Origin of the sequence: Bacillus sp. L75, from assembly GCF_003676355.1 — a bacterium.
Classification (GTDB): Bacteria; Bacillota; Bacilli; order Bacillales; family Bacillaceae; genus Bacillus; species Bacillus velezensis.
In genome coordinates this window covers 173014-230354 of the sequence record NZ_ML064903.1, presented here as the reverse complement: position 1 = coordinate 230354, position 57341 = coordinate 173014, and the positions used below count along the sequence as shown (strand labels likewise).

Below are 57341 nucleotides of genomic sequence, written 5' to 3'. Positions count from 1 at the left end.
TTGCGCTGCTGGAGCGTCACCATTTGAGTTTCCTCGTTATACGCGAGCACGAGACCGGCAAAATCAAATGTTGTTTTCTTTCCGTGTTCGCCGAACATCTGCTCTTCATACCCGGGCGTGCCTTCAAAGAAAGCAGGCGCGGTATCCCGGTTTGCACATTTGTCCAGCTCATCCAGCCATTCTTTTTGAATGACAAAGTTTTCAGGATCAGCGCAGTATGCGTCGATGACTTTGCGATACACGCTGACAACCGTCGCAACGTAATGAATCGATTTCATCCGGCCTTCAATTTTCAGGCTGTCGATGCCCATCTCGATCATTTGCGGGATGGATTCAATCAATTTTAAATCTTTCGGGCTCATCGCAAACGGAGCGTCTTCTTCGTCATAGAGCGCGACCGCGTTTGCACCGTCTGTCTGATACAGGTCATAATCCCAGCGGCAGGACTGACAGCAGCCGCCGCGATTGGAATCCCGGGCCGTCATGTGATTGCTCAGCACGCATCGGCCTGAATAAGCGATACACATGGCGCCGTGGATAAAGGTTTCAATTTCAATATCCACCTTTTCCTTCATTTCTTTAATTTCCAGTCCGCTCGTTTCACGGGCAAGCACCACGCGGTCAAGCCCTTCTTCTTTCCAGAACTGCACCGCTTTCCAGTTGGAAAGGGACTGCTGTGTGCTGAGGTGAATTTCTACGTCCGGGGCCACTCTCCGGCATGTTTCAATAATCAGCGGATCAGCGACGATAATTCCGGCAACTTTTGCGTCTCCCAACGCTTTTAAGTATTCTTCCAGACCGTCCATATTTTCATTATGGGCGAAAATGTTTGTTGTCACATATATTTTTGCCCCGTATTTTTTGGCAAATTCTACGCCCTCTGCAATTTCTTCTATTGAGAAGTTATCCGCATTTGAGCGGAGTCCGTATTCCTGTCCTCCGATAAAAACCGCGTCCGCTCCGTAATGAACGGCAATTTTTAATTTTTCAAGGTTTCCTGCCGGAGCAAGGAGTTCAGGTTTTTTCGTAATGACGCGTTTTCCGTTTACGACTTTGGAAATGGTTTGATTTACGGCTGTCATCCGTTGCACCCTCCTTTTTAATAGACCGTTTCTTTAAAGAAGAATCCTGTGTCGATGCTTCTGTTCACAGGCTGAATGCTTTCAATCCGCTCTATCCAGCTCTCTTTTTTCTCTTCGTATGTCTCTCGGCTTTCGAAGCACAAATCGATTGCTTCTCTGTACATGCGGGTCACTTCAGTTAAGTATTCAGGAGACTTCAAAACTCCGTCGATTTTGAAAGAATCGATGCCGGCGTCCATCAGGTCCTCTAATTCATCAATCATGCACACATCGTTCGGGCTCATGATGTGCGTGCCGTTTTCATCTTCAAAAATCGGGTATTTATTGCCCCGTTCCTTGTCATGCAGAAACATCCCCGCTTCTTTTTTCTTCTGTTCGATGTCCATGACTTTACCTTGGTATTCGAAGTAATGGCCCACTAAAGAACGCTTCGATTGGAACATGCACGTCATGCCGTGGATTTGAATTTCAATTTCCACTTCGGCGTTTTCTTTTATGTCAATGATGCTGTCCATATTTAATTCCTTAGCCAGCACTGCCCGCCGTGCGCCTTTGCGTCCCCAGTAATTGCAGGAATAGTAGTTGGTTCCCGTTGTTTCCGTGCTCCAATGCAGTTTAAGCTCGGGAGCCGCTTCACGCGCCGCCATTAAAACGGCCGGGTCACCGAAAACAGCCGCATCAACGCCGGCCTCCTGCAAAAAGGCAAGATAGCCGTTCAGCTCGTCCACTTTTTCGTTGTGAAAAATAGCATTGACGGCGGCGTACACTTTCGCGCCTTCCTGATGAGCTGTCTTTACGGCTTCTTTTATATCTTCTCTTGAAAATTCACCGGCCAGTCTCAGGCCGTATCTCTGTTCTCCGACCAACAGGGCCGTTGCGCCCGCTTGAATGAGCGGAAGAATATCCTGTACAGAAGTCGGAGTCACCAAAAGTTCAGGTTTTTTCATGATCCTTCACCTCTTCTTTTTACTGATGGCGATGCCGTCTCCGACCGGCAGTATGACCGTTTGATAGTCAGGCCGGTCCATCAGCCATTGGTTATATTGATCAATTTTTTCAACAAGCTTCCGTCTTCTTTTCGGCTCAATGTCCGAGTGATTTTGTGCCACCAGCCCTTTAAACAGAACATTGTCCGTAAAAATGACTCCATCCGGCGCAAGCATCGGTTCATAGAGCTCAAAAAAGTTCGTGTACTGGCCTTTGGCCGCGTCGATAAAAATGGCATCATAAGGAGCCGTGACACGGACAGACTCAGAAAGATCCAGCGCATCCCCGTGCATTACGTGAATCCGGTTTTCCATTTCAAAGTCTTTTATATTGTTCACAGCTTCTTCATAGCGTTTGTCGTCCCGTTCAATCGTGTAAATATTCGCATCCGGAAGCTCAAGCGCCATCCGTATGGCGGAATATCCGATTGCCGCGCCGATTTCCAAAATGTTTTTCGCCTGTTGAATCGACAGCATTTGAAGCAGCACTTCAATGCCCGCTTCTTCCATAATCGGAACATGGTGCTCTTTTGCATAGGCTTCAAGCTTTTTCACTTTATCAGGCCGAGGCTTCAGCATCGCGTTTATATACTCGTTTATTTGTTCATACCGATCATTCACGGCAAACAGCCTCCGTTCTAAAAAGGAGTGCCCCTGACGAATCCGCGGGGACACTCTCTTAAGACACTTCTTTATCCATAAGTAAACAACCCGATATATTTTATCATAAAACCTTTCAGAATGGAATAAAAGGAGAGCTTTTGCCCTCCTTTTATTCGCTGTCTTTTTTGGAAATATACTTTTCCTTCGCTTTATTATGGTCTTTTAATGTTTTGGTGAAAACGACCTCGCCGTTTGATTTTGCAAGGAAATAGAGATAATCCGTTTTGTCAGGGCGGAGAGCCGCTTCCCATGATGAATCACCGGCATTTGCAATCGGTCCCGGCGGCAGCCCCTTATGTTTATACGTATTAAACGGAGAATCAATTTTCAGGTCTTTGTAGTAGACCCGGCTTTTATGCTTACCGGCCGCATATAATACCGTCGGGTCAGTCTGCAGCGGCATTTTTTCTTCGAGCCTGTTGTAAAAAACGCTGGCGATTTTGTGACGGTCGGCTTTGGCGGTGGCTTCTTCTTCAATAAGCGATGCCATCGTCAGCGCGTTATGGACGGAAAGTTTCTTTTTTTCCAGTTCAGATTTATACGTTTCGATACGGGTGTTTGTTTCCTGAACCATTGCCGTCAAAATCGTGTCAAGCGATGCATCCGGATCATTAAACGGATATGTGGCCGGATACAGATAGCCTTCGAGCGGATGCTTGAGCTTCTTGTTTGAAAGTGCGTCCGTTATCGTATCAGGAAACTGTTTCTTCAGTTTGCCGATGAATGTTTTGTCATCCAGTTTCGCCATGATCTCTTCTTTTGAATATGATGTTTCTTTTGCGATCGCATCCGCAATCTGTGTAAGCTGTTTTCCTTCAGGAACGGAGATCTGAAAGGCATATCCCGTTGATCCCGCGGTCAGTTTTTTGATAATCGCATCCGCATCCATTCCTTTATTCAGGTGGTAAAATCCCGCCTGAAACCCGGAAGCGCCTTTATACTTCACATACAGCTGAAATGCTTTTTTGCTTTTGATGACATGCTGATCCTCAAGAATTTCAGCGATTGCCGAAACGGAAGAACCGCTCGGAATATTAATATTGACTGCCGTTTTGCTGCCTTTGTCAACCGGGGACAGCAGAGATTTTCCATAGAAAAAAGCACCGCAAATGATGATAAGCAGAGCGATCACGGAGGACAGTATTATCGTCGTTTTTTTGTTTTTACGCGGAAATGAATGTTTAGTCTGATTGATATTCATACAAGTATTTTCCTCCCAACAGCTCTTATACTACATGATTCATGTGCATTCGGCAATTTATTACAAAAAAAAGCCGAAGCGCATATGCGCTCCGGCTTTTTCCGTTCATTTTATTCTTCGTCTTCTTCCGCTAAAAACGTGTTCAGCGTTTCTTCGATCATTTCCCACTCTTCATCGGTTTCAATCGGCATCAGTTCGCCGTCTTCACCGTTTTCGTTCGGTTCGAAGCTTGAAGCGTGAATTTCGATTTCATCATCGTCTTGAGCATCAATCGGATAATAAAGTACGTAAGATTTGTTGAATGTGTCGTTTTCAAATGTGAACAGCACTTCGCAAAGCTGTTCGTTGCCTTGATCATCGACAATTGTAATGTGTTTTTCGCCGTGTTCCATTTTTTTCACCTCTTAGTTTAAACTGTCCAGATATCCTTGAAGGATCATGACAGCCGCCATTTTATCAATGACTTTTTTTCGTTTTTGCCTGCTGACGTCAGCCGCGATCAGCATTTTTTCAGCCGCCATCGTCGTCAGACGCTCGTCCCACAGCACAACAGGGACATTGTACGCTGTTTCAAGCAGTTTCGCAAATGTTTGGCTGGCTTCGCCTCTCGGACCGATCGTCCCGTTCATGTTTTTCGGAAAACCGAGCACGATCTTCTCTACATTATAGTCTTTCATCAGCTCGGATAAACGGTCCAGACCGTAATCTCCTTCAGCCTCGTTTATTTTTATCGTCTCAATGCCTTGAGCGGTCCAGCCCATTTCATCGCTTAAAGCTACGCCGAGTGTTTTCGTTCCAAGATCAAGTCCCAATATTCTCATGAATGTATTTACGCCTCTTTATGCTGTTCTAGATAGGATTTTACCAATTCCTCGATTAATTCGTCACGTTCCAGTTTGCGAATTAAGTTCCGGGCGTCGCGATGCCTAGGAATGTATGCAGGATCTCCAGACAGCAAGTATCCGACAATCTGGTTGATAGGATTGTACCCCTTTTCCTGAAGCGCATCATATACCGTATTCAGCACTTCTTCGACGTTTGTTTCAGCAGAATCATCGGAGAAATTAAATTTCATCGTTTTATCAAACGAGCTCACCGTTTTGCACCTCTTTCCCAAATTCGCAGGCAAAGTTCAGCCTGAGGTCCTCATCTTATCATCATTCTACACTACTTGAAAGGATTATAAAACGGATTTTATCCAATCTTCCGCAGATGCCAGCGCCTCTTCCAATTTTTCAGGCTGCTTTCCGCCGGCCTGCGCCATGTCCGGACGGCCTCCGCCTCCGCCTCCGCAGACTTCAGCCGCTTGTTTGACCATTTTGCCGGCATGAAGGCCTTTTTCGATCAGGTCTTTCGTCACGCCTGCTGAAAGGTTGACTTTCTCATTTTGCACGGCGCCGAGAATGATGACCGCAGAACCGAGCTTCGCTTTCAGATCATCCACCATAGTGCGAAGGTGGTTCATGTCTTTCGCATTTACTTTTTCAGCCAGCACTTTTACGCCGCCGATGTCTTTTACTTTAGACAGAATGGCTCCGGCTTCCACATTGCCAAGTTTGCTGAGCAATGATTCATTTTCTCTTTGCGCTTCCTTCAGCTCCGCTTGAAGAGACTGAATTCGCTTCGGTACGTCTTTTACGTTTGATTTCAGCTCGTCCGCAGCGTGCTGCAGAAGGCTGAGCTGGCTGTTCATTTCCTGATAAGCGCCTTTTCCTGTTACGGCTTCAATTCTTCGCGTCCCTGCGCCGATCCCTGATTCGGATACGATTTTAAACAGGCCGATTTCAGCCGTATTCGTGACATGGCATCCGCCGCAAAGCTCAAGGCTGTAATCTCCGACTTGTACGACGCGGACAATATCGCCGTATTTCTCGCCGAACAGGGCCATCGCGCCCATTTCTTTCGCTTCATTGATCGGTTTCAAATCAATCGCTACCGGAATGCTCTCCCAGATTTTTTCGTTGACGATTCCTTCAATGCGTTCAAGTTCTTCTTTCGTCACTTGACCGAAATGAGAGAAGTCAAAACGCAGGCGATTTTCGGTAACGAGTGAACCCGCTTGGTTGACATGTGTGCCGAGAACGTCTTTCAGCGCCTGGTGCAGGAGGTGGGTTGCCGTATGGTTTTTCACCACGCCGCTTCTCATTTGATCTTCAACTTCAGCCGTCACGCTTGCGCCTTTTTGAATCGTGCCGCTAGCCACCGTGCCTTCGTGTACATGCTGACCGTTCGGAGCTTTTTTCACGTCTTTAATGGTTACGACAGCCTGCTCGCTTCTCAGCACTCCTCTGTCACCGATCTGTCCGCCGCTTTCAGCATAGAAAGGCGTTTTGTCAAGAAGGATTTGGACGGTATCCCCTTCATGCGCCTCGCTGATTAATTGCCCGTCATGAAGAAGCTCGATCACCTTCGCTTCAGCTTTTACGGCACTGTAGCCGACAAATGTGCTTTCTGCGGTAATATCGCGCAATGCGCCGCCCTGAACCTGCATGCTTCCTACATCTTGGCGCGCATTTCTCGCCCGTTCACGCTGTTTTTCCATTTCGGCTTCAAAGCCTTTATGGTCAACCGTCATTTGCTCATCTTCCGCGTATTCCTCCGTCAATTCAACCGGGAATCCGTACGTATCGTACAGTTTGAATACGTCTTTTCCGGAGATGATGCCGCTGCCTTTTTCCTTCTCTTTCTTTATCACGTCGGATAAAATGGCCAGACCTTCGTTTAATGTTTCGTGGAAGCGCTCTTCCTCCGTTTTGATGACTTTGGCGATAAACTCTTGCTTTTCTTTCACCTCCGGATAGAAAGCGTCCATAATTCCTGCAACAGTCGGTACTAGCTCGTACATAAACGGACGGCTGATACCGAGGGTTTTCGCGTAACGCACTGCCCGGCGCAAGAGGCGTCTCAGTACATACCCGCGCCCTTCGTTCGAAGGCAGCGCCCCGTCGCTTACCGCAAATGCGACCGTTCTGATATGATCGGCGATCACTTTAAAGGCCGTATCCTTCACTGCATCCTTTCCGTAAGCATCTCCGGAAATGCGCTCTGTTGCTTCAATAATCGGCATAAACAAATCAGTGTCAAAGTTTGTCGGGACATCCTGAATCACGGAGACCATCCGTTCAAGCCCCATGCCCGTATCAATGTTTTTCTTCGGAAGCGGTGTGTACGTGCCGTCCGGGTTGTGGTTGAACTCTGAGAATACCAGGTTCCATACTTCAAGATAGCGATCATTTTCGCCGCCCGGATACAATTCAGAATCTGACGGGTCATTGCCGTATTTCTCGCCGCGGTCATAGAAAATTTCCGTATTCGGTCCGCTCGGGCCTTCGCCGATATCCCAGAAGTTCCCTTCCAGACGGATGATTCTTTCTTCCGGAACGCCGATTTTTTCCGCCCATAGCGTATAAGCTTCTTCATCCTCAGGGTGAACCGTTACAGACAGCAGCTCCGGATCAAAGCCGATCCACTTTTCGCTCGTTAAAAACTCCCATGCCCACGTGATCGCTTCTTCTTTAAAATAATCACCGATGGAAAAGTTTCCGAGCATCTCAAAGAACGTGTGGTGGCGCGCCGTTTTCCCCACATTTTCAATATCATTTGTTCGGATTGATTTTTGCGCGTTTACAATTCTCGGATTCTCCGGCACAACGCGGCCGTCAAAGTATTTTTTCAGCGTCGCAACGCCGCTGTTGATCCATAATAAAGACGGATCTTCATGCGGAACCAATGAGGCGCTCGGTTCAACGGCATGGCCTTTTTCTTTAAAGAAATCTAAAAACATTTGACGCACTTCAGCAGAAGTTAAGTGTTTCATCTATATTCCTCCTTATCACTACCCGAAATTCTCTTTTGCGACAGCAAAAAAGCTCTCTCCCTATGCAAACCATGCGTTCACACAGGGACGAGAGCTGTCTCGCGGTACCACCCTGATTACAGGCCGAAAAAGGCCTGTCACCTTTCATCCCGTAACGCAGGACTGCGGCAGCCTTTAACTGCACTCAGGATTAGCTTCCGCCGATCTTCTGCTGAAGCTCCTTTCAGCGTATCGGAGCTTCTCTCTTAAACAGGGCTTCGGCGTACTCATATCCGTCACTCGAGATTCGTATGTATTCTACTCGAAATTATAGACAAGCAGAACCCGAATGTCAATGTTCCGTCCTGATCCGCAAAAAGTGTATGGCCGTCACTTTTAAAACGGCTGCCGCCGGAACAGCGAGAATCATGCCGGGAATGCCCGCGAGCTCTCCTCCGGCAAGGAGCGCCAGCATGATCACGACGGGGTGCATTCTGAGACTGCGCCCGACAATAAGCGGGCTCAAAATGTTTCCTTCTATAAATTGCAGAATAAAAATCGTGACGATTACGATGATCACAGCTTTAGCAGAAATCGCCAGCGCAAGGAGCAGCGCCGGTACAGCGCCGATAAACGGACCGAAATACGGGATGACATTCGTAATCCCGATGGCAAGGCCCAAAATCAGCGGGTAAGGAAGCCCGAACAGCCAAAATGAAACGCCGGCTATTAGCCCGAGCAAAAAACAAACGAGAAGCTGACCGCGGATGTAATCACCGAGAGAGTCGTCCACATCCCGCAGAAATTCACTCCCCCTTTTTCTCCAGGACTTCGGCGTCAAATACCAGACTGTCTTTTTCATGACGTCTATATCCTTCACCATATAGAACACGAGAAAAGGAATCGTCGCCGCGATCAGGATATAATCAAGCACGAAACGGATGCTTCTGATCGTGCTTTCAATCGTGCCGGCAAGAAACGTTTCTGTCTGCTGAATCATTTTGTCCATTCGATGGTGCATGCCGTCAGGCCAATGATCCGTGTGATTATGCAGATGCTTCAGCATGCTGTTGTAGTTTTTGGCAAGACCGGGAATGCTCTCAGACAGATCCTGCAGCTGTTCAATTAAAACAGGAACCCCTTTATAAACCCCCCAGCCGATTCCGCCGAAAAACAGGCAATAAATCAGAAGCAGGCTTAAAGTTCTAGGCATCCCTTTTCTATGAAGCCATTCAGTAATCGGAAGTAAAAGATAAGCAATAAATACTGCGATGAATATAGGAATAAAGAGAGATTTTATAACAAGCCAAATGGGAGACCATAACATATCGAGCATGCAAAAGACATACACTGTTAACAAAACGAGCAGACATACAGCCGTCCACATTAAGAGCTGCAGCGGTTTTTGAAGCATGACGTTTCACCTCTTGCTTTATCTTTTGACAGAAAGCCGGAATTATTCCCGTTTCATAAACTCCGCCTTATGACGCAGACCTCTTGACGGAAAAAATTATCAGAAATTACGAAATAATCTAAATAATATTCATAAAAATCTGTATAACCATCGTAATGTGTTAAAGGATTTCAAAAACTGTCCAGTCAATATGACTCATGTTTTTTTAAGGAGGATGGCCATGATTTCATTTCAGGATGTAAATAAGCACTACGGACATTTCCACGTGCTGAAAAACATTAATCTGCACATTAAAAAAGGGGAAGTCGTCGTTATCATCGGACCTTCAGGATCGGGAAAAAGCACGCTTCTCCGCTGCATTAATCAGCTGGAAACAGTTGATGGAGGCGCCTTAACGGTAAACGGCGTCTCCATCCATGACAAGAAAACGGATATAAATAAGGTCCGCCGCAATATCGGCATGGTGTTCCAGCATTTTCATCTGTACCCGCACAAAACCGTTCTGCAAAACATCATGCTCGCACCGATCAAAGTGCTTAAGCAATCAAAAGAAGAAGCAAAAGAAACGGCCTTATACTATTTGAAAAAAGTCGGTATACCGGAAAAAGCGGACGCTTATCCTTCACAGCTTTCCGGCGGCCAGCAGCAGCGTGTCGCCATCGCCAGGGGGCTTGCGATGAAGCCCGAAATTATGCTGTTTGATGAACCCACATCCGCGCTTGATCCGGAAATGATCGGGGAAGTGCTGGATGTCATGAAAACACTCGCAAAGGAAGGCATGACCATGGCAGTCGTCACACATGAAATGGGATTCGCAAAAGAAGTGGCGGACCGCATCGTGTTTATCGACGGCGGAGCCATCTTAGAAGAAGCTGCACCGGCTGAATTTTACGAAAGCCCACGTGAAGAGAGGGCGCGTTTATTCTTAAGCCGTATTTTAAATCACTGAAAAGAAACGGAGGAGTGCTTATGTCACGTGTAACAAAATGGTTGTCATTCGGGTTGATATCACTGCTGGCCGTCTTTATGCTGGCCGCCTGCGGAGGGAAAGAAACGTCCGGAGATTCAAAAGGAACGGGAAAAGACACGTTAGCCTCTATTAAAGACAGAGACAAAATCATCTTCGGCGTCAAAACCGACACGAGGTTATTCGGGCTGAAAAACCCAAGCTCCGGTGATATTGAAGGCTTCGATATTGATATCTCAAAACAGCTCGCAAAAGATATTCTGGGGGATGAGAAGAAAGCGGAATTTAAAGAAGTGACGTCAAAAACGAGAATTCCGATGCTGCAAAACGGCGATATCGATGCTATCACCGCCACGATGACGATAACGGATGAGCGGAAAAAAGAAGTTGATTTCTCAGATGTTTATTTTGAAGCCGGGCAATCCCTGCTCGTCAAAAAAGGAAGCAGCATCAAAAGCACCGAAGACCTGGGAAAAGGCTCAAAAGTATTGGCGGTAAAAGGCTCTACTTCCTCACAAAACATCAGAGAAAAAGCGCCTGACGCCTCAGTGCTGGAATTTGAAAATTACGCCGAAGCGTTCACTGCGCTTAAAGCGGGACAGGGAGATGCGCTCACAACTGATAATGCGATTTTATACGGCATGGCAGATGAAAATAAACAATATCAGCTGACAGGCGAAACCTTCACCGATGAACCTTACGGAATCGCCGTCAAAAAAGGCCAATCCGGACTCATCAAGGAAATCAACGCCTCTTTGAAAAAAATGAAAGCCGACGGCAGGTACGAAAAAATCTATAAAAAATGGATTAAAGAAGAACCGGCAAAATAGAAAGGATCGCGGGATGAGCAGGCATGCTCATCCCCGTTTTATAAGGAGTGACATAGATGAACTTTTCAATTTTAACGGAAAACTTCGATATGTATATGGACGGTTTCCTGCACACATTGCTTGCGAGCTTCATCGCGCTGGCAGGCAGCTTTGCGCTGGGCGTTCTGATCGCAGTCATGAGAATCACGGCTTTCAAACCCCTTCAATGGATCGGCACTGCGTATGTGGAATTTATCCGCAACATCCCGCTTCTCCTCATCACATTCGTTTTTTATTTCGGACTTCCGAACGCCGGGCTGAGACTGGACGGCTTTCAGGCGGGAACGATTGCGCTGACGATATACACGTCGGCCTTTATCGCAGAAGCCATCAGAGCCGGAATTCAGACTGTCTCCAAAGGGCAGATGGAAGCGGCCAGATCGTCAGGCTTCACCTACAGTCAGGCGATGAGATACGTCATTCTTCCTCAGGCCGTAAAAATCGTGATTCCCCCGCTCGGAAACCAATTTCTCAACCTTGTCAAAAACTCATCAATACTCGGAGTGGTGGCGGGACTCGATTTGATGTATCAGGCGGATCTCGTTTCCTCAAGCACTCTTGTCGTGTTTGATGTCTATATTTTCGTCGCGCTTTTTTATTTGATAGTAACGATCCCGCTCAGCATCGGGGTTCACTATTTGGAAAGACGTCTCGGAAAGAGTTATTAGAGAAGGAGAGTGAAAAACATGGATTTTAGCGGCGCCTATACACCTGACCATCTGCTGTTTTTATGGGACGGCTTTTTGGTCACACTTTATGTTGCGCTGATCTCCATTGTCCTGAGTTTTATTTTCGGGCTTGCCGCCGGCACTTTGCGCTATGCGAAAATTCCTATCGTCTCGGGCATTATAGCGGCCATTGTGGAAACCATCCGCAACCTGCCGCTGTTATTAATCATTTTCTTTACGTTTTTTGCCCTTCCGGAAATCGGGATCAAACTGGAAATTACCGCGGCTGCCATCACGGCGCTTACGATTTTTGAATCGGCCATGCTGTCAGAAATCATCAGAAGCGGTTTGCAATCCGTTGACAAAGGGCAGATTGAAGCGGCGCGTTCTTCAGGACTGACGTACACGCAGACTCTTTTTCTCGTCGTCATGCCGCAGGCGCTCAGGCGTATGGTTCCTCCGATTGTGAGCCAGTTTATTTCTTTATTAAAGGATACGTCACTTGCGGTCGTCATCGCTCTGCCCGAACTGATTCATAACGCGCAGATTTTAAACGGACAAAGCGCTGACGGAGGGTACTTTTTCCCGATCTTTCTGCTGGCGGCCCTGATGTATTTCGCGGTCAATTACAGCCTGTCTCTCGCAGCCAGACGGCTGGAAGCGAGACAAACGTAAAAAGGATACTTCCGGAGAAGTATCCTTTTTTCTGCTTAAAACATTTTCATGACTCGTCTTCTCATCCGTTTCATACCTTTTTTATTCAGCATATCGGACTGAGAAGCCATACGATACATAACGGCTCCAGCTCCTAAAGCCAACAGAGAGGTCATTGTTCTGCCCATCGCGCGTATCTCCTTTCAACTTTAAAAATTGATACTGCGTTCGTCTTCAGAAAACAAATCATCAAGACTGCTTAACGTGCCGTCTTCCTCTACTTGATGTGTCGCAATTTTGCCTTTGGCTACCGTCAGCTCAATGAAGCAGCCCCAGCAATAGTATTGGTTTACGCCGATTTTGCCGATATCTTTACTTTTGCAGTTCGGACATACAAGCACAGACTACACCTCTTATCCGTTCAGGACGATGCCTTCTTTCCCCGCTTCAATAAGCGTATCGGCGGCGCGGCGCACTTGGCGTCTGCCAGCCAGATCTGAAAAGAAGCCGTCCGAGAGTTCATATGCTACGATTATGCCCCTGTCCAAACAAAAGTATACATCTTCCAGCAAACCGAACATTTCACCATCAGGCGATTTCACCGGCTGCATCTTAATCTGTTCAAAGGTGAAACAGCTCTTCGGCAAAGGCTGCAAATGAGCATGACCGGCAGCTACGGCTTCTTGATCCATCTCTTTTATATCACTTGCCTCTAAAAAAAGATGGCGGTTATGAAACAGGCGTTTCTGCTCCAGCACGAAACCGAGAAACCGGCCGTCCAGAGAGAAACATACATCCGATATCATCCCGAGACTGCGCCCGGTGTTTTCGTCATATACTGTTCGTCCTTCAGCTGCATGGCATGTTCTCAAAGTGTGATCAACCACCTTTTGTTGAACACGTATAGGTTTTGCCAAGAAGCCGGGCAGCATACTTTGAAATGACTTCCACAGGCGAAAACCCGGCGCTTGTTTATGCTCCGGGTTTTATTTACGCTTTTTCTTCCATAAAGTCAAACGGCGTGATGCCTTCCATTCCGATGTTCGCATCATATACACTGAACGGCAGCTCTTTTTGCAGGGCGGCCAGTTCTGCATCCATCTCTTCAGTCTGCTCTGTGAGCCTGTTTTTAAGCGATGTCTGTCTGACGGTGGCATCATTGTTTTTGACGCCCCATTCAAGCGCTTCTTCTTCTCCGCAAAGAATCAGAAATTTTTTCGCCCTTGTAATGGCGGTATAAAGCAGATTTCTCCTGAGCATTCGATAGTAGCCTTTGACGACAGGCAGGACGACAATCGGGAATTCGCTTCCCTGCGACTTATGAATCGAACAGCAGTACGCGTGGGTAAACTGGCTGAAATCCTTTTTCGTAAAGGTGATTTCGTTGCCGTCAAATGAGACGACGACCATGTCTTCTTTTTCCGTATTTTCTTTGGCATAAAAAATGGATACGATTTCGCCGATATCGCCGTTAAACACATTGTTTTCCGGCTGGTTGACAAGCTGCAATATTTTATCGCCCGTCCTGTAGACGACATCTCCGAATTTCAGCTCCCGCCTTTTTTCTTTCGGCGGATTCATGATGTCTTGAAGAAGCATATTCAGCTCGTTAATTCCCGCTTTTCCCCTGTACATCGGGGCAAGCACTTGAATATCCCTGGAGGTATACCCCTTTTTTAACGCGTTCGAGACGACCTGATCCACGACTTCTTTAATCTGTGAAGAATTACAGCGGATAAATGAGCGGTCCTTTGTCGGCGCGGTCAGCCCCTTTGGAAGCAGTCCTTTTTTCATATCATGCGCAAGTTCCACAATGGATGATCCTTCAGCCTGACGGTAAATATCTGTCAGGCGCACGGTCGGCAGCACCTCAGAAGCCAAAAGGTCTCTGAGCACCTGCCCCGGTCCTACTGAAGGAAGCTGGTCTTCATCACCGACGACAATGAGCTGAATGTGCTTAGGAAGCGCCTTAAACAAATGGCTGGCGAGCCAGATATCGAGCATACTCGCTTCGTCTATAATGATCAGTTTCCCTTCTATCGGCTGATCTTCATTGTAGGTAAAGCCTTCAGCGCCATTCCAGCCGAGCAGCCTGTGTATCGTAACAGCCGGCAGACCCGTAGATTCGCTCATCCGTTTTGCGGCTCTTCCCGTCGGCGCGGCAAGCAGCACCGGGAACGCCTCGTCTTTTTTATAATCACCGGGGTCAAGCGATACTCCGTGCAGTTCACTGTATAATTCCACGATTCCTTTAATAACGGTCGTTTTCCCCGTCCCGGGTCCTCCGGTCAGTAAAAGCATCGGTGAAGACAGCGCTTTTTGAATGGCATCCTTTTGGCTTGGTGCGTATTGAACATTCATCCGTTCTTCCAGTTCACCGAGTGCAAGCAGAAATTCCGATTCAGGAAATTGATCGGCATACTCCGTCTGAGCCGCAATGTCGAGCACGCGTTTTGCGACATTTTGTTCGGCGTAAAACAAGGACGGAAAATAGCAGCGTTCTCCTTCTATGACGATATCCTTACTCTCTCCGAGGGCGATGATGCCGTCAGCCGCATCCATTTCCGTGACGAGGCCGCCTTCAGCTGACTGATTCAGGAGCGTTTGCGTATTGATTATCAGCTGCTTTGTTTCTATGTACGTATGGCCCTCTGAAAGACAGGTCGATTCAATTGTATATAAGATAGCCGCTTTGATCCGCTCCGGGTGGTTTCCTGACAGACCCATTTTTCCGCCCAGCTCGTCAGCTTTCACAAAGCCGATGCCTTCAACGTCTTTTACAAGCTGATAAGGATTTTCCTGAATTTTCTCCAGTGTTTCCGTTTCGTAGGCCTGATATATTTTCATGGATAGCTGGGGCCCGAAACCGTATTGGTTCAGAGAGATCATAATCTGCTCAAGCCCCTGATGCCGCTGCAGCTCTCCGGCAAGCTTATCCGCTTTCTTTTTCGACATTTTCGGCACATCGTAAAGCACCGACGCATCCGTCAGAATTTTATTGAGCGCGCCGTCTCCGAGCTTTTTGACGATTTCTTCCGCCGTTTTTTTTCCGATTCCTTCAAACAGATCACTTGATAAATAGTGAATGATCCCTTCTTTTGTGGTCGGAATTTCTTTTTTAAAGTGCTCAGCCTGAAATTGCAGGCCGAACTTAGGATGCGTGGCGGTTTTTCCGTAAAATGTGTAGGTCTCATCTTCTTGCAGCAGAGGGAAGTAGCCCGTTACGGATACGACCTTGTCTTCGATCGCCTCAGACGTTTCTGCAACCTTGACTTTCAGCACTGTATACAGGTTGGTGTCATTGTGATAAATGACCGTATGAATGACGCCTTTTACATACGGCTGTTCTTCGATGTTCAGCTGATCCACGAGCCTTCCCTCCTTTTGTTATGACTGGGTGATAAGCTGTTTCGCATGAAGCGCAAGCATATGATCAGGCTGTATGCCGATTGCGCCTTCCAGCATCTCAAGCGCCTTTTCACGATTTTCTTTGTACGCGTAAGCGACCCCGGCATTATAAAATGCGTCCGCGTGGCTTGGGTCCTGCTCGATCACCGTCTCAAACTGCGCCAGAGCTTCATCCAGCATTTCTTCGTTTGCGAGGCACATTCCGAACTGGAAGCGTGCTTCCGTGTCATTTTCATTTAATTCAACGGCACGCTGCAAATATGGCAGTGCAAGCTTCGGCTGCTCTAATTTAACGAGAACGGTCCCCAGCATATAAAACAAATCTCCGTTTTCCATTCCGGAGCGAAGCGCTTTTTCAAACATATCCTTCGCTTCGGAAAACGATTCTTTCATCACATATACGTTTCCCGCACCGTAATAAGCGGCTGCCGCCGAATTGTCCAATTCGAGCGCTCTGTTATAGAATGCAAGCGCCCGTTCGAGTTCGTTCACAGAAGAAAGCAGATTTGCGAAGTTGATATACGGCACCGGATCTTGCCCGTTTTCCTCAATCGCTTTCGTAAAAGCCTCCGCCGCTTTTTCAAAATCGCCCTCCTGCATGGCGTCAATCCCGATTTTATTATAATCCATTTTTAACTTCCTTTCGCTAAAAAACCCCAACATGCGAGTTGAGGTTTTTTACATGTTATTATACGTACCACAGTTTTGTTCCGTCTTTATAAACGTCATCTATCGTTCCGCCGCCGAGGCACTCTTCTCCGTCATAAAAAACGACGGCTTGTCCCGGCGTAACGGCGCGTACCTGCCCGTCAAAAATGACTTCCGCTTCATCATCACCCGTCATTTTCACCGTTACTTTGTGATCTTCCTGACGGTAGCGGAATTTCGCCGTGCATGTCATTTCGCCGCCGTCCATCAGACCGGGACGCGTCCAGCTGACATTTGTCGCCGTGATCTTATCAGAATACAGAAGCGGATTATGGAATCCTTGATCAACATACAGAATGTTTTTTTCAAGATCTTTACCGACGGCGAACCACGGCTCGCCGCTTCCGCCGATTCCAAGACCGTGGCGCTGTCCGATTGTATAATACATCAGACCGTCATGACGCCCTTTTACTTCTCCGTCCATTGTCATCATATCGCCCGGCTGAGCGGGGAGATATTGGCTGAGAAACGTTTTGAAGTTGCGTTCGCCGATAAAGCAGATTCCCGTGCTGTCTTTTTTCGCAGCTGTCGCAAGTTCCGCTTCTTTGGCGATTTCCCGCACGCGGCTTTTTTGCAGATCACCGATCGGGAACATGACTTTGCTGAGCTGTTCCTGATTGAGCTGATTCAGAAAATAAGTCTGGTCCTTGTTTTCATCCAGACCGCGGAGCATGCGCACTGTACCTGCGCTTCTGTCCACGCGGGCGTAATGGCCCGTCGCAAGATAATCCGCGCCGAGTGACAGAGCATGATCCAAGAAAGCCTTAAACTTAATTTCTTTATTGCACATGACATCCGGATTGGGGGTTCTTCCGGCTTTATATTCATCAAGGAAATATTGAAATACCTTTTCCCAATATTGCTTCTCAAAATTGACGGCATAATACGGAATTCCGATCTGGTTGCAGACCCGGATGACGTCTTCATAATCTTCCGTCGCCGTGCAAAAACCGTTTTCGTCCGTATCATCCCAGTTTTTCATAAAGATTCCGATTACATCGTAGCCCTGCTCCTTCAGCAGAAGGGCCGCCACGGAAGAGTCCACGCCGCCGGACATGCCGACTACGACTCTTGTATCCTCCGGCCGTTTTTCCATTTGCATTCACTCCATTAAAAACGTAAGTCCGCCGTTTTAAGCAAGCCGTTTAACGACGGCGGCAAGCTTTTCGGCGGCTGTTTCGATTTGTTCCGCCGTATTGCCGAGGCCGAAGCTGAGGCGGATTGACGAAGTCAGCCTGCCGCTCTCACTTCCGAACATGGCCGTAAGCACATGGGACGGAAGAACGGATCCTGCCGTACAAGCAGATCCGCTGGAGACGGCAATGCCTTCCATGTCAAGATTGACCAGCAGCGCTTCCACCGGCACACCGGGAAAGTAAAGGTTTAAAATATGAGGCAGGCATTTCTCGGCATCTCCGTTCACCTCCGCTGTGACGCCGGATTTTTCCAGCGTGCTCATGATAATGTTCTTAAACTCCTTATACTTCGCTGTTTTCTCTTCCCTCTCACGGTTTGAAAGGACGACCGCTTCTTTTAAGCCGGCGATGCCCGGTACATTTTCCGTCCCCGCGCGGCGCTTTCGTTCCTGCTCTCCCCCTAGAAGAATCGGTGACAGCTTCACCTCTTGATTTACATATAAAAAGCCTGTCCCTTTAGGCCCGTTAAGCTTGTGACCGGAAACAGACAGCATGTCAATTCTGCTTTTTTTCACGTCAATCGGCATATAACCGAATGCCTGGACGGCATCTGTGTGAAAATAGGCCTGATGCCCGCTTAACAGCTCTCCGATTTCGTCAATCGGCTGAATGGTACCGACTTCGTTATTGCCATACATGACGGTAACAAGGATTGTATCATCACGGAGCGCTTCTTTCACCTGATTTGCACTGATCCGTCCTGAAGGGCCGGGGATGAGGTATGTCACCTCAAAGCCGTCTTCTTCCAGCTTTTCGCAGGCGTGCAATACAGCATGATGCTCAATAGCGGTCGTAATGATATGCTTTCCTTCATTCTTCCGGGCGGCAGCCGTTCCGAAAATCGCTAAATTATCAGCCTCCGTGCCGCCGCTTGTGAAAATAATTTCCTGTTCTTTCGCACTGATTTCGCGCGCGATGTCCGTTCTCGCTTCATCGACCCATTTCCGGGATTCTCTCCCGAATGAATGAATGCTTGACGGGTTGCCGAAACTGCCGAAGAAATGGGGCTTCATCTCTTCGAGCACACGCTCATCCATCGGGGAAGTCGCGGCGTGATCTAAATAAATCCGTTCCATTGTCTGTACACCTCTGGTTTAAATATAGAACATATAAGCTTCCTGCTCGCCGTCCGTGTAGCTCGCAAGGTCTTCTAACGTCGTGCTGTCCAGCACGTCTTTTACAGCGTCGCGGATGCGGATCCATAACTCCCGCTTGGCAGGCTCTTCATCCTCAAGCACTTCTACCGGGCTGATCGGCCCTTCCAGCACTCTGATAATATCTCCGGCCGTTATCTCTTCAGGCTGGCCCCCGAGCACGTAACCCCCGTAAGCGCCTCTGATGCTTTTTACGAGTCCGGCGTTTCTCAGCGGTGATACAAGCTGTTCCAAGTAATGCTCAGAAAGGCTGTTTGTTTGGGCGATGCTTTTGAGCGACGTCGGACCGTCTCCGTGCTTTTTCGCCAATTCAATCATAATGGTGAGCCCGTATCTTCCCTTTGTCGATATTTTCAATATGAACACCCCAGTCAATTCTAATTGTTAATTTATACAAGTAAATGGATATGAATAATCTGTTTAGTATCTTATAGACCAACTGTTATTATAACATAACTTATCCTAATTTTCATTGAAACACGGGGCCCGCCGCAATTCGCTTTTCTAATCGTCCGTTTTCCGTTACCCTGTATATGTAAGGAGAGATGTTCATGAAACCATTGGCGTATCGGATGCGGCCTGCCAATATCGAAGACATTATCGGCCAGGAACATTTGGTCAAAGAAGATAAAATCATCGGCAGAATGGTGCGTGCAAAGCACTTATCATCCATGATCCTGTACGGACCGCCGGGCATCGGAAAAACGTCCATCGCCACAGCGATCGCAGGATCGACAAGCATCGCATTCAGGAAATTGAATGCCGTCATTCATAATAAAAAAGACATGGAGATTGTCGTACAGGAAGCGAAAATGTCAGGCCAGGTCATTTTAATCCTTGACGAAGTGCACAGGCTTGATAAGGGAAAGCAGGATTTTCTGCTGCCCTATTTAGAAAACGGCATGATTATTTTAATCGGCGCGACGACCGCCAACCCTTATCATGCCATTAACCCGGCCATCAGAAGCCGGACCCAGATATTTGAGCTTGAACCGTTAACACCCGATCTGATCAAGCAGGCATTGGAAAGAGCGCTCACAGATGAACACCGGGGGCTCGGTTCCTACAGCGTTTCGGTGGACGACGACGCGATGGATCATTTCGCGCAAGGGTGCGGAGGAGACGTCCGCTCCGCTTTGAACGCACTTGAGCTTGCCGTACTCTCCACAAAGGAATCAAGCGACGGCACGATCCGGATTACACGGGAGACGGCGGAAGAATGTCTGCAGAAAAAAAGCTATACTCATGATAAAAACGGCGATGCGCATTATGACGTCTTATCTGCCTTCCAAAAATCGATCCGAGGCTCGGACGCAAACGCCGCCCTTCATTATCTGGCCCGTCTGATCGAAGCCGGCGACCTTGAAAGCATATCAAGAAGGCTTCTCGTGATCGCCTATGAAGATATCGGCCTCGCAAGCCCGCAGGCAGGCCCCCGGGTGCTGAGCGCGATTCAGACCGCAGAACGGATCGGCTTTCCGGAAGCGAGAATTCCGCTGGCCAATGCGGTAATCGAATTATGCCTCTCGCCAAAATCAAACTCCGCCATCTCAGCCGTTGATGAGGCGCTCAAAGACATCAGGACGGGTAAAATCGGCGATGTGCCGAAACATTTAAAAGACGCCCACTATAAAGGGGCCCAAGAGCTCGGACGCGGGATCGGATATCAATATCCTCATGATTTCGAGAACGGATGGGTCGAACAGCAATATTTACCTGATCCGTTAAAAAACAAGCAATACTATAAACCGAAACAAACGGGGAAATTTGAAGCCGCCATAAAGCAAGTGTATGAAAAACTGATGAAGCAGAAAAAATAACCGGACAAGGACACCCTATGTGTTCTTGTCTTTTTTGATACCGGCCAAAATCTTTCGTGTAAACGGCGGATTCAAATAAAAAAACAGCCTTTCCTGAAGAAGGCTGTTTTTCTTTTTATTTATCTTTAACCCGTTTAATGTCGATGTCCTTTAAGAGCTCCATAACAACATGTCCGCCCATAATCAGACCGGCCACTGACGGAACCCAGGCGTTGGAAGACGGCGGCATTTGCGCTTTGCGGATTTTCGCTTCATCATTCCCGACTTCTTTTCTGACGTCTTCACGGATGACGATCGGGCTTTCATCAGAAAAAATGACCTGTACGCCTTTTTTAATGCCCTCTTTGCGAAGCCTTGTGCGGACGACTTTGGCAATCGGATCGGTATGGGTTTTTGAAATATCAGCAATCTGAAAGCGTGTCGGGTCTGTTTTATTCGCCGCTCCCATGCTTGAAATCAGCGGAACATTCCGTTTCAGACATTCTTTCATCAGATGAATTTTATAATGAATCGTATCCGACGCGTCAATGACGTAATCGAGCGGATGCTCAAAGAACTGCTCATACGTCTCTTCCGTATAAAACATTTTTAAGGCGACGACATCGCAATCCGGATTAATATCCGCGATCCGCGCTTTCATCAAGTCTGTTTTCGGCTGTCCCACCGTCGACAAGAGCGCATGCAGCTGGCGGTTTACGTTTGTAATGTCAACATCATCTTTATCGACAAGCACGATCCGCCCCACTCCGGACCTCGCCAATGCTTCGGCTGCGAATGAACCGACTCCGCCGACGCCGAGAACGGCCACCGTGCTGTTTTTTAACGTGTCCAGCCCTTCTTTTCCAATCGCTAGCTCATTTCTGGAAAACTGATGTAACAAGAACCTCACTCCACATTCTGGTTTTATAAACTCGGCTTGTCAAAAAGCCGCTGGTTTTAGCGCACAAAAAATAAAGTCCCAATTGTGCCGTTGCAGCTTTCCTTCGTTTTGAACCCGCTCTCAGCAGGTGGGTGCCCTTTTTTAAATCTTGTAAGTCCTCTTAACGAATGAAAAGAGGCATGTACGCCATTTAAAAATACGGGCTCCCAAATCAAAAAAATGTTCGGTCAAAACTAGGTGTACAACTAACACATCAGGACTTTATTTAACTTGTCAAAATCATATCACAGCAGATTTTGATTTTCAAGAAACAAACTGCTGATCTTTACTGTTTCACTTTTCTTTTGACAGAAAGGTGAAGTTCTTCAAGCTGGGCGTCGCTCACTTCGCCGGGCGCTTCCGTAAGAAGGCAGCTTGCGCTTGCCGTTTTCGGGAAAGCGATCGTATCTCTTAAGTTTGTGCGGCCTGCAAGAAGCATAACCAACCGGTCTAAGCCGAGCGCGATTCCGCCGTGCGGAGGGGCGCCGTATTCAAAGGCTTCAAGAAGGTATCCGAACTCCTCCTCCGCTTCTTCTTTTGTAAAGCCGAGAAGCCCGAACATTTTTTCCTGAACGTCTTTTTCAAAAATACGGATTGAGCCTCCGCCGAGTTCATAGCCGTTTAAGACAAGGTCGTAAGCCTGCGCTTTCATATCTTCAGGCGCCGTTTCAATCAGGTCAAGATCTTCACGGACAGGCATTGTAAACGGATGGTGAGCCGCATAGAAACGGCCTTCCTCCTCGTCATGCTCCAGTAACGGCCAGTCCACAACCCACAGGAAGTTGAAGAGGCTTTCGTCAATCAGGCCGCGTTCTTTGCCGAGCTTTAAGCGAAGCGCGCCGAGGGATTGGGCCACAACCTCAAACTTATCAGCGCCGAACAGGAGCAGATCGCCTTCAGAAGCATCAAGCGCTTCAGCCAGTTTTGCCTGCTTCTCTTCATCAAAGAATTTCGCAATCGGGCCTTTTACGCCGTCGGCTTCAACTTTCACCCAGGCGAGACCTTTCGCGCCGTAATTTCCGGCAAAAACGCCGAGCGCATCGATATCTTTTCTGGAATAGTCGCCGGCAGCGCCTTTGACATTGATCGCTTTTACAACGCCGCCGTTTGCCACGGCTGATGAGAACACCTTAAATTCAGTATCTTTCACTATGTCTGACACGTCCGTCAGCAGCATGCCGAAGCGGGTGTCAGGCTTGTCGGAACCGTAGCTGTTCATCGCTTCTTCATATGTCATTCGCGGAAGCGGAAGCGGTACTTCAACACCTTTTGTTTCAAGCATGACTTTCGCCATCATCTCTTCCGCCAGAGCCATGATGTCCTCTTGACTCATAAAGGACATTTCGATATCAATCTGCGTAAATTCCGGCTGGCGGTCGGCACGCAAGTCTTCATCGCGGAAGCAGCGGGCCACTTGATAATACCGTTCAAAGCCCGACACCATCAGAAGCTGTTTAAAAATCTGCGGCGATTGCGGAAGGGCGTAAAATTCCCCTTCATGCACCCGGCTCGGCACTAAGTAATCACGGGCGCCTTCGGGAGAGCTTTTTGTTAAAATCGGTGTTTCAATATCAAGAAATCCGTTTTCATCCAAGAAATGGCGGATGGATTTTGTGACTTGGTGGCGCATTTGCAATGTTTGAAACATCGCCGGGCGGCGCAAATCCAAATAGCGGTGTTTTAACCGGACGTCTTCAGAAACCTCAGCCGCCTGGTCACTGATCGGAAACGGAGGCGTTTTCGCCGTACTGAGCACCGTCACCGCTTCAGCTTTGATTTCAATTTTACCGGTTTTCAGGTTGGGATTCACCGTGCCTTCTTCACGGGCAGAAACCGTGCCTTCGATATCAAGCACATATTCGTTTCTGATTGCTTCCGCTGCGGCAAGGGCTTCCTTCGATACGTCAGGGTTGAACACGACTTGCACAATACCCGAGCGGTCGCGCAAATCAATGAAAATCAAGCCGCCGAGATCGCGCCGCTTCTGCACCCACCCTTTCAGTTTGACGGTTTCGCCAATCGCTTTTTCAGTTATCTCGCCACAATAATATGTTCTTCCAAACATAGCGTTCCTCTCCTTCACTGCTTTTGATCTGCCTTTAACACTTGTATCAGCTCGTCTAACACCACTTCACGCTGCTCTCCTGTTTCCGCATCTTTTACATTGATTTTATTTTGGGCAAGCTCATCTTCCCCTAAAATCGCAATAAAACGTGCGCCGAGACGGTCAGCTGTTTTAAATTGGCCCTTCATCTTTTTATTTTCATAATCGATTTCACTTGAGATGCCCGCTTCTCTCAGTTTGTACACGAGGGAAACGGAATAATCCTTCGCTTTTTCTCCGAGCGTCACGATGTAGCAGTCAATCCCCTGATTGACGGGAAGCTCTGTTTTCTCAGCGTCAATGGCTGCCAGCAGACGTTCGATGCTCATCGCAAATCCGATACCCGGCGCTTCAGGTCCGCCGATCTGTTCAACAAGCCCGTCATAGCGGCCCCCGCCGGCAAGGGTTGTAATCGCTCCGAATCCTTCGGCATTGCTCATAATTTCAAAAGCGGTATGGTTATAATAATCAAGCCCTCTGACAAGGTTCGGATCTATTTCGAACGGGATGCCGAGATCGTTTAAGTATTGTTTTACTTTCTCAAAATAAGCGGCTGATTCTTCATTTAAGTAATCAAGAATGGACGGAGCCGTTTTCATCAGTTCATGCTCTCTGTCTTTCTTGCAGTCAAGAATTCTGAGCGGGTTTGTGTGCAGGCGCGACTGGCAGTCTGAGCAAAACTCTGCGATGCGCGGTTCAAAATGTTTGACGAGCGCTTCCCGGTAGGATTTGCGGCTCTCCTGGTCACCAAGGCTGTTCAGCACAAGCTTGACATGTTTCAAACCGGCTTTACGGTAAATACTCATCGCAAGCGCAATGACTTCTGCATCCACGGCCGGATCTTTGGAGCCGATCGCTTCAATTCCGAATTGATAGAATTGGCGGAAACGCCCCGTCTGCGGACGTTCGTAACGGAACATCGGTCCGACATAATAAAGCTTCGTCGGCTGCACCGGGTTCGCAAATAATTTATTTTCATTGAACGCGCGGACTGCGGCGGCCGTTCCTTCCGGCCGAAGCGTCAGGCTTCTCCCTTTACGGTCTTCAAACGTGTACATTTCTTTCTGCACGATATCTGTAGACTCACCGACGCCTCTTGCGAACAATTCCGTATGTTCGAAGATCGGCGTGCGGATTTCTTTATATTGATAAGTGCGGCACGTCTCCCTCATAATTTGTTCGACGAACTGCCATCTGTCTGATTCACCCGGCAGTATGTCCTGTGTGCCTCTTGGAATGTGATATGCCATGTTACAGGCCTCCTTAATGTCTTTCTTCAAATAAAAAAACTCCCGCTCCTACTATACATGTATAGTAGGGACGAGAGTTATACCCGTGGTGCCACCCTAGTTGGAATGCCGAAGCATCCCCGCTCTGACCTTTAACGCAGGTTCACGTCCGCTGCCTAATGACTTGCAAAAGCGTTCAGCAGGGAACCTCCGGAGTGTTGTTTCGAGAAAGATGCAGTGCGGATCCGCTTTCAGCCCGGGACGGTTCCTCTCTTCTCCATGCATTCTGACCTACTCTTCTCCATTATCGGTTCAAAATCGTTATCATGACTTATGTACATCAATTTCTATTATAATAATGGGATTGCACTCCCCTGTCAAGTTTTATTCCGTCTGTTTTTCCTTGCGACCGCATCTTTCGATAAAAGACCGAACTCCGTCGCCGTCTCTTCAAGAAAACCCGCCTTTTCTCTATCGCTCTGATCACTGAAGTGCAGATTTCCTTCCGCATCGTGCAGCGCGCGTCCCATTTTTGGTTGATATTTCATGATTTGCACACCTTTTCGCTGTATTTATGACTAGTATAAACAAACCATTTTATTTTTATTTAACATTCAGCAAGGAAAATACGATATTATACAAGAATGTATTTTAGTTAGTTCAGAAAGGAGGACAGCCATGAAGAAGAGAACTCTTGCTCTTATTTTATGCGGCGTCATCATCACAGCGCTTCTTCCGTCATTCCACACCGCAATCGCCGCAGAGGGAGAAGCGGTCATCGCGACAGACAAGATCAATGTCAGAGGCGGTCCCGGCCTGAGCTATGGAATTAAGGCTGAAGTAAAAAAAGGGGAAAGATACCCGATCGCTAAAGAAGAGGGAGACTGGGTGCAGCTTCAGCTGAGCCCCGGTAAAACCGGATGGGTCGTTTCCTGGCTGATATCAAAAACAGCCGGAGGAGCAGACCATTCATCCGCAACAAGCGGAACGGTCACTTCCACCGATCCTGACCTCCGCATCAGAAAAGGCCCGGGGACATCATATGAAGTCATCGGCAAACTTCCGCAAGGCGCACATGCATCCGTGCTGGACAAGAACAGCGGATGGGTGAACATTTCTTATCAAGGCACAACCGGATGGGTTTCTTCCGAATACGTCACCGCGGACAGCGGCGGATCGGATACGAAAGCCACTTCCGCCCGAAGCGGGTCAAAAAACGGGACTGTCGGCGTTTCTTCATTGAATGTCAGAAGTGCAGCGTCACATGATTCAGCGATTATGACTAAATTATCACGCGGAACAAAGGTTTCCATCTTAAGTGAAGACCACGGCTGGCTGAAAATTGAAGCAAACGGGCAAAAAGGCTGGGCAGCAAGCCACTACATCATAAAGGATTCTGACTCATCGGACAGCGCATCCGGCTCGGGGGACGGTTCTGCGGGCTCAGGCTCCTCGAAAAAAGCGTATATTGTTTACGGCGGCACCAACTTAAGGAGCTCGGCCTCGACTTCCGCTTCTATCGTAAAAAGAGCAGATAAAGGCGCAGCCTACCCGATTGTCGGCTCAAGCGGCAAATGGTATGAAGTCCGGCTTGAAAACGGACAAACCGCATATGTGGCAAACTGGGTCGTACAAACGTCAAAAAGCGGTGAGGAAACAGGTGAAGCACCTTCTCCCGACACGTCAGGCGGCAGCGGCTCACTTAAAAACAAAACGATCGTCGTTGATCCCGGACACGGAGGAAAAGACAGCGGAACGATCGGCTACTCCGGAAAGTTTGAGAAAAACGTAACCATTAAAACCGCTAAGCTGCTGGCCCAAAAATTGCGGGCGGCCGGTGCAAACGTGTATATCACCAGACAGGATGATACTTTTATCAGCCTGCAGGCTAGGGTTTCAACCTCTCATTACCGGAATGCGGATGCCTTTATCAGCATTCACTATGACAGCTATGCCGATACGTCAACACGGGGAAGCACGGCTTATTATTACAGTCCGTCTAAGGATCGCCAGCTTGCCTCAGACGTCCATTCTGAAGTAGTGAAGCGTTCCCCTATCCCGGATCGCGGCGTTCTGTTTGGCGATTATTACGTCCTGAGGGAAAATAAACGGCCTGCCATGCTGTATGAGCTCGGCTATCTCAGTCAACCGCAAGAAGAAACAATCATACATAGCGGCTCGTATCAGGAAAAAGTGACAGACGGAATTGAAAGCGGATTGGAACATTATTTTCAATCATAAAAAAAAGCTGCCGAACGGCAGCTTTTTTATTGTTTAGAATCCATAATCAATGTAATCGGCCCGGAATTCGTCAGCTGAACATCCATCATGGCTCCGAATATTCCGGTTTCCACTTTGACTCCTTTTTCCCGAAGGAGTTCGTTCCACTTTTCATAAAGGAGCACAGCCTGATCCGGTTTAGCCGCATTCATAAAATTCGGGCGTCTCCCTTTCTTCGTTTCGCCGTAAAGCGTAAACTGTGAAACGGATAAAATCTCCCCGCCCGTATCCAAAAGCGATAAATTCATCTTGCCGCTTTCATCATCAAAAATCCGAAGATTCACGATTTTATCCGCCAAGTAAGCGGCATCTTCTTCTGTATCTTCATGAGTGATGCCGACAAGCGCCATAATGCCGGGTCCGATCCGGCCGGCAACAGCGCCGTCAACCGTCACACTCGCTTCTGTTACACGCTGAACAACTAATTTCATAGCAAGCGCTCCTTTTAGTTCATTACCCGGCGGACTGAATAGATGTCTCTGATCTGCTTAATCCGCTCGACCACTTTATGCAGATGATTGATGTTTTGAATAAAAATCGCCATATGAATCGTAGCGACTTTATTGCGGTCGGATTTGCCGGAGACAGAGGAGATGTTGGTTTTCGTTTCATTTACGGCTTGGAGCACCTCATTTAAAAGTCCGAGACGGTCATATCCCAAAATCTCAATCTCAACGTTATATTCTTTGCGTCTTTGAACCTGTGATTCATGCTCCCATTCAACGGGGATCAGACGTTCCTGCGCTTCATTCGTTTTGACGTTCGGACAGTCATCCCGGTGAACGGATACACCGCGCCCTTTTGTAATAAAACCGACAATATGGTCGCCAGGCACCGGGTTGCAGCATTTCGACAAGCGGACGAGAAGGTTGTCAATGCCTTTTACGCGCACACCCGCTTCCCGTTTTCTCCCTTGCGGATAATGTTTCGGCTCGGAAGTGACTTCCTGAACGATTTTTTCCTGCTCTTCCTGGTCACGCAGCTTCCGTTCTTTTTCGGTGAGCCTGTTGGCCACCTGAAGAGCGGTAATGCCGTTATACCCGACCGCCGCGTACATATCCTCTTCATTTGAGAAATTGAACTTGTCGGCAACTTTTTGAAGATTTTCGAGTGTTAAAACATCTTTCACTTCAAAATCAAGATTTTTAATTTCTTTCTCGACAAGCTCACGGCCTTTTTCGACGTTTTCTTCACGGCGCTGTTTCTTAAAGAATTGGCGGATTTTGTGTTTCGCCTGGGACGTCTGCGCCAGTTTGACCCAGTCTTGACTCGGACCGTATGAATGCTTGGACGTCAGAATCTCGACGATGTCGCCCGTCCGGAGCTTATGGTCAAGCGTCACCATTTTTCCGTTCACTTTCGCCCCGATTGTTTTGTTGCCGATCTCCGAGTGGATCCTGTAGGAAAAATCAATCGGCACAGAGCCTGACGGCAGTTCAATGACATCGCCTTTTGGCGTAAATACGTATACCATGTCAGAAAACAGATCGATTTTCAGCGATTCCATAAATTCTTCCGCATCGGTAGACTCGTTTTGGAATTCCAGAATTTCACGGAACCAGGACAGTTTTTTCTCAAATGTCGCTTCTTCGTTTGCAGCCTTGCCTTCTTTATATGCCCAGTGTGCGGCCACCCCGTATTCAGCGATCTCATGCATCTCAAATGTTCTGATCTGCACTTCCAGCGGATCGCCTTTAGGCCCGATTACGGTCGTATGCAGGGACTGATACATATTCGGCTTAGGCATCGCAATATAATCTTTGAATCTGCCCGGCATCGGCTTCCAGCACGTATGAATAATGCCGAGGACGGCGTAGCAGTCTTTAATGCTTCCGACAAGAATACGGACGGCGAGCAGATCATATATTTCATTGAACTGTTTATTTTGCAGCGCCATCTTGCGGTAAATGCTGTAGATGTGCTTCGGACGTCCTGAAAAGTCCGCTTTGATATTCACTTCTTCGACGCGTTTTTTCACTTCATTGACAACCTCTTCGACATAAAGTTCGCGTTCCGCGCGCTTTTTCTTCATGAGGTTGACGATTCTGTAATATTGCTGAGGATTCAAATAACGGAGAGCGGTGTCTTCCAGCTCCCATTTGATTTTAGAAATCCCGAGCCGATGGGCCAGCGGAGCGAAAATTTCCAGCGTCTCATTTGAAATTCTCCGCTGCTTTTCCTGCGGAAGATGCTTTAACGTCCGCATATTGTGAAGGCGATCCGCCAGCTTGATCAATATGACTCTGATATCCTGAGCCATAGCGACAAACATTTTTCGATGGTTTTCCGCCTGCTGCTCCTCTTGAGATTTATACTTAATTTTACCGAGCTTCGTCACGCCGTCGACAAGCATCGCCACTTCTTCAGAAAATGCTTCCTTCAGGTCGTCGAGGGTGACATCCGTGTCCTCTACCACGTCATGCAGAAATCCGCCCGCAATTGTGGAAGGGTCCATTTCCAGATCGACGAGAATGCCCGCCACCTGAATCGGATGAATGATGTACGGCTCACCTGATTTGCGGTACTGTTCGCGATGCGCGTTTTGCGCATACAGGTAAGCTTTCTCAACAAACGCAATCTGCTCCTCCGGCAGATAAGTGCGCGCTTTATCTATTACTTGCTCGGCAGTCAATACTTGTTCGTTCGCCATGGAATCACCTTTTTTAAATGTAAACTGTATTAGTTTATTATCAAGAAAAAAACGAGAGATGTAAAGGGCAGAAGTTCAAAACACCTAAAGAATCTGTCAGGATGATGAAATAATAGGAAAAAAGCACCCTGACACGAGTGCTTTTTTCCATATGCGGTTAATATTTCATTAATGTTAAAATATCGTAATCGTCAAGCTTGTCTCTGCCGTCAAGGTAAGACAGCTCGATTAAGAACGCAATACCGGCTACGACGCCGCCCAGTTCTTCGACCAGCTTAATCGTTGCTTCGATCGTGCCGCCTGTTGCAAGCAAGTCATCAGTAATCAGCACGCGCTGTCCCGGCAGAATCGCATCTTTATGAATCGTCAGTACGTCTTTTCCGTACTCCAAACCGTAATCGACTTTAATGACCTCACGCGGAAGTTTTCCTTCTTTCCGAACCGGCGCAAAGCCCACTCCGAGAGCGTATGCAACCGGACAGCCGATAATAAAGCCGCGCGCTTCAGGCCCGACAACTAAATCAATTTCTTTTTCTTTTGCATATTCAACAATTTGGTCAGTGGCGTAACGATATACGTCGCCTTTGTCCATCAATGTCGTAATATCTTTAAATTGTACGCCTTCTTTCGGGTAATCGGGCACAATTGTTACGTATTTTTTAAGATCCATCTGTTCTATGTCCTCCTCGTACTTTCATAAGCTTCTGAACCTTGGTTCATCAGCTTATTCAGCCATTCCTTCAGCTCATGGGCTGCGGAATAATTGAGCTTCTGGTCTAATTCCATCAGCTGCTGTTTTACCTGATAGGTTTGCGAATCTGCCAGGTCGCGTTTTTTCGCGCCGCTCACGACAGACAGCACACCATCTTCTATTTTAACAAAACCGAGATCAAAAAACACCTTTGTCATGAAATTGATTGTGTCAATTGACCATCCTCTGTGTCTCGCAAGCTCTGAACCATGCTTGCCGAAGTCAAAAGCGCCCCTTTTCAAGAGAAATGCGTAAAACCACTTGAAATCATTCCGCGATGGAAATGAGGACAGGAAATGTTCTTCATGATTGATAAAAACAAAATAAATCCGTTCCGGCTTCTTTCCGTCAAGCAAATGCTGCAGGCGATCCGCTGACGGCGGCACATCCAGAAAAACGGCATATTTTCCGTCAAGCTGGAGAGCTTCCGCCTCGGATTCCGATGTGATCCCGGCCAGCTCGCCTGACAGCTCTTTTGCACGGAGCTTCTGAGCGGTTTTTTCGTTAAAGCTGATGAGCACCCGTTTTTCCTTCGGCAGCGCGGTGACCGTGTCTTCCCACGTCCGCTTGCCCCTGATATCAAAAAGCTGCCATTCCGGCACCGCAGCGTCTTTAATCATCAGCTGGGGCTTCTTTCTGTTGTTCCATTCATTAATGGACATCTCGCCGACAATGGAAATCGTTGATCCGGGGACAATTCCGGCTTCAAGCTCTCCTTTGTTAAAGCCGACGCAGTCAAGGACGGCGGAATCACTTTTCACCGTCATTTTCACGTGGTTTTTATTCGCTCCGATCAGGCGCACATCATCAAGTACGGCATTTTTCACCATCACATGCGGTTTAGGGTTAAGCATGCCGAACGGCGACAGCATATTTAATTCTGTAATGCTTTCAACGGTTATGTCTTCAACGCCGCACACAAGATCAACCTCCTGAACGGGAATAAAATCCTCTTCCGTAAGGGTTTCTTTAGCCATTTGATTCAGCCTGTCCCTTAATTCCGCCACATCTTCAGCCTTCAACGTCATTCCTGCCGCCATCGGATGCCCGCCGAAATGAGGAAGAATGTCTCTGCACTGTGAAAGGCTCGTAAACAGGTTGAAGCCTCTGATGCTTCGCGCCGACCCTTTAGCGATTCCCTGCTCCTCATCTATCCCAAGCACAACAGCGGGACGGTAAAAACGTTCAGCCAGCTTCGATGCGACAATACCGACGACTCCCGGATTCCAGCCGGCTTTTGCCACTACAATGGCAGACGGGTTTCCGCCTTGCTGCTGAACCATTTCAACAGCCTCTTCGGTCATGGTTTTCACCATTTTCTGCCGCTCTTTATTCAGCCGGTCAATATCCGAAGCCAGTTCCTCCGCTTCAAACTGATCTTCGGTCATCAGCAGATGGACGGCGGGATCGGCCTGTTCTATTCTTCCGACTGCATTGAGCCTCGGCGCGACCTGAAATCCGATCGTTTCCTCATCAGCTTGTCCGATATCTCCGCCGGAAAGCTTAATCAGGGCTTTGAGGCCCGGCCGATTTGTCGTCCGAAGCCTTTCGATTCCGAGTGACGCAATTAATCTGTTTTCATCATGAAGAGGCACCAGATCTGCAACCGTACCGATTGCCGCCAAGTCCAGCATAGCTTCCGGCAAAGAACCCGTAAGCGCGTGGGCAAGCTTAAACGCCACACCGACGCCGGCCAATTCTTTAAACGGATAGCCGCATCCCGGCTGCTTCGGGTGGATGATCGCAAATACGTCAGGAAGCTCGGGTCCCGGCTCATGGTGGTCGGTAATAATGACGTCTAAGCCCAGCTCTTTTGCGACTTCAGCTTCATGGACGGCGGCGATTCCCGTATCCACTGTAATGATCAGCGAAAATCCCCGCTCTTTTATGGAGCGAAAAGCTTGTTCATTCGGGCCGTAGCCTTCTGTGAAACGGTCGGGAATATAAAAGTCAACGTCCGCCGACAGCTGTCTGAGTGCCGTCAGCATCACTGACGTGCTTGTAACGCCGTCTGCATCGTAATCTCCGTAAATCATAATCGGTTCCCCTTGAGAAACCGCCAGTTTTATCCGATCAACTGCTTCCCGCATTCCCTTTAATTCATACGGGTCATAAAAGTCTGCATCCTTTGTATGTAAAAACAGCCTTGCGCTTTCGGCAGTATCAAAACCTCTTTTTACAAGCAGTGATGCCACAAGAGGTGTTATGTCCAATTGTTCTGTGAGTGATTTGACTTTTTCCTGATCCGGCTGCTGGATTTCCCAGCGCATTTTTGACGCTAACATAAATTCACCCCTCAACCACCCTATTATACTAGAGCGGACTGAGGGGTTTCAAATGTTATTCTGATCCTTTTTTCTCTTCAAGCATTTCTTCCGGCGGCGCGGCTGTTTTTTGGCCGTCCGAATCAGCCGTCAATTCACCTGCGGATCTGTTTTCTTTCCGCAGCATTTTAATTTGGCGCTTCAGCTTCATCACTTGAAAGATACCGGCTGAAAACACGATCAGCGCTCCCATTAACACAGAGCCTAAAATGACTAAAATCAGCGGCCATTCAGCGGTTCCGAACAGATAATCAACCTCAACCGCCCGCACGTTAATGACAGCAAAGATGGCGACAATCAAAGTAAATAGTAAAGCGAATATAATAGTCCATTGTTTATTCATGCGTCTGCCCCCAATTGTTCATTCTTATCTTTTCCCCCATTTCCCCGGGAGTAAACCCCGGTCTCAGGAAATCCGGGCCGTTAATTGCTCGCGGACCAGCTTTTTCAGTCCGCTTCTTTCTCCCGATATGACGAGGGTGTCCCCTTCTTCAATTACGGTATCAATGCCGGGGCTCAGCTGTTTTTGCCGGTTTTTCTTTATGATCGCAATAATCTGGACGTTGTAATGTTTCTTGATCTCCAAATCTCCGATTGTACGGCTGACAGCCGGTGCATGAGATTCGGCTTTAAACCACTCAATGACGAGGTCATCAAGCGCAACTTCCACAGATTCCAGCGCTTTCGGCTTATACGTCATCCCGCCTAAAATAGCGGAAATCTGCCTCGCCTCTTCGTCGTTAAATTCAACGGATGCCAAGCATTCGTCATGATCATTCTCATCGAAGTAATAGAGCTCTTTTCTGCCGTCATCATGAAGAATAATACTGATTTTATCGTGATTTTTCGTAATGACTTCTACTTTCTGGCCGATGCCCGGAAGCTCCGACTCACGAACGTTCATAAGAACCCTCCTACATGTTTTTACAATGATGATTGATTATGTAAGCGTATGTCATTATAGCAAATGCAGGTTTTAAGTTCAATGCGGCCTAAAAAAACAGGCTGCCTTCCGGAAGACAGCCTGTTCCCATTTTACTCTTCGATTGATTTTTTCCCTTTAAATTCTTTACCTTTCCATACAAGCCACAGCTGCGCGGCGATGTAAAGAGAGGAATAAACGCCCGTCAATAAACCGACCAATAAGGCGACGGAGAAGTTTGTAATTGACGATGAGCCCAAAATGAGCAGCACGACGACAACAATCACAACGGTCAAGACCGTATTGATCGAACGTGTAAAGGTTTGCTGCAAGCTCAGATTCACGATATGTTCCAGATCGGCAAATGACTTCGGCTTGCGTTTTTTCATCTGCTCACGTATCCGGTCAAATGTAACGATCGTATCATTTATCGAGTAACCGATTATGGTGAGAATAGCGGCGATAAAGGTGACATCGACCTCCAGCCTTGTAATGCTGAAAAACGCGACGATAAAGAAAGCGTCGTACAGCAGGGATACAATTGCGGCGATAGCCATTCTGTACTCGAAACGGATTGACACGTAAATAATGATGCCGATTGATGCAATGGCGACAGCATATAAAGCATTACGGGCCAGTTCTTTTCCGACTGTCGGCGATACCGTGCTGACGTTCGGTTCAGATCCGTATTTGTCCTTAAAGTACGTTTTGATTTCAGCGATTTTTTCTTTAGATGGCTCTCCGACAAACCGGGCCGCGGCAACATGGTTCTCTTTACCAGAAAGCACGATGTTTTCCGGTTCCATGCCGAGAGAGTCAAAATCTTTTTCAACCTGATGCGCCGTCAATGCATGATTGCTCTGCACGTCAATCCGCGCGCCGCTTGCAAAATCGATTCCCAGGTTGAGTTTAAAGACCAGTAAGATGATAATTCCCGCAATGGTTACAGCGCTTGAGAAAATAAAGAAATATTTTCGCTTGCTCGTGAAATCCCATTTTTGGAATGCCGTATGCGGTTCAGTATTTTCGTCGGTCTTCTGAATATCCATAATGTGTTTTTTCTTGACGCCGAACCAGCCTTTTTTCCGGTCAAGCCATCTGCTTTCCACGAGAAGGGAGAGCAGGAATCTTGAAAGGAAGACAGCTGTAATAAAGCTTGTCAGAATTGACAAAATCAGCATCGTCGCAAACCCTTTTACAGAGCTTGTCCCGAAAATAAAGAGCACGACCGCTGCGATGATCGTTGTAATGTTCGCATCGAAAATCGTCGCGAATGAACGTCTGTTCCCTGAACGGAAAGCTGAGCGGACGGATTTGCCGAGTTTCAATTCTTCTTTTATCCGTTCATAGGTGATGATGTTGGCGTCAACCGCCATCCCGACACCCAAAATGAGCGCCGCAATACCCGGAAGCGTCAGCACCGCCTGCATCCAGTCAAACACTTGAAGCGTAATATACACGTATACAGAAAGCGTAATTACCGCTATGAGTCCAGGCAGTCTGTAATAAAGCAGCATAAATAAGAAAACAATTGCAATACCGATGATGCCGGCCTCTACCGTATCATGCAAAGCCTGCTGTCCGAATTGAGCCCCTACTGAAGTAGAGTATTTTTCGGTCAGTTTCACAGGCAGCGCGCCCGCGTTTAAAATATTGGCCAAGTCCTTCGCTTTTTGAACGGTAAACTGGCCTTCAATTGTGACATCCTTCGTGTTTAATTCCTGGCTCACATTCGGAGCGGATACATATTTCGGATGTTTTTTGCCGACTTCTTTTTTAAAAGAATCGCCTTTTTGGTAATCAAGCCAGATCACAAGCTGATTATTAGGCGCCATTTTCTTGACTTTTTTCGTCACTTCGCCGAACTTATCCGCATCCTTCAGCTTAACGCTGACAATCGGTTCGTTCGTCGTCGGATCAAAGGTTTGCTTCGCGCCGTTTTCCACGAGATCAGAGCCGTTTAACAACTCTTTATCATTCGTATCCCTGAACGAGAGCTGCGCTTCCGTTGACAGAATTTCGCGCGCCCTGTTCTGATTCGTGACGCCCGCCAGCTGTACGCGGATGCGGTTATTTCCTTCAATCTGAATATTCGGCTCGCTTACGCCGAGAACGTTAGCCCGGCGGTTCAGCGCCTGCACCGTGCTGACGAGCACGTCTTTTGTGATTTTATCGCCTTTTTTGACGGGCTGCACATCGTACAGAACTTCAAACCCGCCGCGTAAATCCAATCCTAACGTAATATTATTGGCAGCCGGTTTTGTAAAATACCCCAGCCCTGTGCCGATCAATAATACGATCAGGAAAAACGCAATCAAGCGTCCTTTTTTCATTATGTATTTCCTCCTTAAACCTATGCCGTCAAATCATTATCTCAGCAGTTCATCTAAAGCTTCCTGACCCTCATCGCTTTCCAGCCAATTAGACGACTTAAAAGCTTCAACGGTTGCATAGTTCATAAAATCGCCAATTTTAACTGATAAAATATGACCGGCCAATTCATGCAGCGGCAGTTCCTTTTTCTGTTTCCACTTTTTATGTATTAAGTATGACCATAAACTCTCGTGCTCAACATCATCGTATCCGAGGATTTTGAACTCTTCAAGTTTACTGTACAAGAAAGGCCGCAAATGATCTTTGTACATTTCGGCGGGATGTTTCTCCACTGGGCGCTCGCTCCTTTTTCCATTTTTCTCGAAGACTTGTCATGCTCGGACGACATCGGCGCATATCTTTATTGTATATGATTCCAGGTAGTTTGAGAAGGCAGGGGTTTATAAAATGGCAAAACAGACTTTTTTAAGGGGCACTCTTATTCTCATCGCAGCCGGGATGATTACGAGAATGCTCGGCTTTGTCAACCGGGTGGTTATCGCCCGGTTTATCGGTGAAGAAGGGGTCGGTTTATACATGATGGCTGCCCCGACATTTTTCTTGGCCACCACTTTGACTCAATTCGGCCTCCCCGTTGCCATCAGCAAACTTGTCGCTGAAGCAAGCGCGCGGGGGGACCGGCAGAAAATGAAACATATTTTAGTGATGTCGCTTACCGTCACCGGGATATTAAGTCTCATCTTCACGCCGCTGTTTTTATGCTTTGCGCCGATTATGTCCGAAACGATGCTGACGGATCAGCGCACGGTTTACCCGCTTCTGGCGATTACGCCCGTCGTGCCGATTATCGCGATCTCCAGCGTGCTGCGCGGTTACTTTCAGGGAAGGCAGAATATGAACCCGCTGGCGTTTTCCCAAGTGCTTGAGCAGATCGTGCGGATTTCACTTGTCGCGGTCTGCACGACGGTGTTTCTGCCGTACGGGATTGAATATGCCGCAGCCGGAGCCATGATTTCGTCTGTCATCGGGGAGCTTGCCTCTCTTATTTATTTATTCATTTGTTTTAAAGCAAATAAAACAATCAGAATCAGAAAACAATTTTTCAAGTCGATCGCAAATGGAAAAGAAACCTTCCGCCAGCTGATGAGCGTGTCGCTCCCAACAACCGGAAGCCGCTTCATCGGAAATTTATCTTGGTTTTTTGAACCTATTGTCGTCGCGCAAAGCCTTGCGATTGCAGGAGTGGCCACCGCTGCCGCCACCAGCCAGTACGGGGAGCTGACCGGATTTGCCATGACGGTTTTGACGCTGCCCAGCTTTATAACCTATTCTCTGTCAACGGCACTTGTTCCTGCGATCAGTGAAGGAATGGAGCAAAAAAAGCTGCAAGTTGTCGAATACCGTCTGGAACAGGCGATGCGGCTGTGTCTTTTAAGCGGAGGCATTTCGGTGGTTATTTTATTCTCTTTCGCTGATGAACTGATGTCCGTCATGTACGGATCAACTAATGCGGCGGTATTTGTTAAAGTGATGGCGCCGTTTTTTTTGCTTTACTATTTTCAGGGGCCCCTTCAGGCGGTGCTGCAGGCTCTCAATTTAGCCGGGGCCGCCATGATGAACAGTTTTATCGGCGCCGCTGTCAAAACTGGTCTAATTTTTGTTTTGGCGACCAGGCCTTCCTTGGGCATCATGGGCGCCGCACTTGCGATTGTAACGGGGATGGTTCTTGTCACCCTGCTGCATGCGGCCACCGTAAGCAAGGTGCTTCCGATCAGCATTAAAATAAAAGAATACGCGCTCTGTTTTGCCGTCATATTCATTTGCGGCTATGTCAGCCGCATCATCAAACACGCCGTTCATTTTTCAGGGTCAGAGGCTGTTAATCTCACAGGCTGGATTGCAATGACCGCGATTTTGTATATAGCGCTTCTTCTGTTATTCAGGCTGATTAAAAGGGAAGAGCTGATCCGGATTCCGGTCATCGGCAAGTTCGTGACGCGGTGAAACCGATTCATGGCTCCCCTTTTTCATCTTTAAGATCAATAAAAAAAGCGCCGTCCGTAAACGTGCAGAATGATATAACCGAAAAATCGCGATATCCTCTTTTTGCTAAATTTTTTTCGAGCCAGTGTTTATCTTTCCCGATTCTGTCCAGATGCTCGTTCTGAATGACCCCGTCAACGATAAGCGATGTTTCCATCTGCTTATCCTTATTGTTTTTCTTTTTGACGATCGACAGTTTGCCTGAAGACTCCAAAATGGCATATGACACGTCAGAGATTCTATCGATGTTATTCTCCCTCAGCTGCATAAGAAGATCGTCAAAATTGTAGCGCTGCGATCTCATCGCCCGTTCATCAATTTTTCCCTGTTTTATAATAATGGTGGGTTTTCCGTCAAGCAGCTGCCGTATTTTTTGGCTTTTGAGCGAAATAAAAGCAAGGCTTACTTGAATAATCATTAAAACGACAATCGGCACAATCGTATGCAAAAGCTTATCTTTTACATTTTCAATTGCCAATACGGCAATCTCGGCAATCATAATGGAGACGACAAGGTCTAAAATGCTCAGTTCTCCGATTTCCCGTTTTCCCATCAGTCTGAAAATCACAAGAATGATAAAATAAAGCACAATCGTACGAAACGTAATAATGAAAATATCTTCCATATCGCACCTCCAACGGTCATAGCATTTGCCATCGGCTCTGAATTATGTAAGAAACGGGCTGAACATCATGCATTTAAGTCTAATTCGAACATTCAGAGAATACATTTAGAAAAAGACAGGCTCCGGCTTGTCATATATCAGGCCGCAGAGCGGAGAGGAGATAAAAATGGAAGAAACGAAACAAGTGGGAAGAGGCGTCTTGTACGGCTTAGTGGCTATCTTTGCGGTGATGCTTCTTACGAGTTTGGCGATTTCGCTTTTACTGACGGTTACCTCAATGGAAGAATCATCTTTCAGCTGGCTGATCACCGCGCTTTCTTTTCTTTCTTTATTTGCGGGCGGTTTTATATCGGGCGGCAAAGCGAAGGAAAAAGGCTGGATGATCGGAGCGTTAACCGCCGTCTGTTTTTCATTAATCATCTTGCTGTTTCAATATTTAGGGTTCGGAAAAACGTTTACATCCGGTCAGCTTTTGTTTCATCTCGGCTTTTTGGGAGTCAGTATGCTGGGCGGCATTTTCGGAGTGAATTTGAAAGGAAGCAGATCAGCGTAATAAAAAAAGAGCGGATTCTCCGCTCTTTTTTTGTATGTATGAGCTTCGCTGTTATTCAGCGGAAGCTTCTCTGATTGCGCGGCGGTCAAATGTTAAACGGGTGTTATCACCTGTTTTAATGACGACCTTGCTTTCATCAATTGAATCAACAGTGCCGTGCAATCCTCCGATTGTCACCACTGAATCCCCTTTTTTCAGCTCTTCCTGCATCTGGCGTACGGCCTTCTGCTGCTTTTGCTGCGGACGGATGAGCAGGAAATAAAGCACTGCAAACATTAAAATAATAGGAACGATTGTACCTAAAGTACCCATCTGTTTCCCTCCCTTCAAGAATGGTTTTATTTAGAAGCTTTTCGCATTTGGCTTATTATAGCCGTAACGCTCAAAGAACTCTTCTCGGAAATCACCAAGACGATCCTCCCGGATGGCTTGTCTGACCTGCTCCATTAAGTGTAACAGAAAATGAAGGTTATGGTAAGTTGTTAATCGAATTCCAAACGTTTCATTACAGCGGATCAAATGTCTGATGTAAGCGCGGGAGTAATTTTTGCATGTATGGCAGCTGCACTCTTCATCAATCGGACGGAAATCACGCTCATATTTGGCGTTTTTCATATTCAGACGCCCTTCATTCGTAAACACCGTGCCGTTTCGGGCAATCCGGGTCGGCAGTACGCAGTCAAACATATCCACGCCGCGAATGGCGCCGTCAATTAAGGCATCCGGTGAACCCACACCCATTAAATATCTCGGCTTGTCCTTCGGTAAAAGCGGAGTTGTAAACTCAAGCACTCGGTTCATGACGTGCTTCGGCTCGCCGACAGATAATCCGCCTATGGCATACCCCGGAAAATCAAGCGAAACCAAGTCTTTTGCACTTTGTGTCCGCAGGTCTTCGTATTCTCCGCCCTGTACGATTCCGAATAGCCCCTGCTCATCTGAGCGCCCGTGCGCCTCCAGGCAGCGTTCCGCCCAGCGGCTGGTCCGTTCCACAGAGCGTTTCATGTAATCATACTCTGCCGGATACGGCGGACACTCATCAAACGCCATCATGATATCAGAGCCGAGGGCGTTTTGAATTTCCATCGCTTTTTCCGGAGATAAAAACAGCTTGTCTCCGTTTAAGTGATTGCGGAAATGAACGCCTTCTTCTTCTATATTACGAAACTTGCTCAATGAAAAGACCTGAAAACCGCCGGAATCCGTTAAAATCGCGCGGTCCCAGTTCATAAACTTATGAAGCCCGCCCGCTTCTTTTACAATGTCGTGTCCCGGGCGGAGCCATAAATGGTACGTATTGCTTAAAATAATGCCCGCATCCATAGATTTCAGCTCGTCCGGAGACATCGTCTTTACCGTAGCAAGCGTGCCGACCGGCATAAATACAGGCGTCTCAAAGGAGCCGTGGGGCGTATGAACTCTGCCCAGTCGCGCTCCCGTTTGTTTGCATTCCTTTATAAATTCATAACGTATCGGTTGTTCAGCCACTTTGTATGAGGCCTCCTGTCATTCAAATTAGATAATCAGCATGGCGTCGCCAAAGCTGAAGAAACGATATTCCTCTTCTACCGCATGACGGTAGGCGGAAAGAACATGCTCTCTGCCGGCAAGCGCAGAAACGAGCATGATAAGGGAAGATTTCGGCAGATGAAAATTGGTGATCATCCCGTCAATCGCCTTAAATTCATATCCCGGATAAATGAAGATGGACGTCCAGCCGCTTGAAGCGGTAAATACGCCGTCATGCTCGCCGGCAATGGTTTCCAGGGTGCGCGTGGATGTCGTCCCGACCGACACAATGCGCCCTCCCGCCTTTCTGACCTCGTTTAAAGAGGCGGCGGTTTCTTCCGTCATTTCATAAAATTCCGCGTGCATGTTATGCTCTTCCACATCATCCGCACTGACCGGGCGGAATGTGCCGAGTCCCACATGAAGTGTGATAAATTCAATCCGCACACCTTTTTGCTTCAGCTCGTCCAGAATCTCTTCCGTAAAATGAAGTCCGGCCGTCGGAGCTGCGGCAGATCCGATTTCTTTTGAAAAGACGGTCTGATACCGTTCTTTATCATCAAGCTGCTCTTTAATATAAGGAGGCAGCGGCATTTCACCGAGTGATTCAAGCACTTCGTAAAAAATCCCGTCATACCGGAATTCTATTTTTCTGCCTCCGTGATCAAGCTCCTCCGTGCAGACCGCTGTCAGCCGGCCGTCGCCAAATGTCAGGACCGTTCCTTTTTTTACGCGTTTCGCCGGCTTTACGAGCGTTTCCCATGTATCATTTTCTTCCTGTTTTAATAACAGAAGCTCCACTTTCGCTCCCGTATCTTCTTTTGTGCCGAATAATCTTGCAGGCAGCACACGGGTATTGTTCAAGACGAGGCAATCCCCTTCATTAAAAAAGCTTACAATCTCTTTAAATGAACTGTCCGTCAGCCCGCCCGTCTGTTTGTCGAGCACCATCAGCCGCGATGCGTCACGCTCTTTAAGCGGCACTTGGGCAATGAGGCGTTCAGGCAGTTCAAAATCAAATAAATCGACTTTCATCATTTCACCTTAATTCTGTCTATTGTTATTTCATTCTGCCGAAAAAATTAAGCAGAATGGATAGTATCACACTGATCACAATACAAGTGACAACGGGAAAGAAAAATGTAACATTTCCCTTCTTAACGAAAATATCTCCGGGCAGCCTTCCGACAAAGTGCCAGACTGCGCCGGCAATAAGCAAAACGGCACCGAGAACCATGAGAACCTTCGGAAAGTCAGTCACGGGCGGGCGCCTCCAATCGAAAATGTTCATACACAGCCGGCGTCACGACCCGTCCCCTCGGCGTCCTCTGAAGAAATCCGATCTGCAGCAGATACGGTTCGTACACATCCTCTATTGTATGCGGTTCTTCGCCGATTGTCGCGGAAATCGTATCAAGGCCGACGGGACCGCCGCTGAATTTTTCGATCATGCCCATCAGCAGCTTATGGTCGATATGGTCAAGGCCGAGCGCATCGACTTGAAGACGTTCGAGCGCGTCGTGAGCGATTTCTTCCGTGATGCGGCTGTCGCCGAGCACCTGGGCAAAATCTCTCACCCTTCTGAGCAGACGGTTTGCAACCCGCGGCGTTCCCCTTGACCGTCTGGCGATTTCCAGAGCCGGGGCTTTTTCGATATCCACTTCAAAAACGTCAGCCGTTCTTGACACGATATCTGTCAGCTCTTCCTGCGTATAGTATTCAAGGCGCGACAGCACCCCGAACCGGTCTCTGAGCGGTGCGGTCAATAATCCGACCCTTGTCGTCGCTCCTACAAGCGTAAAAGGGGGAAGGTCGAGACGGACGGAGCGGGCGGACGGGCCTTTTCCAATGACAATATCAAGGCAGAAATCCTCCATCGCCGGGTACAGCACTTCCTCAATTGAGCGGTTCAGCCTGTGAATTTCGTCTATAAACAGCACATCCCCTGGTTCGAGCGCCGTCAAAATGGCTGCCAAATCCCCCGGTCTTTCGATGGCGGGACCTGACGTCGTCCGCATCTCCACACCCATCTCATTGGCCACGATAGACGCAAGCGTTGTTTTCCCGAGACCCGGAGGCCCGTATAAAAGAACGTGGTCCAGCGTTTCCTGCCTCATTTTCGCCGCATCGATAAACACGCGCAGATTTTCTTTCACCTTCTTTTGGCCGATATACTGGGCGAGATTCTGCGGCCTGAGGCTTTGCTCGATTATTGATTCATGGCTGTCTGCTTCACTTGAAACGAGCCGTTCATCCATGAACATCACCTTACTTTAATAATTTTTGCAATGCTTTTTTCACATATTGATCTGTTGAAAGCGCCGTTTCCTCTTTTAAGTGAGGAAGCACTTTTTTAATTTCTTTTTCGGCGTAGCCGAGAACCCGGAGCGCTTCAAGCGCCTCGTCAAGCGCCGTTTCAGCCTCTTGTTTTTCAATGCGCGCTTCATGATTGAACAGGTTGTCAATCATTTCAGGCACGACGTCGGCCAGTTTGCCTTTCAAATCAAGAATAATCTGCCGCGCCGTTTTTTTGCCCACACCCGGAAATTTCACCAAAAAGGCTTCATCTTCCTGTTCGATCGCTTCGATGACGGCTCCGGGATCACCGGAGCCGAGGATGGCGAGCGCCCCTTTCGGCCCGATGCCGGTGACGTTCAGCAGCTTTGTGAAAAGCGCTTTTTCTTCCCGGGTTGAAAAACCGTACAAAGAAAAGGCATCTTCTTTTATATGATGATACGTAAAAATGGTCTCTTGATTGCTTACCTTATAAATAAACGGATTCGGAGTGAAGACCTGATAGCCGATTCCGCCGTTTTCAATCACGATGTATTGGGGAGATACATAATCAATCGTCCCCTTCACGAATTCAATCACACCTATTCACCTCTTTGACTGCTTATCATTGTAACACAAAAACAGCCAAAGTCTTATAGAAAAGTTAACGTATGTTCGCTTTGACACCTTCCATTCAGAAAAAAAAGACATGTGTCACATGTCTTGCGTCAAAGTCAGCCGCTGTAAGTCTTAATATGATCGATCACGCTCTCAAACTCCGCTTTTGTCCTGTACGGTATGCCGTGTTCCAAGTGCTTTTGCAATCGGCTTTCCAGTCTTTCTATATCAATCTGGAAGAAAGATTGAATCGGCTCGGCCAGCGATCCGGGACGGCCGTGAAAAGTGGAGATGACGCCCCCGTCCGTGACGCCGATATAACCGTTAACCTTACTGAGCGGAGAAATGTCATCAACATGCTTACGGAAAAGGACGAAGCCTTTTTTCTGCTCAACGAGCGTCCAGCCCGCATATGCGGCCCAAAAATCCTCCATCGCCAAAACGGTTTCATCCGTATGTTCGATGCCGACATCACCGTCCAGATAGACCTTTTCCAGCTGGACGTGCACCCGAAGCGGCCCGTAATGCTCGACCTCCGCCCCGTATGCGCCTTTTCCTCCGCAAATCAGGGCTGCAGCCGATAAGATAAGCATAAACAATAGACGAGCACCGCAAATTCGTTTCACCAATAACACCTCTTTATTCAATCAAACTCTTGATGCTAGTTTGACCAAAGATGCCGGTGCTTAACCGTTTTCTTTCATTTGTCTGTTTCAGCCGAAAAAAAGCAGCTCTCTAAATGAGGGCTGCTGCGATGATTATGCCCGTCCGGCTGAAATCAGTTTCATTTGTCCGGGCGTCAGTTTGAGCCGGTATCCCCTTACGGTCAGATACACAGTTTTTGCTCCGCGGCTTTTGTCATGCTCCGTTTTTTTCATCCCGGCCCCTCCGTTACGTTTTATTACTTTTATGTTAACACCGCAATATAAAGAGCGTTTTAAGAATATGTAAAGAAATGATGAAGCTTTATTCATAAAAATACTGCCGGATGAAATCATCCGGCAGTCCCGTTTAACGGCTGTTTCTGTTCATGTCTTGCAGCTTTGTAAAAGTAGCGTTGTCGGTAAACACTTGAATTGTACGGCCGTCCGCGAATTTTTTGGCCGCATGTTTGACATGTTTATCATCATTTTTCGTAAAAGGATGATTTGTTCTGACGGCAATGACGACTCTCGTGTCAGTCACGATGACCTGACTATCCTGTACGCCGTTTACTTTTTTCACGCGGTTTGCAACTTTTGCCGCCAACCTGATGTTTTCGGCGTTGTCATACCCATTATAAGACATTGCTGCCGGCGGCGTATTGACATTTCGGCCGTTATATGTGCCGTCCGTCGTTAACGGAACCCCGTCATTAGGCGCGTACTGGTCGGACACGTTTGTCGTATTATGACGGCCGTTTCGGTTTTCCATCATTTCAGAAACGGGTCCTTGATGGTCCATGCCGTACTGGCCTCTGCCGTTACCATTATCATTCGAATAATATCCGACCGGACGTGTTGACTGGTTGTAGCGTCCGTCATTCATGGCATTATTTGCTCCGCATGCCGTTAAGCTTGCCGTCACGGCTAAAACGCCCGCGATCGTCATCAGTTTTTTACCCAATGGAAAAACCCCCCGTGGATTCATCGCTGTTTTGAGCGTTTTCCGCTCATGTTTAGGATGTGCGGCGGGCGGCGGATTTAAGCTTGTCAGTTATGTCCATTCCTCAGTTGGACATAAAAAAAGGAACGACATACATCGTCCCGAAACATTAATCTTCTTCTTCCTCCGGCCGTCCGAATACTTGATTTGGACTCGGCTGATTCGGCGCGGCACTAGGATTTGCTCCGCCGTAAGGCATAAAATATCCGGCGTTTGCACCCATATTCGGATACGGCTGCACAGGCATATTTGCGTGATGGTGATGTGAACCGTGGTGATGGTGGTGGTGATGATGTGAATCATGGCAGCCGCAATCATCATCCTTATATTTTCCATCATGATGAGGCGCGTTTGCGTAATGTGACGAATATCCGCCGTAATACGGCATTTGACCGTACGGAGCACCGCCGAAACCAGATGCAGAACCATCATAATGCTCTGCATTTTCATGGGCCTGGTTTTCAAATTCACCGTAACCCGCTTGCGGCCCAAATCCCGGATGATGGAATCCGTACGGTAACGGCATCGGCATTACCGGAAAGCCTCCAAAACCTCCTCCAAAACCGCCGAAACCTCCGCCTACCGGGAAGCACGGATGGCATAGTCCCGAACCCGGCAGCATCGGTGTCACCGGAACCGGACAAGGACAAGGCATGCACGGCATCGGGTAATGCATAAAAGACGGTTCAACGGCCGGCATATTCGGAAACGGGACATTCGGAATGTTTGGCATGTTCGGCAGATGATAAGCGGCGTTTTCTTCTTCCATCTTTCCGGCTTCAGGCGCCTTTGGCATATTCGGGTAATTCGCGTTTTCCATGTTGATCATTTCCTCCTGTTGTGGAATGTTATTGTCATGCTCTTTTTCTTTCGGCTCGACAAAATGTGTCACCGGTTCCTCCGGCTTAGGAGGCGACCACGGCTGAAACAGCTGATTGGACGGGTAATATTGGTTCATATCAGCTTCCGGCAGCACATTTTCATGCTTTTCAGGGATTGGCGGCACATACGGAATTGACGGCTTTGGTTCTTCCGGTATGGTGTCTTCAATGTCCACAACTGATTTCGGTTTTTCTTTGGCATATGGATGCTCATGCTTATGCGCAGACGTTCCGAAGCCGGCCTTAGGTTCTTTTCTGACCGGAACGGCTTCTGAAGGCACCTTTATCTTCATTCCAGGCATAATTAAGTCTGGATTGCTAAGCTGATGATTCAGTTTTTTTAACTCTTCAAGATCAACTCCGTATTTTTCAGCTATTTTCCAGAGCGAATCGCCTTTTTGAACGATATGAATTTTCAACGTTTTCCCCTCCTATGCACAAAACGTGAACGGTACATTTGTCATTACAATACGTTTCTTCACACTATATGCCGGTGGACTGGGCATGATGATAAAAAATTTGGGAAGGAGGGGAAATTTTTATGATTACGTATGACTCAGCATTCTGTTCAAAGCACGAAGCGCTTCTGTCCGAACCGCTTCCGGAACTTTAATGACACCCTTCGGCTCGCCTTTTTCAAGCTGCTCAAGCGACCACAATAAATGCGGCAGGTCGATTCTGTTCATAGTAAGACACGGACACATATCGGGATTCAATGATTCAATCTGTTTATCCGGATGCAAGTGAATGAGGCGCTGAACAAGATTCATTTCCGTGCCGATCGCCCATTTGCTTCCCGGTTCAGCCTGTTCGATCGTATCAATAATGTATTTGGTAGACCCGCTGTCGTCACTGAGCGAGACCACTTCCCGCGAACATTCCGGATGAACGATAATGCGGATGCCGGAATCCCGCTGCCGCAGCTGAGAAATATTTTCCGCTGTAAACTTTTCGTGTACGGAGCAATGCCCTTTCCAAAGGATAACCTTAATGTTTTCCGGATGGTCAGTAAGCAATCGGTTCTGCACCGGGTCCCATACAGCCATTTCTGTCAGCGGAATGCCGAGGTCATAGGCCGTATTTCTGCCTAAATGCTGATCCGGCAAAAATAAAATTCTCTCTTTTTGTTTAAAAGCCCATTTCAGCACACTCCGGGCATTCGAAGAGGTGACGGTCGCTCCTCCGTGCCGTCCGACGAATGCTTTAATTTCCGCCGTCGAGTTAACATATGTTAACGGAATGATGGTGTTACCGTACAGTTCTTGAAGCTCTTGCCATGCTTTGTCCGTCTGCTGAATATCTGCCATATCAGCCATCGAGCAGCCGGCGCGCATGTCGGGCAAAATGACGGTTTGGTTATCATCAGTCAGCATATCAGCGGTTTCCGCCATAAAATGCACGCCGCAAAACACAATATATTCCGCCTCTTTATTTTTTTCTGCCACTTGAGCAAGCTGCAGGGAGTCACCTGCCGTATCGGCGAATTGTATTACTTCGTCTTTTTGATAGTGATGCCCCGGAATGAACAGGCGCTTTCCGAAAGCCCGTTTAATGGCGGCGACCCGCTTTTCCATTTCTCCTGTGCTCATGTCTTTATAATGGCTCGGCATCATTTCGGCTGATGCAGTTAGCACGTCAAAAATAGACATCTTAAAAATTCCCCTGTTCCGCAGCCTCAACATCCATGCTGATGTCGGCGCTTTTTACTGAATGAGTCAGAAATCCGAGTGAAATATATTGGACGCCCGTTCCTTTATAAGCGGGCAATGTGCCGAGCGTTATGCCTCCGGATGCTTCCGTTTTGATATGTCCCGGTGTCATGCCTGCAAAACGCCGGACGGACTCAGGCGGACAGTTGTCAAACATAATAACGTCTGCACCCGCTTCTATTGCCTCGAGCAGCTGCTGTTCGGATTCAATTTCGACTTCCACCGCAAGCATCTGCCCCGCCGTTTTTCTTGCCCGCTCCACGGCCGCCTTTATCGATCCGCAGGCAGCAATATGATTATCTTTAATCATGATGCCGTCATATAAGCCGAAGCGATGATTAAAGCCGCCTCCGACCCGAACGGCGTATTTTTCCAGCATTCTGAGCCCGGGTGTCGTTTTTCTCGTATCACAAAGCTTAATGGACGGATCATCAAGACGCCTTTTGGCCTCATCCGTCATTGTCGCAATGCCTGACATTCTTTGTATGAGATTCAGAATGACCCGCTCCCCCGTAAGAAGAGCCGCCGCCTGGCCTTCTATTTCAGCGAGCACGTCTCCTTTTTTCATCCGTTCTCCGTCTTTTTTCAGGGAGCGGATGCGGATATCATCGTGTAAAAGCTTCCATCCTTCACGGATAACGGCTTCTCCGGCAAACACGCCGTCTGTTTTTGCGATGATTCGCGCTTTACATTGCTGATCAGAAAAAATCGCTTGTGACGTCGCATCACCCGTTCCGATATCTTCCTGAAAAAAATGAGTCAGCATTTGTTTTAGCTGCAGAATGTCCATAGTTCCCCAATCCTTTCGTTTTTTCTGATAGCTGTTCCAGATGTTGAATGAATGATTTGTTTTCCGTGCCACTCTTTCTCCGTCCCGGGAAAATCAGCGCGAAAATGAGCGCCCCTGCTTTCTTCCCGAATAAGGGCTGAGGTCACAACAAGTTGCGCAGTCTTCCATAAGCAGGATAGCTCGGCTTGTTCCATTGTGATATCCTTCACATTTATATGACGCACAGATACGTTGTTAAGCCAGGATGCCAGCGCCTGCAGGTTTTCTTTTTCCCTGACAATGCCCGCTCCGGTTGTCATTTTGGCTTGGAGCACATGAAGCGTTGTGTCCGGCACTTCTAAGATGACGTCAGATTTCTTCGGGGTTTTTTTATATCTTCCGTTTAACGGTGTTTGAGTGATATGTTCAGCACATCGTTTCCCGCTTGCCAGCGCTTCCAGCAGTGAGTTGCTCGCAAGGCGGTTCGCCCCGTGCAATCCTGTGCAGGCGGTCTCGCCTATGGCGTACAAATCAGGCACGGACGTTTTCCCCCATGTATCGGCTTTTACTCCGCCCATTAAAAAATGCATTCCGGGTGCTACGGGAATCCCGCTTTCAAGATCAACACCGGCTGTTTGACAAATTTCTGTTATGGTCGGAAAACGTTTCTTAAAATCGGCTATTCGGCTGCAATTTATAAAAACAGGATTTTCTTTCATCATTTCTTCATAAATCGCCCGTGAAACCACATCCCGGGGCGCCAAATCTTCAAGCGCGTGTCTGCCAGCCATGATCCTGCGCCCGAAGCGATCCGCTAAATATCCGCCTTCTCCCCTCACTGCTTCAGAAATCAGGCCGTACACAGTCTCGTTTTTCACAAGGAGGGTCGGGTGGAACTGGGTGAACTCCATATCCGTGATCTCAGCTCCCGCGCGGAAGGCAAGAGTGATGCCGTCTCCCGTTATGGCGGAATCATTTGTGTGATATTGGTACAGACTGCCGCAGCCGCCTGATGCAAGCACTACACAATCCGCTCTTCTGTAAGAAACAGCGCCTGAAGCATCCTTTGCGGCAACGCCTGCGCATCGTCCGTGTTCAATCAGCAGATCAACAACCGTCTCGTGTTCAATGATCCGTATGCCGTCCCTCAGCTGCTGAACCAGAAACTCAACCAACATCCGTCCGGTCGCATCTCCCCCGGCGTGCAGAATTCTCCTTTTGGAATGAGCGCCTTCCCTGCCGAGACAAAACGTTCCGTCCGACTTCGTATCAAAAGGGAAATGGCCTTCTATCAGCCTGTTTATCATGCTTTGTCCGCTTTTCAGCAAATGCCGCACGGCTGTCACGTCATTGTGTCCGCATCCCGCATACAGTGTATCGTTCACATGGGATTCTATAGAGTCATCTTTTGCATATGAAACAGCAATCCCGCCTTGAGCATAATGCGAATTGCTGTTCGTTACGTTTCTCTTTGTGATGACGGTCACTTGGTATGACGGAGGAAATGAGGAAGCACAGGCAAGGGCCGCCGTCCCCGAACCAATGACGATAATTGTTTTTTCAGACATACATCACCCTCCTGTTATGTTTACACCTGTCTTGACACCTATATTTACACAACGATAAAATAAACTCAAGCTTTTTTTAACATAAACGGATAGGAGACGGGCTGTATGATTTATCTTGATTACGCGGCGGGAGCGCCTTTAAGCAAAGAAGCCGCGAAAGTCTTTCAGCATCTCAGCACAGAGGTATACGGCAATGCAAGCAGCCTTCATGACGCCGGAGGAAGAGCGGCGGACGTGCTGGAATATTGCAGACATTCTGCAGGCAAATTGATCGGCGGAGCGGCAGACGGCATTTACTTTACAAGCGGCGGAACGGAAGCGAACATCCTGGCCGTCCAATCATTGCTGCACGGCCTGCCCGATCACAAAAAACATTTTATTACGACCGCAATGGAACACCATTCGATCCATAATGCCGCGGCGTTTTTAGCTGACCGTGGAATTGATGTCACCATCATATATCCCGACGAAAACGGCCTTATAACCGAGGACATACTGGCGGCTCATGTCCGTCCTGACACGGGGCTCGTTTCCATACAGCACGCCAATTCAGAAACCGGCCTCATCCAGCCTGTGAATCGTCTGGCCGCTTTTCTTCACCAGAGAAACATTTTGCTGCATTGCGATTGTGTTCAAAGTTTCGGCAAACTGCCGATTGATGCGGATCAGGCGGGAATCGACGCCCTTTCCATCTCCGGTCATAAAGTATACGGCCCGAAAGGCACCGGGGCTGTTTACATTCGGCCCGGTGTCAGCTGGAACCCGGTTTATCCGCATACCGTGCATGAAAACGGGTTCAGGCCCGGTACGGTGAATGTGCCGGCCATCGGCGCTTTTACCGCTGCTGCGGAGTATGCAGTGAAACATATGGAGGAACACCGTGAGCATGCTGACAGGCTGAGGAATTATTTGTATGACCAAATTCGGCGTCAAGGCCTCCCCATTTCATTTTCAGAGGAAGAAACCGGCGGTGAATGCCTGCCCCACATTGTCGGGTGTTTTTTTCACTCCTTTGAAGGACAATATATTATGTTAGAATGTAATCGTAACGATATTTGCATCTCAACCGGGAGCGCATGTTCCGCCGGCAGCCACGGCCCTTCTTCAGCTATGAAGGCGCTGAGAAAAACCGAACGGGAAGCGCGGCAGTTTTTCCGGATCTCATTCGGAAACGAAACAACATGTGAACAGCTCGATATGCTGATACATACATTTACGGCGCTATGGGAGCAAAAGAAAGGAGAATCAGCAATTTGACAGAAGGAACGAAGCTTACTGGGGAGAAAAGACGCGACATGCTGCTTCATTGGCTGAAAGAAGCCGGCTCGCCATTAACAGGAGGCGAATTGGCCAAAAAAGCAAATGTCTCAAGACAGGTGATCGTGCAGGACATATCGCTTTTGAAAGCAAAAAACGAGCCGATTATCGCGACGAGCCAAGGCTACTTATACATCAGCATGAATGCCGGCGGCGAAAAAAATGCCGAACGGATTGTCGCCTGTCTGCACGGCCCGGAGCGGACGGAAGAAGAGCTTGCACTTATTGTCGATGAAGGCGTCACCATAAAGGACGTCATAATTGAACACCCCGTATACGGCGATTTAACCGCCGCCATAAGAGTCAGTACACGGAAAGAAGTCAAACAATTCATGGATCACATTAACTCGACAAATGCCGCTTACCTTTCACAGCTGACCGGAGGCGTGCACCTCCATACGTTAAGCGCCCCGACAAAAGAGCGGATTGACCAAGCCTGCCAAGCGCTGGACGACGCGGGTATTTTAATAAAAGATTAAAAAAAAGCCCCCTGAAGGGCTTTTTTTATATCGAATAGGATTGATATGTTCCCAGAAGCTTGACCCGGCAGCCGAGGGCTTCCATCTCTTGAACGGCACCGGGAATGAGAACCTGATCCATCGCCTGTTCAATATCAATAATAAAGAAATAGTTGCCGAGACCCGTTTTTGTCGGCCGCGATTCGATCTTTGATAAATTCAGGTTTCTCCATGAAAAAGCGGACAGCACCCTGTGCAGCGCACCTGATTGGTCATCTTGGGGAAGCGTTACCATCATCGTCGTTTTCGGCCGTGAAGACAGTTTCGCATTCACTTCGAATGAGACGTCTTTTTCAGGCGAAAGAATGACAAATCTCGTGTGGTTGTCCTGATAATCCTGAATATCCCGCTTCACGATGCTCAATCCGTATGTAGCGGCGGCCATTTCATTTGCAATCACGCCGATCGGAAGGTCCGAATGCTCACTGACATACTTGGCAGCCGCACCTGTTGACTTCGCATACTCATAAGGAACGGACGAAAAATGCCGGTGAAGAAATTTGTGGCATTGCGCAATCGCATGGGAATGAGAATAAATTTTCTCAAGTTTTTTCCACTCATTTTCTCTCGAAGGGTGAACGAGCAGATGCTGGTGAATCGGCAGCGTCATTTCCCCCACGATCGCAAGAGGCTGCTCATGAATCAAATAGTCAATCGTTAAGTTAACCGAGCCTTCCAGCGCGTTTTCCAAAGGAACAAATGCAAGATCAACTTCTCCCGCAACCGCCGCATCCATGCATGCCGGTATTGTTTGATAAGGTGCTTGTGTCACGCTGTTTTGAAAGCAGGAACTGACTGCTAGATGTGTAAATGTGGCTTCTGGCCCTAAATAACCGACTTTCATGTCTCTTCTCTCCTTACGCGCCTGACCCTAAGATCTCAACTTTTTCTATAAAATCAAATTTTCTCAGTTTATTCATTAACGTATGAATGTTTTCTTCCATTGCGGACGTACTGATTGAGAGCGTGACATTCGCCCTGCCCTGAAGCGGAATCGTCTGGTGAATGGAAAGCACGTTGCTTCCTGAGTCAGCCACCGCCTGCAAAAGCTGGGATAACGCGCCTGACCGATCCTCCAAATGAAAGAAAAGTGTGATTATTTGTTCTTTAACCATCGTGTAAAAAGGAAAAACCGCATCTCGGTATTTGTAAAAAGCGCTTCTGCTTAAATCAACTTTCTGCACGGCATCTGCAACCGATTCAGCCTTTTTTCTGTCGAGCAGCTTTTTGACTTCAAGGGTTTTCCGCATCGCATCAGGCAGAACGTCTTCACGCACTAAATAAAATGTCTCTTCTTTCACCTGCACCCCTCCCTTTTACATCAGAGAGCCTGCAACGCAAGCTCTCCGTTTTTTTAATCAATAAATTCAAATTCAAATTCCAGAAGCCGGATGATATCGCCGTCTTTAGCACCGCGTTCTCTGAGCGCTTCATCAACGCCCATACCGCGCATCTGTCTTGCAAAACGCTTGACGGATTCGTCACGGGAGAAGTCAGTCATTTTAAAGAGGCGTTCCAGACTGTCACCTGAAAGCACAAACGCGCCGTCCGGATCACGGGTAATGTTAAATGGAATTTCTTCATCTTCCATCGTGTACATTACGCGGTTTTCCGCCAGTTCTTCTTCATCATACAGCGGGAATTCAGGCGTTGTTTCCAGCTGGTTGGCGACTTCAAACAGAAGATCGCGGAGCCCTTCTCTCGTCACAGCGCTGATCGGAAAGACAGGGTGATCATCCTGAAGCTTTTCTTTAAACGCTTTAAGATTTTCAGCCGCTTCGGGCATGTCCATTTTATTCGCAACGATAATTTGCGGACGCTCCGTCAGCCGCAGATTATATTCACTGAGCTCCTGATTAATGGTGACATAATCCTCATACGGATCACGGCCTTCCATCGCTGACATGTCAATGACGTGAACGATGACGCGCGTCCGTTCGATATGGCGGAGAAATTGGTGGCCTAAGCCGACTCCTTCGTGCGCTCCTTCAATCAGGCCGGGCAGATCCGCCATGACGAAGCTTCTTCCGTCATCCGTTTCCACCATGCCCAGATTCGGAACAAGCGTTGTAAAATGATAATCGGCGATTTTCGGCTTTGCCGATGAAACGACAGACAGAAGCGTAGATTTTCCGACGCTCGGGAAGCCGACGAGACCTACGTCTGCAAGCACTTTCAGTTCAAGCACGATATAGCGCTCTTTTCCGGGCTCTCCGTGCTCTGACAGCTGCGGTGCCGGGTTGGCCGGTGTTGCAAAGCGGGTATTTCCGCGTCCGCCGCGTCCGCCTTTTGCGATGACGGCGCGCTGCCCGTGCTCTGTCAGATCGGCAATGACCTGTTTTGTATCGTCATCCGTTACGACTGTGCCGGGCGGAACTTTAACAACCATATCGTCCGCATTTCTGCCGTGCTGGTTTTTAGACATGCCGTGCTCGCCGCGTATCGCTTTGAAATGCCGCTGGTACCGGAAGTCCATGAGCGTGCGCAGTCCTTCATCAACCTCAAAAACGACGTCGCCTCCATTACCTCCGTCACCGCCGGCAGGCCCGCCTTTCGGCACATATTTTTCACGGCGGAACGCAACCATTCCGTTACCGCCGTCGCCGCCTTTTACATATACTTTCACCTGATCTACAAACATAATATCCTCCGTTCTAAACCGTAAAAAACCGCTAGTTCATTCCAATTTCGGCCACACATTCATGGCCGGTCAGCTCAAATTGCATGACATCAAAGTCCTCATGCCGGGATTTGCGAAATTCATCAAACACATCTGCATTTGCAATCGTTCCATGAAAATCGAGATATACAATAAGCTGTCTGTCAGGGTGATCCGTCTGCAGCGATACGGTCAGATGATTTTCACTTTCATTGTTTACCGCCAGACCGAACAGATGAAACAGTTTTCTCATCAGGTTCGACAGCTTTTGATCATATGCCGATAAATCTTTAATTTCTCCGAGCACTTCGTATTCGAGCCTCATATAACGGGACTTCCAATTAAATGTAAGAAAGTCAAACGCCAAGTGCGGGGTTTTCAGGTTTGAGAGCTTTGATTCGTGCTTTGCATCTATGACCATTTCGTCAATAATTTCAACGACCCTGTCATACTTCTGCAAACTTAAGTTTCCTTTTATCAGCTGCAGCTTATTCATCCAATCATGACGGAAATGGCCCATTAATTGGATCAGCTCATTGATCAGAGCCGCATCGCTTACAGGTTCTTCTTGTTTCTTCGATACATCCTTCATTTTCGCACTCCCAATCGTTTAATTTCTTTTTAGGAGTCTTGATAAGTGTGTACTATGAATTATAACAGAGAAGGCTTTGTTAAAAAAACACTTGTTTTTCCTGGTTCATCATGTTCCTTTTTCGGATCGCATACAATGCGGATGCCAGGCAGAAACATTTTTGGTATCACTGCTTGGGGAACATATCCAGTGGGTATGGGAAGCTGATGTCCTCATTCAAGGCGGGGTTCACTCACGCATCCTCTGCTTTTCATTCTTGATGTTACTCCGCTTACTGCAAAAAAAACTCCAGTCAACGACCGGAGTTTTTTGTGTCATTATTGAGCTACAGGATATACGCTCACTTTTTTGCGGTCACGGCCGAAACGTTCGAATTTAACAGTTCCGTCGATTTTAGCAAAAAGAGTGTCATCTCCTCCGCGGCCCACGTTTTCACCTGGGTAGATTTTCGTTCCGCGTTGACGGTAAAGGATAGATCCGCCTGTTACGAATTGACCGTCTGCACGTTTAGCGCCTAAACGTTTAGATTCAGAGTCACGTCCGTTCTTTGTAGAACCTACACCTTTTTTAGAAGCGAAAAACTGAAGATCTAATCTAAGCATGTAACTCACCTCCTATATTTGGTTTGCAGTCAACCGTAAGTGTTCACTGTAATCCCGCTCGATCGTTTCAAGAGAAACAATCATGCCTTCAATCAGCAGCTGCGCTTTTTGCAAAGCTTCCTGATCAGCGGCTTCAGGGAATTCAAAGTAGAAATAACCCCCGTCCTCGCCTATATCAAGAATCGGTTCGAGAGGAGCCAGCGCGATAACCGCATTGACCGCTCCGAAAACGACAGCCGTGACCCCGGCGCATACGAGATCTCGTCCATGTTCAGCAAAATCGGCATGTCCCGTCATTTCAAAGGACAATATGCCCCCGTCATTCCGGGATCTTCGAATTGTTGCCTCAATCATGCTTACGCGTTGATTTTTTCGATTGTCAATTTAGTATAAGGCTGACGATGACCTTGTTTTTTATGAACATTTTTCTTTGGCTTGTAACGGAAAACAGTGATTTTTTTCGCACGGCCTTGTTTTTCAACTTTAGCTGTAACTGTCGCGCCTGCAACTGTTGGGTTGCCGACTTTCACGCTGTCTCCGCCAACAAACAATACGTCTTCAAACGTCACTGTTTCACCTGCTTCAGCAGCAAGTTTTTCGATGTAAACAGTTTGACCTTCTTCAACTTTGATTTGTTTTCCGCCTGTTTTAATGATTGCGTACATTCTCTGCACCTCCTATTAGACTAAGACTCGCCAGCAACAGGGGGCTTTAAAGCTCTTATCACCTGTCCCGAGCGGTTGTAGCATTGGTGCTACATCCATAACATTAAAAAATATATCAGAACCAAAAGGATATGTCAATCTATTTCTAGTAAGGCAGCAGCAGGTCTTCCATAGAGGAATCTGTCCGTTTATCGGCAAAATACGCATGAAGCACTTCATTTTCATCGAGCTGGCTGAGCTTTTCGCCGGCTTTTTCAACGATAATGGGGTGCTTGCATCCCCGTTTGAATTCGGCCATGACATGCTTTACTTTGGCATCGGCCGCGACCGTCAAAGGATGCAGCATGGCGACATCGCGGTTTTTGCCGTAGTATCTCTCCAAAAGAAACCTCAGCTGAATATAATGCCGCTTCCGGTATTCATCCCATAAAGAAGCGGCGAGAAAGACGAACAGCACCCATGCGCTGATCTGAAGGGGGACGGCCAGCACAATCCAGCAGCAGAGCAAAAGCGCGGAAACAGCCGATGTCTGCAGGCTGAGGAGATGCGCTTTTTGAAAAGCCATTTGTTTAGAGAAGTATAAAAACACGAACTTTCCGCCGTCAAGCGGCCAGATCGGCAAAAGATTGATGAAAAGAATGGAGAGATTATAAAAGGTAAACATCTCAAATGTCTGCTCACTTGCAAAGCCTGACA

At 47.8% G+C, this 57341-nt stretch carries 61 protein-coding genes, 1 other RNA gene and 3 other annotated features (2 of these 65 only partly in view); of the genes, 10 read left to right on the top strand and 52 right to left on the bottom strand.

Features of this window, described 5'->3' with window-relative positions:
• From D5S11_RS07310 to D5S11_RS07270, 9 genes are all read right to left on the bottom strand, one after another.
• Positions 1-1082, bottom strand: partial view of a peptidase U32 family protein gene (locus D5S11_RS07310; protein ID WP_053103959.1) — the 5' portion only. It extends 187 nt beyond the left edge of the window; only the first 1082 of its 1269 coding nucleotides appear in the window; the start codon lies at positions 1080-1082; the stop codon falls past the left edge of the window.
• Positions 1083-1099: 17 nt separating this feature from the next.
• The gene (locus D5S11_RS07305) at positions 1100-2029 is read right to left on the bottom strand and encodes a peptidase U32 family protein (protein ID WP_007408214.1); all 930 of its coding nucleotides are present in this window, start codon (positions 2027-2029) and stop codon (positions 1100-1102) included.
• 6 nt (positions 2030-2035) lie between these two features.
• On the bottom strand, positions 2036-2689 hold the full coding sequence (locus D5S11_RS07300) for an O-methyltransferase (protein ID WP_007408213.1): 654 nt from the start codon (positions 2687-2689) through the stop codon (positions 2036-2038).
• Between the two features lie 151 nt (positions 2690-2840).
• Positions 2841-3932, bottom strand: a complete 1092-nt coding sequence (gene mltG / locus D5S11_RS07295; protein WP_007408212.1) for an endolytic transglycosylase MltG — start codon at positions 3930-3932, stop codon at positions 2841-2843.
• A gap of 110 nt (positions 3933-4042) precedes the next feature.
• Positions 4043-4324: a DUF1292 domain-containing protein gene (locus D5S11_RS07290; RefSeq protein WP_003152751.1), complete on the bottom strand. Its 282-nt coding sequence runs from the start codon at positions 4322-4324 to the stop codon at positions 4043-4045.
• A gap of 12 nt (positions 4325-4336) precedes the next feature.
• Complete coding sequence (gene ruvX, locus D5S11_RS07285; protein WP_003152750.1) at positions 4337-4753, bottom strand: Holliday junction resolvase RuvX; 417 nt, start codon at positions 4751-4753, stop codon at positions 4337-4339.
• A gap of 8 nt (positions 4754-4761) precedes the next feature.
• The gene (locus D5S11_RS07280; protein WP_012118070.1) at positions 4762-5028 is read right to left on the bottom strand and encodes an IreB family regulatory phosphoprotein; all 267 of its coding nucleotides are present in this window, start codon (positions 5026-5028) and stop codon (positions 4762-4764) included.
• 84 nt (positions 5029-5112) lie between these two features.
• Positions 5113-7749: an alanine--tRNA ligase gene (gene alaS, locus D5S11_RS07275; RefSeq protein ID WP_108724802.1), complete on the bottom strand. Its 2637-nt coding sequence runs from the start codon at positions 7747-7749 to the stop codon at positions 5113-5115.
• Positions 7750-7829: 80 nt separating this feature from the next.
• Positions 7830-8037: a binding site (T-box leader), on the bottom strand.
• A 43-nt stretch (positions 8038-8080) separates the two neighbouring features.
• Positions 8081-9142 carry an AI-2E family transporter gene (locus D5S11_RS07270; RefSeq protein ID WP_007408210.1) on the bottom strand — a complete coding sequence of 354 codons (1062 nt, stop codon included), beginning with the start codon at positions 9140-9142 and terminating at the stop codon, positions 8081-8083.
• A gap of 220 nt (positions 9143-9362) precedes the next feature.
• Here D5S11_RS07270 and D5S11_RS07265 point away from each other — a divergent pair, with 220 nt between their 5' ends.
• Genes D5S11_RS07265 through D5S11_RS07250 form a run of 4 tightly spaced genes read left to right on the top strand, consistent with a single transcriptional unit; the run spans position 9363 to position 12321 of the window.
• Positions 9363-10091 (top strand): amino acid ABC transporter ATP-binding protein, encoded by a 729-nt coding sequence (locus D5S11_RS07265; protein WP_007408209.1) that lies wholly within the window; start codon positions 9363-9365, stop codon positions 10089-10091.
• Positions 10092-10111: 20 nt separating this feature from the next.
• Positions 10112-10939 (top strand): transporter substrate-binding domain-containing protein, encoded by an 828-nt coding sequence (locus D5S11_RS07260; protein ID WP_007408208.1) that lies wholly within the window; start codon positions 10112-10114, stop codon positions 10937-10939.
• 56 nt (positions 10940-10995) lie between these two features.
• On the top strand, positions 10996-11646 hold the full coding sequence (locus D5S11_RS07255; protein WP_007408207.1) for an amino acid ABC transporter permease: 651 nt from the start codon (positions 10996-10998) through the stop codon (positions 11644-11646).
• An 18-nt stretch (positions 11647-11664) separates the two neighbouring features.
• Positions 11665-12321, top strand: a complete 657-nt coding sequence (locus tag D5S11_RS07250) for an amino acid ABC transporter permease (protein WP_015417903.1) — start codon at positions 11665-11667, stop codon at positions 12319-12321.
• A gap of 35 nt (positions 12322-12356) precedes the next feature.
• Here the strand turns inward: D5S11_RS07250 and D5S11_RS07245 are convergent, their stop codons facing one another.
• The 8 genes from D5S11_RS07245 to cymR all read right to left on the bottom strand — a co-directional run bounded on the left by D5S11_RS07245 (position 12357) and on the right by cymR (position 19123).
• A complete protein-coding gene (locus tag D5S11_RS07245; protein ID WP_003152741.1) occupies positions 12357-12488 on the bottom strand; it encodes a YrzQ family protein in 132 nt (43 codons plus the stop codon).
• A 21-nt stretch (positions 12489-12509) separates the two neighbouring features.
• On the bottom strand, positions 12510-12701 hold the full coding sequence (locus D5S11_RS07240) for a hypothetical protein (RefSeq protein WP_003152738.1): 192 nt from the start codon (positions 12699-12701) through the stop codon (positions 12510-12512).
• A gap of 12 nt (positions 12702-12713) precedes the next feature.
• The gene (locus tag D5S11_RS07235) at positions 12714-13172 is read right to left on the bottom strand and encodes a PRC-barrel domain-containing protein (RefSeq protein WP_007408205.1); all 459 of its coding nucleotides are present in this window, start codon (positions 13170-13172) and stop codon (positions 12714-12716) included.
• A 118-nt stretch (positions 13173-13290) separates the two neighbouring features.
• Complete coding sequence (gene recD2, locus D5S11_RS07230) at positions 13291-15669, bottom strand: SF1B family DNA helicase RecD2 (RefSeq protein ID WP_042635385.1); 2379 nt, start codon at positions 15667-15669, stop codon at positions 13291-13293.
• 18 nt (positions 15670-15687) lie between these two features.
• Positions 15688-16308 carry a tetratricopeptide repeat protein gene (locus D5S11_RS07225; RefSeq protein WP_095532179.1) on the bottom strand — a complete coding sequence of 207 codons (621 nt, stop codon included), beginning with the start codon at positions 16306-16308 and terminating at the stop codon, positions 15688-15690.
• Positions 16309-16396: 88 nt separating this feature from the next.
• The gene (gene mnmA / locus D5S11_RS07220; RefSeq protein ID WP_012118077.1) at positions 16397-17512 is read right to left on the bottom strand and encodes a tRNA 2-thiouridine(34) synthase MnmA; all 1116 of its coding nucleotides are present in this window, start codon (positions 17510-17512) and stop codon (positions 16397-16399) included.
• Positions 17513-17548: 36 nt separating this feature from the next.
• On the bottom strand, positions 17549-18688 hold the full coding sequence (locus D5S11_RS07215; protein WP_047935987.1) for a cysteine desulfurase family protein: 1140 nt from the start codon (positions 18686-18688) through the stop codon (positions 17549-17551).
• Between the two features lie 18 nt (positions 18689-18706).
• Positions 18707-19123 carry a cysteine metabolism transcriptional regulator CymR gene (gene cymR, locus D5S11_RS07210; protein WP_003152730.1) on the bottom strand — a complete coding sequence of 139 codons (417 nt, stop codon included), beginning with the start codon at positions 19121-19123 and terminating at the stop codon, positions 18707-18709.
• Between the two features lie 194 nt (positions 19124-19317).
• Between cymR and D5S11_RS07205 the strand changes: the two genes are divergently transcribed.
• Positions 19318-20586, top strand: coding sequence for a replication-associated recombination protein A (locus D5S11_RS07205; RefSeq protein WP_015240288.1), 1269 nt, complete (start codon positions 19318-19320; stop codon positions 20584-20586).
• Positions 20587-20701: 115 nt separating this feature from the next.
• Here D5S11_RS07205 and D5S11_RS07200 read toward each other — a convergent pair whose 3' ends face one another.
• The 5 genes from D5S11_RS07200 to D5S11_RS19835 form a co-directional block, all read right to left on the bottom strand.
• Entirely contained in the window at positions 20702-21466 is a 765-nt protein-coding gene (locus D5S11_RS07200) for a tRNA threonylcarbamoyladenosine dehydratase (protein WP_015240289.1), read from the bottom strand.
• Positions 21467-21537: 71 nt separating this feature from the next.
• A non-coding RNA gene (gene ssrS / locus D5S11_RS07195) (6S RNA) lies at positions 21538-21729 on the bottom strand.
• A gap of 62 nt (positions 21730-21791) precedes the next feature.
• Positions 21792-23570: an aspartate--tRNA ligase gene (aspS, locus tag D5S11_RS07190; protein ID WP_020956140.1), complete on the bottom strand. Its 1779-nt coding sequence runs from the start codon at positions 23568-23570 to the stop codon at positions 21792-21794.
• Positions 23571-23584: 14 nt separating this feature from the next.
• Positions 23585-24859, bottom strand: a complete 1275-nt coding sequence (gene hisS / locus D5S11_RS07185; protein ID WP_007408198.1) for a histidine--tRNA ligase — start codon at positions 24857-24859, stop codon at positions 23585-23587.
• Between the two features lie 63 nt (positions 24860-24922).
• Positions 24923-25155, bottom strand: a binding site (T-box leader).
• Positions 25156-25215: 60 nt separating this feature from the next.
• Positions 25216-25386 carry a YrzK family protein gene (locus D5S11_RS19835; RefSeq protein WP_020956141.1) on the bottom strand — a complete coding sequence of 57 codons (171 nt, stop codon included), beginning with the start codon at positions 25384-25386 and terminating at the stop codon, positions 25216-25218.
• A 130-nt stretch (positions 25387-25516) separates the two neighbouring features.
• On the opposite strand from D5S11_RS19835, the gene D5S11_RS07180 reads away from it, so the two are divergent.
• Positions 25517-27079: an N-acetylmuramoyl-L-alanine amidase family protein gene (locus tag D5S11_RS07180; RefSeq protein ID WP_015240291.1), complete on the top strand. Its 1563-nt coding sequence runs from the start codon at positions 25517-25519 to the stop codon at positions 27077-27079.
• 26 nt (positions 27080-27105) lie between these two features.
• Here D5S11_RS07180 and dtd read toward each other — a convergent pair whose 3' ends face one another.
• The 8 genes from dtd to D5S11_RS07140 form a co-directional block, all read right to left on the bottom strand.
• Positions 27106-27549 carry a D-aminoacyl-tRNA deacylase gene (gene dtd, locus D5S11_RS07175; protein WP_007408194.1) on the bottom strand — a complete coding sequence of 148 codons (444 nt, stop codon included), beginning with the start codon at positions 27547-27549 and terminating at the stop codon, positions 27106-27108.
• 14 nt (positions 27550-27563) lie between these two features.
• The gene (gene relA / locus D5S11_RS07170) at positions 27564-29768 is read right to left on the bottom strand and encodes a GTP diphosphokinase (protein ID WP_003152716.1); all 2205 of its coding nucleotides are present in this window, start codon (positions 29766-29768) and stop codon (positions 27564-27566) included.
• 157 nt (positions 29769-29925) lie between these two features.
• On the bottom strand, positions 29926-30438 hold the full coding sequence (locus D5S11_RS07165; protein ID WP_003152714.1) for an adenine phosphoribosyltransferase: 513 nt from the start codon (positions 30436-30438) through the stop codon (positions 29926-29928).
• A 5-nt stretch (positions 30439-30443) separates the two neighbouring features.
• Positions 30444-32804 carry a single-stranded-DNA-specific exonuclease RecJ gene (gene recJ, locus D5S11_RS07160; protein WP_108724801.1) on the bottom strand — a complete coding sequence of 787 codons (2361 nt, stop codon included), beginning with the start codon at positions 32802-32804 and terminating at the stop codon, positions 30444-30446.
• 55 nt (positions 32805-32859) lie between these two features.
• On the bottom strand, positions 32860-33186 hold the full coding sequence (locus D5S11_RS07155) for a LapA family protein (RefSeq protein WP_043021678.1): 327 nt from the start codon (positions 33184-33186) through the stop codon (positions 32860-32862).
• A gap of 63 nt (positions 33187-33249) precedes the next feature.
• Complete coding sequence (locus D5S11_RS07150) at positions 33250-33747, bottom strand: cation:proton antiporter regulatory subunit (RefSeq protein WP_042635388.1); 498 nt, start codon at positions 33745-33747, stop codon at positions 33250-33252.
• Positions 33748-33878: 131 nt separating this feature from the next.
• On the bottom strand, positions 33879-36098 hold the full coding sequence (gene secDF / locus D5S11_RS07145; protein WP_039254370.1) for a protein translocase subunit SecDF: 2220 nt from the start codon (positions 36096-36098) through the stop codon (positions 33879-33881).
• Positions 36099-36134: 36 nt separating this feature from the next.
• Complete coding sequence (locus tag D5S11_RS07140) at positions 36135-36431, bottom strand: post-transcriptional regulator (protein WP_007408189.1); 297 nt, start codon at positions 36429-36431, stop codon at positions 36135-36137.
• A gap of 115 nt (positions 36432-36546) precedes the next feature.
• On the opposite strand from D5S11_RS07140, the gene spoVB reads away from it, so the two are divergent.
• Positions 36547-38103: a stage V sporulation protein B gene (spoVB, locus tag D5S11_RS07135; RefSeq protein WP_007408188.1), complete on the top strand. Its 1557-nt coding sequence runs from the start codon at positions 36547-36549 to the stop codon at positions 38101-38103.
• 7 nt (positions 38104-38110) lie between these two features.
• Here the strand turns inward: spoVB and D5S11_RS07130 are convergent, their stop codons facing one another.
• Positions 38111-38767: a DUF421 domain-containing protein gene (locus D5S11_RS07130; protein WP_047935988.1), complete on the bottom strand. Its 657-nt coding sequence runs from the start codon at positions 38765-38767 to the stop codon at positions 38111-38113.
• 166 nt (positions 38768-38933) lie between these two features.
• On the opposite strand from D5S11_RS07130, the gene D5S11_RS07125 reads away from it, so the two are divergent.
• On the top strand, positions 38934-39320 hold the full coding sequence (locus tag D5S11_RS07125; protein WP_003152697.1) for a TIGR04086 family membrane protein: 387 nt from the start codon (positions 38934-38936) through the stop codon (positions 39318-39320).
• Between the two features lie 51 nt (positions 39321-39371).
• On the opposite strand, the gene yajC is transcribed toward D5S11_RS07125, so the two are convergent.
• The 13 genes from yajC to nadB form a co-directional block, all read right to left on the bottom strand.
• Complete coding sequence (gene yajC, locus D5S11_RS07120) at positions 39372-39632, bottom strand: preprotein translocase subunit YajC (protein ID WP_003152695.1); 261 nt, start codon at positions 39630-39632, stop codon at positions 39372-39374.
• Positions 39633-39662: 30 nt separating this feature from the next.
• Complete coding sequence (gene tgt / locus D5S11_RS07115; protein WP_007408186.1) at positions 39663-40808, bottom strand: tRNA guanosine(34) transglycosylase Tgt; 1146 nt, start codon at positions 40806-40808, stop codon at positions 39663-39665.
• Between the two features lie 27 nt (positions 40809-40835).
• Positions 40836-41864, bottom strand: a complete 1029-nt coding sequence (gene queA / locus D5S11_RS07110; RefSeq protein WP_003152692.1) for a tRNA preQ1(34) S-adenosylmethionine ribosyltransferase-isomerase QueA — start codon at positions 41862-41864, stop codon at positions 40836-40838.
• Between the two features lie 25 nt (positions 41865-41889).
• Positions 41890-42090: a DUF2905 domain-containing protein gene (locus D5S11_RS07105; RefSeq protein WP_003152687.1), complete on the bottom strand. Its 201-nt coding sequence runs from the start codon at positions 42088-42090 to the stop codon at positions 41890-41892.
• Positions 42083-43087, bottom strand: coding sequence for a Holliday junction branch migration DNA helicase RuvB (ruvB, locus tag D5S11_RS07100; RefSeq protein WP_007408185.1), 1005 nt, complete (start codon positions 43085-43087; stop codon positions 42083-42085). The genes D5S11_RS07105 and ruvB overlap by 8 nt, the downstream gene beginning before the upstream one ends.
• A 10-nt stretch (positions 43088-43097) precedes the next feature.
• Positions 43098-43703, bottom strand: a complete 606-nt coding sequence (ruvA, locus tag D5S11_RS07095) for a Holliday junction branch migration protein RuvA (RefSeq protein ID WP_003152683.1) — start codon at positions 43701-43703, stop codon at positions 43098-43100.
• A gap of 134 nt (positions 43704-43837) precedes the next feature.
• A complete protein-coding gene (locus D5S11_RS07090; protein ID WP_007408184.1) occupies positions 43838-44347 on the bottom strand; it encodes a sporulation cell-cell signaling protein BofC in 510 nt (169 codons plus the stop codon).
• A gap of 132 nt (positions 44348-44479) precedes the next feature.
• Positions 44480-44599, bottom strand: a complete 120-nt coding sequence (locus D5S11_RS20455) for a hypothetical protein (RefSeq protein WP_007612850.1) — start codon at positions 44597-44599, stop codon at positions 44480-44482.
• Positions 44600-44732: 133 nt separating this feature from the next.
• Positions 44733-45326: a YhcN/YlaJ family sporulation lipoprotein gene (locus tag D5S11_RS07080; RefSeq protein WP_020954253.1), complete on the bottom strand. Its 594-nt coding sequence runs from the start codon at positions 45324-45326 to the stop codon at positions 44733-44735.
• 148 nt (positions 45327-45474) lie between these two features.
• Positions 45475-46665 carry a SafA/ExsA family spore coat assembly protein gene (gene safA / locus D5S11_RS07075; RefSeq protein WP_025285054.1) on the bottom strand — a complete coding sequence of 397 codons (1191 nt, stop codon included), beginning with the start codon at positions 46663-46665 and terminating at the stop codon, positions 45475-45477.
• 126 nt (positions 46666-46791) lie between these two features.
• On the bottom strand, positions 46792-47895 hold the full coding sequence (gene nadA / locus D5S11_RS07070) for a quinolinate synthase NadA (protein ID WP_007408180.1): 1104 nt from the start codon (positions 47893-47895) through the stop codon (positions 46792-46794).
• A 1-nt stretch (position 47896) separates the two neighbouring features.
• On the bottom strand, positions 47897-48745 hold the full coding sequence (gene nadC, locus D5S11_RS07065; RefSeq protein ID WP_047935989.1) for a carboxylating nicotinate-nucleotide diphosphorylase: 849 nt from the start codon (positions 48743-48745) through the stop codon (positions 47897-47899).
• On the bottom strand, positions 48727-50292 hold the full coding sequence (nadB, locus tag D5S11_RS07060) for an L-aspartate oxidase (RefSeq protein ID WP_047935990.1): 1566 nt from the start codon (positions 50290-50292) through the stop codon (positions 48727-48729). Before nadB ends, nadC begins: the two co-directional genes overlap by 19 nt.
• Before the next feature lie 105 nt (positions 50293-50397).
• On the opposite strand from nadB, the gene D5S11_RS07055 reads away from it, so the two are divergent.
• Positions 50398-51549: an IscS subfamily cysteine desulfurase gene (locus D5S11_RS07055; RefSeq protein ID WP_047935991.1), complete on the top strand. Its 1152-nt coding sequence runs from the start codon at positions 50398-50400 to the stop codon at positions 51547-51549.
• Positions 51546-52088 (top strand): transcription repressor NadR, encoded by a 543-nt coding sequence (locus D5S11_RS07050; protein ID WP_012118101.1) that lies wholly within the window; start codon positions 51546-51548, stop codon positions 52086-52088. The genes D5S11_RS07055 and D5S11_RS07050 overlap by 4 nt, the downstream gene beginning before the upstream one ends.
• Positions 52089-52113: 25 nt before the next feature.
• On the opposite strand, the gene pheA is transcribed toward D5S11_RS07050, so the two are convergent.
• The 8 genes from pheA to D5S11_RS07010 form a co-directional block, all read right to left on the bottom strand.
• On the bottom strand, positions 52114-52971 hold the full coding sequence (pheA, locus tag D5S11_RS07045; protein ID WP_003152668.1) for a prephenate dehydratase: 858 nt from the start codon (positions 52969-52971) through the stop codon (positions 52114-52116).
• A 13-nt stretch (positions 52972-52984) separates the two neighbouring features.
• Complete coding sequence (gene thrR / locus D5S11_RS07040; RefSeq protein WP_007408173.1) at positions 52985-53428, bottom strand: transcriptional regulator ThrR; 444 nt, start codon at positions 53426-53428, stop codon at positions 52985-52987.
• 53 nt (positions 53429-53481) lie between these two features.
• Positions 53482-54768 carry a GTPase ObgE gene (obgE, locus tag D5S11_RS07035; protein ID WP_007408172.1) on the bottom strand — a complete coding sequence of 429 codons (1287 nt, stop codon included), beginning with the start codon at positions 54766-54768 and terminating at the stop codon, positions 53482-53484.
• 31 nt (positions 54769-54799) lie between these two features.
• Complete coding sequence (locus D5S11_RS07030; RefSeq protein WP_007408171.1) at positions 54800-55378, bottom strand: sporulation initiation phosphotransferase B; 579 nt, start codon at positions 55376-55378, stop codon at positions 54800-54802.
• Between the two features lie 317 nt (positions 55379-55695).
• A complete protein-coding gene (gene rpmA / locus D5S11_RS07025; RefSeq protein WP_003152662.1) occupies positions 55696-55980 on the bottom strand; it encodes a 50S ribosomal protein L27 in 285 nt (94 codons plus the stop codon).
• Positions 55981-55992: 12 nt separating this feature from the next.
• Complete coding sequence (locus D5S11_RS07020; RefSeq protein ID WP_012118103.1) at positions 55993-56334, bottom strand: ribosomal-processing cysteine protease Prp; 342 nt, start codon at positions 56332-56334, stop codon at positions 55993-55995.
• Positions 56335-56336: 2 nt separating this feature from the next.
• On the bottom strand, positions 56337-56645 hold the full coding sequence (rplU, locus tag D5S11_RS07015) for a 50S ribosomal protein L21 (RefSeq protein WP_003152660.1): 309 nt from the start codon (positions 56643-56645) through the stop codon (positions 56337-56339).
• 13 nt (positions 56646-56658) lie between these two features.
• Positions 56659-56732, bottom strand: a sequence feature (ribosomal protein L21 leader region).
• 58 nt (positions 56733-56790) lie between these two features.
• Positions 56791-57341: the 3' portion of a M50 family metallopeptidase gene (locus D5S11_RS07010; protein ID WP_020956150.1), read on the bottom strand. 316 nt of this gene lie beyond the right edge of the window; the window shows 551 of its 867 coding nt (coding positions 317-867); its start codon lies beyond the right edge, outside the window; it ends in the stop codon at positions 56791-56793.

Excerpts from the sequence above, each read along its gene's own strand:
- nadC (WP_047935989.1), bottom strand. The coding sequence starts at position 48,745 with ATGGACATTCTGCAGCTAAAACAAATGCTGACTCATTTTTTTCAGGAA.
- D5S11_RS07255 (WP_007408207.1), top strand. The coding sequence starts at position 10,996 with ATGAACTTTTCAATTTTAACGGAAAACTTCGATATGTATATGGACGGT.
- dtd (WP_007408194.1), bottom strand. The coding sequence starts at position 27,549 with ATGAAATTAGTTGTTCAGCGTGTAACAGAAGCGAGTGTGACGGTTGAC.
- rpmA (WP_003152662.1), bottom strand. The coding sequence starts at position 55,980 with ATGCTTAGATTAGATCTTCAGTTTTTCGCTTCTAAAAAAGGTGTAGGT.
- yajC (WP_003152695.1), bottom strand. The coding sequence starts at position 39,632 with ATGGGTACTTTAGGTACAATCGTTCCTATTATTTTAATGTTTGCAGTG.
- pheA (WP_003152668.1), bottom strand. The coding sequence starts at position 52,971 with ATGAAAGTCGGTTATTTAGGGCCAGAAGCCACATTTACACATCTAGCA.
- D5S11_RS07215 (WP_047935987.1), bottom strand. The coding sequence starts at position 18,688 with ATGGAACGGATTTATTTAGATCACGCCGCGACTTCCCCGATGGATGAG.
- D5S11_RS07265 (WP_007408209.1), top strand. The coding sequence starts at position 9,363 with ATGATTTCATTTCAGGATGTAAATAAGCACTACGGACATTTCCACGTG.
- D5S11_RS07205 (WP_015240288.1), top strand. The coding sequence starts at position 19,318 with ATGAAACCATTGGCGTATCGGATGCGGCCTGCCAATATCGAAGACATT.
- D5S11_RS07245 (WP_003152741.1), bottom strand. The coding sequence starts at position 12,488 with ATGGGCAGAACAATGACCTCTCTGTTGGCTTTAGGAGCTGGAGCCGTT.
- secDF (WP_039254370.1), bottom strand. The coding sequence starts at position 36,098 with ATGAAAAAAGGACGCTTGATTGCGTTTTTCCTGATCGTATTATTGATC.
- ruvX (WP_003152750.1), bottom strand. The coding sequence starts at position 4,753 with ATGAGAATATTGGGACTTGATCTTGGAACGAAAACACTCGGCGTAGCT.
- aspS (WP_020956140.1), bottom strand. The coding sequence starts at position 23,570 with ATGTTTGGAAGAACATATTATTGTGGCGAGATAACTGAAAAAGCGATT.
- nadB (WP_047935990.1), bottom strand. The coding sequence starts at position 50,292 with ATGTCTGAAAAAACAATTATCGTCATTGGTTCGGGGACGGCGGCCCTT.
- ruvB (WP_007408185.1), bottom strand. The coding sequence starts at position 43,087 with ATGGATGAACGGCTCGTTTCAAGTGAAGCAGACAGCCATGAATCAATA.
- hisS (WP_007408198.1), bottom strand. The coding sequence starts at position 24,859 with ATGGCATATCACATTCCAAGAGGCACACAGGACATACTGCCGGGTGAA.
- D5S11_RS07225 (WP_095532179.1), bottom strand. The coding sequence starts at position 16,308 with ATGCAGGAGGGCGATTTTGAAAAAGCGGCGGAGGCTTTTACGAAAGCG.
- alaS (WP_108724802.1), bottom strand. The coding sequence starts at position 7,749 with ATGAAACACTTAACTTCTGCTGAAGTGCGTCAAATGTTTTTAGATTTC.
- D5S11_RS07180 (WP_015240291.1), top strand. The coding sequence starts at position 25,517 with ATGAAGAAGAGAACTCTTGCTCTTATTTTATGCGGCGTCATCATCACA.
- nadA (WP_007408180.1), bottom strand. The coding sequence starts at position 47,895 with ATGTCTATTTTTGACGTGCTAACTGCATCAGCCGAAATGATGCCGAGC.
- rplU (WP_003152660.1), bottom strand. The coding sequence starts at position 56,645 with ATGTACGCAATCATTAAAACAGGCGGAAAACAAATCAAAGTTGAAGAA.
- queA (WP_003152692.1), bottom strand. The coding sequence starts at position 41,864 with ATGAAAGTCGATTTATTTGATTTTGAACTGCCTGAACGCCTCATTGCC.
- D5S11_RS07030 (WP_007408171.1), bottom strand. The coding sequence starts at position 55,378 with ATGAAGGATGTATCGAAGAAACAAGAAGAACCTGTAAGCGATGCGGCT.
- D5S11_RS07020 (WP_012118103.1), bottom strand. The coding sequence starts at position 56,334 with ATGATTGAGGCAACAATTCGAAGATCCCGGAATGACGGGGGCATATTG.
- recJ (WP_108724801.1), bottom strand. The coding sequence starts at position 32,804 with ATGTTAGCGTCAAAAATGCGCTGGGAAATCCAGCAGCCGGATCAGGAA.
- D5S11_RS20455 (WP_007612850.1), bottom strand. The coding sequence starts at position 44,599 with ATGAAAAAAACGGAGCATGACAAAAGCCGCGGAGCAAAAACTGTGTAT.
- D5S11_RS07260 (WP_007408208.1), top strand. The coding sequence starts at position 10,112 with ATGTCACGTGTAACAAAATGGTTGTCATTCGGGTTGATATCACTGCTG.
- D5S11_RS07155 (WP_043021678.1), bottom strand. The coding sequence starts at position 33,186 with ATGAATAAACAATGGACTATTATATTCGCTTTACTATTTACTTTGATT.
- D5S11_RS07125 (WP_003152697.1), top strand. The coding sequence starts at position 38,934 with ATGGAAGAAACGAAACAAGTGGGAAGAGGCGTCTTGTACGGCTTAGTG.
- relA (WP_003152716.1), bottom strand. The coding sequence starts at position 29,768 with ATGGCGAACGAACAAGTATTGACTGCCGAGCAAGTAATAGATAAAGCG.
- D5S11_RS07305 (WP_007408214.1), bottom strand. The coding sequence starts at position 2,029 with ATGAAAAAACCTGAACTTTTGGTGACTCCGACTTCTGTACAGGATATT.
- D5S11_RS07165 (WP_003152714.1), bottom strand. The coding sequence starts at position 30,438 with ATGGATCTTAAAAAATACGTAACAATTGTGCCCGATTACCCGAAAGAA.
- D5S11_RS07290 (WP_003152751.1), bottom strand. The coding sequence starts at position 4,324 with ATGGAACACGGCGAAAAACACATTACAATTGTCGATGATCAAGGCAAC.
- spoVB (WP_007408188.1), top strand. The coding sequence starts at position 36,547 with ATGGCAAAACAGACTTTTTTAAGGGGCACTCTTATTCTCATCGCAGCC.
- obgE (WP_007408172.1), bottom strand. The coding sequence starts at position 54,768 with ATGTTTGTAGATCAGGTGAAAGTATATGTAAAAGGCGGCGACGGCGGT.
- D5S11_RS07055 (WP_047935991.1), top strand. The coding sequence starts at position 50,398 with ATGATTTATCTTGATTACGCGGCGGGAGCGCCTTTAAGCAAAGAAGCC.
- D5S11_RS07150 (WP_042635388.1), bottom strand. The coding sequence starts at position 33,747 with ATGAACGTTCGTGAGTCGGAGCTTCCGGGCATCGGCCAGAAAGTAGAA.
- D5S11_RS07270 (WP_007408210.1), bottom strand. The coding sequence starts at position 9,142 with ATGCTTCAAAAACCGCTGCAGCTCTTAATGTGGACGGCTGTATGTCTG.
- mltG (WP_007408212.1), bottom strand. The coding sequence starts at position 3,932 with ATGAATATCAATCAGACTAAACATTCATTTCCGCGTAAAAACAAAAAA.
- D5S11_RS07130 (WP_047935988.1), bottom strand. The coding sequence starts at position 38,767 with ATGGAAGATATTTTCATTATTACGTTTCGTACGATTGTGCTTTATTTT.
- mnmA (WP_012118077.1), bottom strand. The coding sequence starts at position 17,512 with ATGGAAAAACGGCCGGAGGATACAAGAGTCGTAGTCGGCATGTCCGGC.
- D5S11_RS07250 (WP_015417903.1), top strand. The coding sequence starts at position 11,665 with ATGGATTTTAGCGGCGCCTATACACCTGACCATCTGCTGTTTTTATGG.
- D5S11_RS19835 (WP_020956141.1), bottom strand. The coding sequence starts at position 25,386 with ATGAAATATCAACCAAAAATGGGACGCGCGCTGCACGATGCGGAAGGA.